Raw genomic sequence first — 57,671 nt, 5'->3', positions numbered from 1 at the left:
GTTTCTCTCCTCTTCACATTTGCGGGGCGCGCTCGCGTCCCGGATTCGAAGTTCGCATCATCTCGGGGGGTGCCTTCCGAGCGAACTTCGGATTCGGAAGGACACCGGAAAATCGATGAGTCTTGGCGGGGTTCAGGAATTTCCTTGATTCATGAGATGGGAAGGGATTCGCGCGCAGCACTAGGTGACTGCCCGTTCCAGCTTTCGGCCGCCAACTCGCGCGATCCGTGCGGGAGGATGATATGAGTCGCGACTTCGACGCCGATATCGCCGGGCGAGCCCTCCTCCAGCACGCGGCGCAATCTGCGGTGCTCTTCGATGAGGATGTCGAAATCAATGCGCTGATAGGTGGTGAGGCCGAACATGATCAGCACATGGCGCGTCATGGCGGCCCATAAGGTCTGCAGCAGCGGCGAGTCGGAAAGAGCATAGAGCTCAGTGTGGAAAGCAAGATCGGCGCGATTGATCTCGGCGCGGTCCTGCCGGCGTGCCGCGGTCCCGATGGCGGCAAGCGCGCTATCGAGACCGGCTGCGGCTTGCGGGGCGCGGCGGATGTTCTGCGCCGCGCGCTGGGCGGCCACCGTCTCGAGAGCGGTGCGCGTGTCATAGATCTCCATCGCCCAGCGCTGGTCGAGATCGATCACATGAACGCCGCGGCGCGGCAGCGAGCGCAGCAGGCCCTGGCTCTGCAGCACGCGCAGCGCCTCGCGCACCGGAACGCGGCTGATGGCGAGCTGCTCGGCAAGCTCGAGCTCGAAAATCCGCTGACCTGAAAGGATCCGCCGGTCGCCGATCGCCTCGACGATCTTGTCGGCCACCATCTGCGGCAGGCTTGGCGTGCGGATGGGATCGAGATTCTGGGAGACGATGGCAAGGCTCATTTGCGTATTATGTATACATGATACATAGTGGTCAAGCATGCTCTGGTGCCTGCGGCGCTCACGCGACGTCGCATATGGTTTTGGGCTTGCGATTATCTTGGTAAGCTTAGTATATTGGCCTGACCAATTCAGCAGGTTCTCACCCGCATCGCAAGAAGTTTATTGAGAGTGCCTCCGTCCGGCATGGCGGAGGCTTCGCCCCGAGGGAGTGCATGGCAGAAGACACCATCATCGAAAGTATCGAGACCTGGGCGCTCGACCTGCCGCTGCCTTCGGCCTTGAGCTTCGGCAGCTTCACCGTGACGGCGCGCCAATATGCGGCTGTGCGCATGGTGACCAAGGGCGGCCTCGTCGCCGATTGCCTCGGCCATACGCGGCGCTCGCCCGTCGATGTGGCGATATCGGATCTCCTGGCGCCCCGCCTCATCGCCAAAGACGCGCTTCAGCAGAGCGAGCGCCTCGCCGAGCTCGACATCATGAGCCTCGCCACCGACCAGGACGGAGTCATCGGCCGAGCCCGATCGCTCATCGACATCTGCCTATGGGATCTGAAGGCGCAGGCGCGCGGCGTCCCGCTATGGCAGCTCCTCGGCGGCCGTCCGCGCAGGCTGCGTGTGGCGCTGGTCGAGGGCTATGAGATCGCGGGCGAGAGCGAGGACGACATTGCCCATCGCCTGATCGCACGCGCCAAGGAAGGCTATCGCTTCTTCAAGCTCGAAGCCGCTCACTATGGCGCAGCCGAACCGGTCCGGCGCATCCTTGCGAAAGTGAAAGCGCAAGCTCCCGATGCCGAATTCGCCTGCGACGTCGCCTGGTCGTGGCGGACGGCGCGGCAAGGCCTCGAGGCCGCCGAAAGCTGGCGCGATCTCGGCATCGCCTGGATCGAGGATCCGATGCCGCGGACGCGCATCACCGAGATCGGCTATCTCACCCGCCAGTCGCCCGTGCCGATCGGCGTCGGCGATGAATGCACCCGCGCCCTCGACCTCCAGGCGCTCATGGATCAGGCGGCGATCGATGTGGTGCGTATCGATGCCACGACCATTGGCGGCATCGATGCGGCGCTCGGCCTTGCCGCGCAGGCCAAAGCGCGGGGCTTGCGGGCTTCCTATCATGTCAATCCGGAAGTGCATCGCCACTGCATCCTCGCCAATGACATTTCAGATCACATCGAGATATTCCCCGCCGACCGGCCTTTCGATTGCTCGCATCTGGTGATCGCGGCGTCCGCTTTCGCCGACATCAAGGATGGCTATATCGAGCCACCGGCAGCGCCGGGCACGGGACTGAAGCTCGACACCGCGGCGCTTGGCAAATATGCCTATCGTCATGCCGTCCAGAAGGGCAGATGAAATGAGCCAAGAGAACAAGACAGTCCTGATCACCGGCGCGGCGCGCGGCATCGGCTGGGCGAGTGCCGAAACATTCGCCGGCCGCGGCTGGAACGTCACCATCGGCGATGTCGATATCGCGGAAGCCGAGAAGCGCGCCGCTCCTCATGCCGAGCGGATGCTGGCGCTCAAGCTCGATGTCACCGACAGTGCCTCCGTCGAGAAAACCTTCGCCGAGAGTCTCACGCATTGGGGCAGGCTCGATGCGCTCGTCAACAATGCTGGCATCCAGCGTCATTCACCGCTCGAAGACCTGACCTTCGAGAACTGGTCGAAGGTGCTCGACATCAATCTCAACGGCTCGTTCCACTGCCTCAAGGCGGCGGCGCGCATCATGCTGGCGCAGGGATCGGGAGCCGTCGTCAACCTGGCCTCGGTCGCCGCCACACGCGGCGCCGCCGGCCGGGCCCCCTATGCTGCCTCCAAGGCCGCCATCGTGTCGCTGACCCAGACGGCGGCGGTCGAATGGGCGGCGCGCGGGGTCAGGGTCAATGCGGTGGCGCCCGGCTATGTCGAGACCGATCTGGTGCGGACCGTCATCGCCGAGGGACGCCTCGACACCAAGCCGATCCTCGATCGCACGCCGGCGCGCCGTCTCGCCGATCCGCAAGAGATCGCCAAGGCCATCTTCTTCCTGTGCTCGGATGAGGCGTCCTACATCACCGGCCATGTGCTCCATGTTGATGGCGGCTTCGAAGCCGATTTCGGCGTGCCGTTCTTTCCGCCGAGGGAGGTCGGCAAGGCATGACAGTGGAGGGAAGGATGCAACTGGTATATCACTGGCCGAGGGGAGGTTGCGACATGACGGGGCTCGACAAGCGTGATTGACGACAGACCCGGGCGGCCGTCGCTCGACGAGATGGCGCCGATCGAGCGCGTGTCCGTCGCCGAGCAGGTGGCGCGCAACCTGCTCGACCTCATTCGCACCGGCAGCGTGCGCCCGGGCCAGCAATTGCCGACCGAGCGCGAGCTTGCCGCCACCTTGCAGGTGTCGCGGCCCTCGGTGCGCGAAGCGGTCAGGGGCTTGCAGATCCTCGGCGTGCTCCGGGCGCGCCAGGGCGGCGGCCTGTTCGTCACCTCGCTCAAGGCGGCCGAGATCCTGGCGCCCTTGCAGATGCTGATCACGCTGACCGAGGACAATTTCGAAGCGCTGCATGAATCGCGCGTCGTGGTCGAAGGCGCGATCGGCCGGCTCCTGGCGCAGAAGATCACCGTCGCGACCATCGTGCGGCTGCGCAAGATGGTCGAGATCCAGCAGGGCCTCACCGGCAATGCGGTCGCCTTTCGCGTCTCCGACATGGAATTCCATCGCACGCTGGGGGCCGCCCTCGACAATCCCTTCCTCGAGCGCATCTCGGAATCGCTCTACGTCCTCGGTTTCGAATATCGCAAGATCGCCTGGGAGACGCCGGGCGTGCTGGCCCGCTCGGTGCGCGACCACGAGCAGATCATCAAGGCCCTCGAGGCGAAGGATCCGGATCTCACCGCGGCCGCCATGGTGCGCCATATGGAGAGCGTCCATGAGACGACCAAGGCGGCGATGACGAAGAAGGCGCAAGACTGATGGCCGAATGGAAAGTCCAGGCGGCAAGCCGCCTCACAGTGGAGGAGATCCTGAGCGACGGATTCTCGACGCCGTTCGATGCGCCCACCGTGCCGGCCTTTCCCTTCACCTTCCGCAATGCCGAGGTGATGACCCTGGCCTGGCGCACCGATCTCGATTCCATCGCGCGCATCCTCCCGCCGCCGCTCGAGCCGCAATCCGACGTCGTTCTCGCTCATATCTACAAGATGAACGACACTGAATGGCTGGGGCCCTATTTCGAGAGCAACATCATGGTGGGCTGCCGCTTTCAGGCGGCGGACGCCGTGGGCGGCTATTCGCCCTATCTCTTCCTCTCATCCGACGGCGGCGTGGTGCATGGCCGCGAAGTGCACGGCCAGCCGAAGAAGCTCGGGCGGCCCCATCTCGAGGCGCGCGGCGATGCCTGGGTCGGCACGATCGAGCGCAACGGCATCGATGTCCTGACCGGCACCATGGCCTACAAGCAGCGGCGCTCCGACATCAAGCGCCTTACCGGATATTTCGACTTCGCTCTCAATATCAACCTGAAAGCCATCAACCACATCGACGGCTCGCCGGCGATCCGCCAGCTCACCGCGCGCCGCCTCGGCGCGCTCGAGGTGCATGAATGCTGGTCGGGCTCGTGCACGGTGGAGCTCAGGCCCAATGTGCAGGCGCCGGTCTACCGGCTGCCGGTCAAGGAAATGCTGGAAGGCTTCTGGTGGCGCGCCGATTTCACCCTCGTGCCGGGCTATGTGCTGCACGATTATCTCGCGCGAAAGTGATAGCCGCTACAGAGCGGGCAGCCCCGCACGCGATCTGAAGTCCGCGTTGCGGATATCGATCTCACCGCCCGCAAGATCATCCGCCGCACCCGAGAGCAGATATTGGACGGCGCGCGCCGGCTCTTCGGCCGGCCGCAGGCTGCTGCGCGGGATGCGGCTCACTTCATTGATGCCCGAGGCGCGAATGGTCTCCTGCATGCCGGTGTCGACGAGGCCCGGCAGCAGGCCGAAAACGCGGATATGGTCCTTGGCATGGTCGAGCGCGATCGCGCGCGTCAGCATCGCGAGCGCAGCCTTGCCGGCGCAATAAGCGCTCCAGCCTTCCAGGGCCTGATGCGCCGCACCTGTCGACAGATTGACGATGCGCCGTGTCGCCTGGCGCTCGCCCTGCGCGATGAAAGCGCGGATGAAGCGCGACGGTGCGATCAGATTCGTGGCGATGGCGTGCTCCCATTGCGCCGCATCGGTCTCGGCGAGAGCGCCGATCGGCTCGATCGTCCCGGCATTGTTGACGAGGCCGTCGATATGGCCCCAGCGGTCGAGGCCCGCCTTCATCGCGGTTTCGGCGGCATCGGGCATCGTCACATCGCGCGTCAGGACGAGGGCCGCATCGCCCAGCGTTTGGGCGAGGGCCGTGGCTGTCGCCGCAGACCTGATGACGGCCAGGACATGGCCGCCCGCTCGCACGATTGCCTCGGCAGTGGCCTTGCCCACGCCCTGGCCGGCACCGGTGACGATGATGACCGGCGCTTGCGCTCCCTGCTGCATGACGGCTCCTCGGAAATTTGCGGCTGTCTTACGCCGGTCTCCGAAGGCAAGTCAATTGGCCTGACCAATTAAGATGACCGGAGCAATGATCTTTCTGAAGCCCTCGGCTATGGTCGCTCCCCTGAAACCGGAGACCAGGATGAAGCTGCAGCTCTTTCGCAATGCCACCCTCGAGCTCGACTATGCCGGGAGGACGGTTCTTATCGACCCCTATTTGGCGCCCAGGCACAGCCTGCCGTCCTTCACCGGCCGGTCGCCCAACCCGATGACCGAATTGCCGGCCAGCATCGAGGACATATTGAAGGGTGTCGAGCTCGTGGTGGTGTCGCATCTCCACACCGATCATTTCGACGGCGTGGCCAAGGAAAGGGTGCCGAAGGACCTGCCGCTCATCTGCCGGCCGGGCGATGAGACGACGATCCTCAAAGCGGGCTTCACCGATGTCAGGCCCTTGCTCGATGTCCTCGACTGGAACGGCCTGGTCTTCACTCGCCGCGAAGGCAGCCACGGCCTGGGGCCGGTAGTCGAGAAGATGGGGCCGGTGATGGGCTTCACGCTCAGAGCGCAAGACGAGCCCAGCATCTATTGGACGGGGGACACGGTCCTCTATCACCCGGTCGTCAAGACCATCGCCGAGACTTCGCCCGACATCGTCGTCACCCATTCCTGTGGCGCCAAATGGGACGGCGATCTTATCGTCATGGATGCCGAGCAGACGGCGGCCACGTGCGGACTGGCGAAGGATGCCCGCGTGATCGCCGTCCATATGGAAGCGCTCGATCATGCAACGGTCACCCGCGCCGAACTGCGCCGCGCCGCCGAGGCGAAGAAGATTTCGGCGCAGCAGCTCCTCATCCCGGCGGATGGCGAAACGCTGACATTGTAACGAGCTCAGCGCTTCGCCAGGAAGGCTCTGACGATAAAGCCCAATATCGCCAGCACCGCGACGACCAGCGGCACGGCCCAGTTCTCATACCAGGGCAAGGCCGGATTGCGCGGCCATGAGATATTGGCCGTCTGGAAGATGAGCCAGAGGGCGGCTGCGACGATCACGATCCCCGACAGGGCGCCGAGATGGAAGGCGGAGGGCTTCGCGCCTTCCGTCAGCCGCTCATAGGCGGCGGCAAGGGCGGGGAAGAGGAAGGAGATATAGAAGCCCGCCGTGGTGAAGGTGAGCAGGATCACATAGATGTTGGTGAAGCTGAGGCCGAAGAAGATCACCGACATCAGGGCCGAGGCGAAGATGGCATTGACCGGCAGACGGTCTTCGCCCGCAAGCCTGCTCAAGGCGCCCGCCATGGGCAATTCGCCCTCGCGCGCCAGCGCCCAGATCACCCGCGACACGGAAGCCTGCAGGCCCACCATGCAGGCGATGAAGCCGACGACGAAGACCGCGGTCATGAGATGAAGCCCGACGGCGCCCAGGTGATGCTCGATCGTCGCCGCGACCGGATCGAGGACCGAGCCCGAGCGCACGGCGGCGAGATCGGGTATGGCCAGGATGAAAGCCAGCGCCGAGAAGGCGACGATGGCTGAGACGAAGAGCAGGGAATAGATCATCGCCTTGGGAACAGCGCGCTCAGGCTCCTTGACCTCCTCGGCGATCGAGCCCGCGCTCTCGAAGCCGACAAAGGCCCAGCCGGCGATGGCGACGCCGAACAGCAGCGGCGGCAAGAGGAAGCTTCCGGTATTGGCGTCGAACAGCCCTTCGCTCAGCACCGAAAGATCGTTCACCCGGAACAGGCCCAGAAGGACGATGCCGAGACCGATCGAGCCCACCACTTCGGCCGCGATGCACAGTCCGATGATGAATTTGAGGAGCTTGCGGCCGAAGGTGTTGGCAAGCGTCACGAAGGCGATCAGCGACAGCGCCAGGATGACGGTCGTCGATCTGGAGCCCGCATCGAGCCCCAGGAATTGCGCGAGGAAGCCGGCGCCGCCCAAAGCGACGGCGGCAATGGCGATCGGCAAGGTCCAGATATAGGCCCAGCCGGCGAACCAGCCATAGGTCGGTCCCATGATGTGGCGCGACCATTGATAGACGCTGCCTTCGAGCGGCAGGCGCGAGACCAGCATGGCGAAGGAGAGCGCCACCAGCATCTGGCCGGCAAGCGTGATGGGGAAACCCCACCAGAAGCCCGGGCCCACCGTCGTCAGGCCGACGGAGAAGATCGAATAGAGCGCCACGATCGGCGAGATGAAGGCGAAGGCCAGCGAGAAGGTCGACCAGGCGGTGAAATCGCGCAACAGCTCCTTGGAGCCGGCCGTGCGGCCGGCCTCTTCAGCAATGGACATTATTTTCCTCTAAGCGGCGGGTTATTGCAGGATCGAAAGGGTTTCCAGGATGATGCGGCAGGCGGCGATCTGCGTCGTCTTCGTCACATCGAGCGAGGGCGCCACCTCGACCAGATCGACGGCGCCGATCTTGAGGCCGCGGAACTCATGCAAGGCCGCGAACAGCTCGCGCAGCAGCATGCCGCCGGGCGTGGGCACGCACGTGCCGGGCGCCACCGTGAAGTCGAGCACGTCGATGTCGATGGTGAGATAGACATCGCCCGAGCCGCCGCCGGCGACGGCAGCCGCCTTCTTGCCGATGGCGGTTGCGCCCTCGCGCATGACATCGTCGAGCGAGAGGATGGTCATGCCCTGCTTCTTCGCATAGTCCATCTCGGAGCGCGGATTGAGCCAGCCGCCGATGCCGATCAGCACCGTGTGCTTGGGATCGAAGCCGGCATCGATGGCGCGGGTGATCGGGCAGCAATGGCTGTCCTTCAGCCCGCCGACATTGTCGGCGGTGTCGAAATGCGTGTCGAACAGGATGAGGCCCGGGCGTTTGCGGTGCTTGGCGAATGCCCGGACGCCGCCGATCGTCACCGAATGATCACCGCCCAGAATGAAGGGCCTGGCGCCGCCTTGCAGGATCTCGCCGGCCATGGCTTGCGCCTTGTCCATGGTCGCCGTGACGTCGCCCGGAACCACCGGCACGTCGCCGCAATCGGCCATGGCGAGCCTCTGCGCCAGGTCGATGTCGGAGGTCGCGTTATAGGTCAGGAACAGGCTCGAATGCTCGCGGATGCCGCGCGGCCCGTAGTTGGCGCCGGTGCGGCTGATGGAGGTGGAGTCGAAGGGGAAGCCCAGGAAGGCGACATCGAGCTTCGCTTGGGCGATCGCCTTGCGGTCGGCGGGAACATAGGGAAGCCGGAAGAGGGTGCCGGCAATGCCGGCATGGATAAGCCCGCTCCACATGGTTTCGTCGATGATCTTGGCGCTGTTCACTTCAGGACTCCCTGTGTTGTATATGCTTGGCCTGCAAAGGACGAAGGAGCATGGGAAGAAAGCCAGAGGCATGCAATCGTGACAGCTGTCATGATGGGAACGGCTCCCGTTGACGCTGCCGCCCGCCACGGAAGAGGCGCTCCTTGCCAAGGCCGTCGCCGCCATCGGCCAGCCGAATTTCTACGAGGCGGTCGGGCAATGGCTCGCCCAACGGATCAAGAGCCAGCAATTCATCGTGGTGCGCTATCCGCTGCAGGGCGCGCCGGAGATGATCGTCAACAGCGTGCTCCCGAAGGACGTGCTCGACCTCTATCTCGGCGGCGCCTACCGTTTCGATCCGCTGATGAGACTGTGGCGCGAGCGCCAGGCGCCCTGCTGCGCCATCGTCAAGGAGCTCTCCACCGATCCCGAGACGGTCGAGTATTATCTCGAAGCCATATTCCGGCGCGCCATCATCCGCGACGAGCTGGCGCTGCTCGCCCCGGCGCCGGCGCCGGTCTGCGTCGCCTTCTGCCTCGAGCGGCGCAGCGGCGAATATACGAAGGACGACCTGGCGGCGGCCGAGAAGCTTCTGCCCGTGGTCAGCGAGCTGGTGCGCCAGCATATCGAGTTCTGCATCCTGCGCAGCGGCCCGAGTGCCGTGCCCTCGATCTTCGGCGATTGCCGGATGCCGCTCGCGGTGATCGACCGGACGGGGCGAACCGTCCATGCCAATGAGGCCTGGCTCGGCCAGGATATCAGCCGGCTGATGCCGGACACCTTCGTCGCCGACATCTTGGGCATGTCCGAGGGCCAGCGCATGCTCGACCGCGACTGGCGGCTCGACTGGCATGGGCTCGCCGATGATTTTCCGCTGGCGCCGCGGGGCTCCCTGGTGATGGCGCAGAAAGCCTCGACGGCCGAGACGGACGAGGGCTATGCCGCGGCCTTCGACCGCTTCAGTAAACGGCATGCCCTGACCAGGCGCGAGATCGACGTGGCGCGGCTGGCGCTCCTCGGCCTGTCGAGCGAGCAGATCGCCCGCAGGCTCGACCTCACCCCGGGCTCGGTGCGCAACCACCGCTCGAATGTCTACAGCAAGCTCGATGTCACGAGCGAGCGGGAATTCTTCCGCGCGTTCCTGGCGGAAGTAATGACCAGGACTTCCGCTTGAGGCGTCAGAGATGGACCAAACAACACGCGTTCTATGGTCGAAACACCTCTCACTCCTTGGCGGTGGAGTAAGTTACTTTGGAGCTTCTGACGCTGCCCAGCACAAGCCTTGTCGTCGCGTCAGAGATGTGCATGATGGATGGGAAACGAAACACAAAGCCTACTGTTGGACTCGAATAAAGCAGGCTCATGAGCGACGGTCAGAAACAGAACGCCGGTTCTCGATGGCATCGTTGGGAACCGCACATACATGCGCCAGGCACCATCTTGAACGATCAGTTCAAAGGAGACGATCCTTGGGAAGAATATTTGAATACACTCGAGGAAGCGTCGCCCCCCATACGCGCGATCGGTGTAACTGATTACTACCGTGCCGATTCATATCTACGGATGATTAAGGCGAAAGAGCAAGGTCGGTTGGAGAAATGTGACCTGATCTTTCCAAATATCGAAGTACGCCTCGCGATTGGTACCGTTAGAGTTCGTTGGGCTAATCTGCACCTGTTGGTTAGCCCAGAAGATCCCAAACACCTGGATGAGATTTCTCGCATTCTAGCTCAGCTAACCTTTAAGGCATACGATGATACTTTTAGTTGCCGTGAAGATGATTTGATAAGGTTAGGCAAGGCTGTTGCGAAGGGAGTGTCGGATGGTGGAGCTCTTGTACGAGGGGCGGAACAATTCAAGGTGTCCTTCGAGCAACTTAAACAAGTCTATAATGACAGTGCTTGAAGCATTGCGTGTTGCCAGACAAGCATTTGCAGCAAGCGGATTAAGCGAGAATGAGTGGAATGCCTTCCTGCTCAAGTATACAGGCCAAGTAGACGCCACAATTGATCAAAAGCTCAAGGTAGTGCGCGAAAATTCCGCTTCTTGGCGAGATGATGAAATTGCCGACCGAAGCAGCGACGACGAACCGATACTAGATGCAGATACGGATCTCTCTGACACCTCATTGGCTCTGTTACAAGCGGAGATAAACCGACTAAAGCGATTGATCAATCTTGATACTGATACGTCCAATCGTTATTCGGCTATTTCGCGCCGAATTGCGGACGAAACCGCGGCGCATCAAGAGTTATCTGCTCAGCTTAGCGATTGCGAAAGCGCGGAAGCTCGAATGAAACAACTAAACACAGATCGTGAAAGCGCTTACCGACGTGTATTTGATGCGATAGTGGCCGAAGAAAATGTCCTTTGTGAACTATATCTTCCGTTGATGAGGCGCTTGGAGGAAGCAAAGGGTTCACTTCGAAAGCTCACATTTTCGGTAACAAGGCGCGCTGACCTGGGGATTTGGGCGACAGAAGGAGAGTCTCTCTTCGATCTCCGCCGCGAAGGCCCGTTCACGGGCCGCGCTCACGCGAATGGTGTCGAACTCGCGGATGTCGGCGAGATCGCGGCGGTTGAACACCGCGGTCAGGCGATGATTGCCGACGAGCAGCGTCATGATCGCACGTGCCCCCAGAAGCTCGATGAGCTGGACCTTGGCCTCGAAGGGCGGCGTCGCATTGGGGTGGTCAGCCGCGGCCTTCACGGGGTGGATGTCCTCGGGGCGAACGCCGATCATGATGTCGCCCTGGAGCGCGCCGCCGGGCAGGGGAAAGCGCACGCCCTCGACATCGAGGCCTTGCCCGTTCAGCTTGCCGCGCAGCATGTTGATGGTCGGGCTGCCGATGGTGCGGGCGACATAGGCATTGACCGGATCGGAATAGAGCGCTTCCGGCGCCGCATTCTGCTCGACGATGCCGTGATTGACGACCAGGATGCGGTCGCCCATCGCCATCGCCTCTTCCTGGTCATGGGTCACCCAGACCGAAGTGACACCGAGGGATTGCTGCAATTCGAGGACCTCGCGGCGCATATCGAGGCGAAGCTGGGCATCGAGATTGGACAGAGGCTCGTCGAACAGGAAGACCTTGGGCTTCCTGACCAGGGCGCGAGCGATCGCGACGCGCTGCTGCTGCCCGCCGCTCAAAGCCGAGGGCTTGCGGTCGAGCAAGGCCTTGAGGCCGGTGCGCTCGGCCACGCCCTCGACGCGCTTGGCGATTTCGTTCTTGGCCATGCCGCGCGCCTTGAGCGGAAAGCCGATATTGTTGCGCACGGTCAGATGCGCATAGAGCGCGTAGTTCTGGAACACGAAAGCAATGTCGCGGTGCTTCGGCGCCAGGTCGGTGACATCGCGATCGCCGATGAAGATGCGTCCGGAATTCACCCGCTCGAGGCCGCCAATGGCACGCAGCATGGTGGTCTTGCCCGATCCCGAGGGCCCGACGATGACGACGAACTCACCATCGGGGATGGCGAAGCTCACATTGCGGATCGCCTGATAGGCGCCATAGTGCTTGACCACATTCTCGAATCTGATCGATGCCATGACTAGCCCTTGACCCCGCTGCCGCCGAGGCCGCGGACGAGCCGTTTCTGAATGACGAAGGAAAGCACCATCACCGGGGCCACCGTGAGCAACAGTGCCGCGCTCATCGGCCCGAGCTTCACGCCCTGGAAGGTGTTGAAGCCCGAGATGGCGACGGGGAGCGTCTGCGACGAGCCGGGCGCCAGCACCAACGCATAGAACAATTCGTTCCACGACATCATGAAGGCGAGGAGGGCGGAGGCGCCGAGACCCGGCAGCACATTGGGGACGACGACGCGCCAGAAGGCGGCGAAAGGCCCATAGCCGTCGATCGCCGCCTGCTCCTCCACCTCGCGCGGCACGCTGGCGAAGAAGCCGGTCATGAACCAGGTGATCATCGGCACGACAATGGTGAGATGCGCCGCGATGACGGCGATGAGGCTGTCCGAGAGATTGAACTGCAGCGCCAGCGCCAAGAGCGGGAAAGCGAGAACGGTCGGCGGGATGATGGTGGGGAAGAGGATGGCGAAGCGCAAGGGAATGCCGCCGGTGCGGAAGCGGGCGATGGAATAGCCGGCGAGCGCCCCTACGAAGACGCCGATGATGGTGACGGCGAAGCCGACGATGATGCTGCGCAGCGCCGCACCGGGTATCCCGCCCTCGGCGATATCGCGCATATTGTCGAGCGTCGGGTCGATGGCGAAGCTTCCCGGATTGGTGAGATCGGCCGGGGTGCGGAAGGCGGCGAAGGCGATCCACAGCAGCGGCACCAGGACCGCGGTGACCGCCATGGCGATCAGCAGCAGCCGGCCCGCTTCGGCGGCGGGCGTCAGCCTTGTGCCGGGGGCCGCGTCGTTCATCCTTCCGCCTTTCTCACCTGGCGCAGCATCCAGATGATGGGCAGCGCCAGCACCGCCAGGAAGACGAAGGCCATGGCCGAGGCTTCCGCCAGCCGGAAGAAGCGCACGCCGGTCTGGTACATGATGAATTGCAGGCTTTCCGTCGACCCGCCGGGGCCGCCATTGGTGATCACGAAGACATATTCGAAGAGCTTCGATGCCTCGAGGACGCGGATGACGGTGGCGATGCCGATGACCGGCATGAGCATTGGCAAGGTCAGGGTCCTGAAGGTCAGCCAGGCCGAGGCGCCATCGACGCGTGCCGCCTCGAAGGGCGCTTTCGGCAAGCTCTCCAGGGCCGAGAGGAAGAGCAGCACCATGAACGGCGTCCACTGCCAGACATCGATCAGGACCATCGACGCAAGCGCATAGTTGGGCGAGAAGAAGTCGATATGGATGCCGAGCTTCGCGATGGCGTTGGGAATGAGACCCAATTGCTGGTTGAGCAGGAAGCGGAAGACGAGGCCGACCGCGACGGGTGCTATGAACATCGGCGTGAACAGCAAGGCGCGCGTCACATTGCGGGCGATGCGCTGGCGCTGCAGGGCCAGCGCCAGAGCAAGGCCGAGGACGAGCTCGATCACGACGGCGGCGACGACGAAGGTCAGTGTGATCTTGAGCGAGTCGGTGAAATCGCCGTCGGTGAGGACGCGGTTATATTGCTCGAAGCCGAAAAAGCTGAGATTGCGGCTGGTGAGCTTGTAATTGGTGAGCGAGAGATAGAAGGAAAAGCCGAGCGGATAGAGAACGAAGATGCCGAGCAGCAGCACCAGCGGCAGCGCCATCCACCAGCGGAAGGGCAGCTTGCCGGCCAGCCTTTCGAGACGGCCGATCCGTGGCGGATCGGCCGTCGGGACATCTGGCGATAGCGTGCCGGTCGTCATGTCGCTCTAGCGTGTTGCCTTTTCCGCCGCGGATTGGGCGGCGGCCAGCGCCTCGTCCACCGACTTGATGCTGGCGACCGCGGCATTGATCTCGACGCCCACCGCTTCGATCGCTTCGGCGCAGCCGGTGCCGAGGCAGAGCGGCACGGCCGCGGCCGCGACCTTGCTATAGGTCTTATAATAGTCTTCGGAAACGCCCTTGGCCCAGACATCGGGATCCATCATGGCGCTGTCGCGGGTCGGCGCACCGCCCGAAATGACCCGGACCTTCTCTTGCGCCGGCGCCGTGATCCAGGAGATCCAGGCCCAGGCTGCTTCCTTGTTCTCGCCGTTCTTCGGGATGCTCCAGGACCAGGTGCCGCCGGTGCCGCGCCCGCCTGGGAAGGGTGCGAGAGCGAACTTGCCCGGCACTTGCGAGTCCTTGCCATTGACGATCGGAACGACCCAGCCATAGGTCGTGAGCGCGGAAGCCTGGTCGCTCTTGGCGGCGCGGATCGTCTCGTCGAAACCCCAATTGAGGCTCGCCGCGGGCGCCGCTTCCCTGCTGACTTTCATATAGGCTTCGAGCGCCTTGCGGGCTTCGGGCGTGTCGATCGTCCAGGTGCCGTCCTCTTTGCGCAGCTGGCCGCCCGACGAAAGCAGGAAGGCGTTCCACTCTTCCATGATCACGAAGCCCTGCTTCTGCTGGAGCGCGATGCCCGCCCGCTTGTCGGTCTTCTTGGCGATGGCCGAGGCGACGAGCTCATCGAGGGTCTCCGGCGCCTTGTCCCACAGATCCGTGCGATAAACGAAGCCGGTCGGATAGCTGTAGAACGGCACACCCAGAACTTTCTCGCCCACCTGGCCGATCTTGCGGAAGGACGCGGCGAAGTCGTCATATTTATAGTCGTCGCCCAGGCAAGCGATCGCCGGGCGCAGATCCTCGAGGAATCCGGCCTCGTCATATTCGGAGACCCAGGAGGTGTCGACCTGCATCAGATTCTGCGTGCCGGTGCCGCGCTGCAACGAGGCAATCTGCATGTCGCGGATCACGTCATAGGCAGCGCCTTCGATCTCGATCTTCACATTGGGATAGAGCTTGTTGAAGTCGGGGATCATGGCCTTCACGAAATCGGTGTCGGTCACGTCCTCCATCACGACCTTGACGGTGCCGGACACGTCCTTTGGTGCTGGGCTTGCGAAAGTGCTGCCGGCGCAGTCGGCGGCCGCTGTCCCCGCCCAGAAGAGCAAGGTCGCCAGAGCGGCAGATGTGAAAAGTGCGGTCTTATTCATTGTCTTCCCTCCGTCATGCTGTTATATATTGTACAATATTTATTGTTATAAATTATACATGAATGAACTGCGGCGACAAGGGCCTAGGCCCGCTTTTTGTCGGCCAGGATCATTTCGGCGGCCTTTTCACCAATCATCATGCAGGGTGCGTTGAGATTGCCGGAGGTCAAAGCCGGCATGATCGAGGCATCGGCAATGCGCAGGGCTCCAACGCCTCTCACCTTGAGCCTCGGATCGACGATGGCGCTCGCTTCCGGTCCCATGCGGCAGGTGCCGGAAGGGTGATAGATCGTCCCGGCATTGCAGATGAGATAGGAGGCGATCGTGTCGTCGGAGACGTCATGCCAGGCGGGCGCGATCGGCCGCTTGACGATTTCCTTCAATGGCATCGCGGTGGTGATCCGGCGGACGGCGCGAATGCCGCGCGCCAGGCGATGGAGATCGTCGGGATCGCCGAACAGGCGATGATCGATCGATGGCGGCGACAAGGGATCGGCATTCTTGAGCGTGATACGGCCGCGGCTCTTCGGCCGGCAGACGCTGGCGACGATGGTGAAGGAATTCTCCTTCAGCAGCAGTTCGCCTTCGCCCGCCACCAGATAGCCGGCGGGCGTCACATGCACCTGGATGTCGGGGATGTCCTCGCTCGGCGAGGATTTTAGGAAGCCGACCAGATGCGCATCGGGAGTCGTGGCGACGCCGCGGCCGCGCAGCAGCCAGTTGGCGCCGTGCAGCACCTGCTTCCACATCGCCATCTCGCTGTTGAAAGTCGGGATGGAAACTTCATAGGTCATCCCGAGGCCCGGATGGTCCTGCAGGTTGCGGCCGACCTCGGGACTTTCGCATTTGACCTCGATGCCGTGCTTGCGCAATTCGGCCGGATCGCCGATGCCCGACAGCATCAAAAGCTGCGGCGAAGCGACGGCGCCGCTCGCGAGGATGATCTCGCCGCCTGCGCGCAATCTGCGGATCTCGCCGTCAATCTCCGCCTCGACGCCGATCGCGCGGCCATCCTCGATCAGAAGGCGCATGGCGCGCGCTTGCGGCATGATCGCGAGGTTCGCTCGCCGCCGCACCGGATCGATGAAGGCGCGCGCCGCGCTGCAGCGCCAGCCCTTCCACTGCGTCGCCTGGACATAGCCGAAGCCCGCAATCTCAGGCCCGTTGAGGTCCGGATTGTAGGAATGGCCGCAGGCCTTCGCCGCTTCGATGAAGAGCTGGGCCAGAGGATGCGGCTCCTGCACATCCGAGACCTTGAGCGGGCCGCCCGCGCCGTGATGGCTCGACGCCCCGCGCTCATTGTCCTCCTGGCGCTTGAACAGCGGCAGCACGTCGTCAAAACCCCAGCCGGGATTGCCGAGATCGCGCCAATGGTCGAAATCCTGCGGAAAGCCGCGGACATAGAGCATGCCGTTGATGGCGCTCGTGCCGCCCATCACCTTGCCGCGCGGCCAGATGCTGATGCGCCCGGCGATCGTCGGGTCGGGCTCGGTGCGGTACATCCAGTCGAAACGCGGATTGCCGATGCCTTTGACATAGGTCGCGGCCGGCATCTGGATGAAGACCGATTTGTCCGAGCCGCCGGCCTCGAGCAAAAGCACCTTGTTCGAGGGATTTTGCGACAACCGGTTCGCCACCACGCAGCCGGCCGATCCGGCGCCGATGACGATATAGTCCCACAAGGTGCTCTCGACCGGCATGGGGCTTTCTCCGGTCAGATGATCGTGGTGCCGCCGTCGAGACGGAGCGCGCTGCCGGTCGCATAGGGCGCATCGGCGATGAGGAACAGGACCGCTTTCGCCACTTCCTCAGGCTTGGCGAAGCGCTTCAGCGGCACCCGGCCGATGGCGCCGTCGATCACTTCCTGCGTGCCGCCGAACCATTTGATCTCGGCTTCCAGCATCGGCGTGTCGATCGGGCCCGGGCTCACCGCATTGACGCGGACCTTGGGCGCCATCTCGGCGGCGAGCGCCATGGTGAGGCCGACGACGCCCGCTTTGGCGGCGCAATAATGCACATAATAGCCCATGCCGATATGGGCGAGCTCGGAGGCGAAATTCACGATTGAACCCCCCTTGCCTTCGTTCATATGCAAGGCGGCGGCGCGCGCGACGATGAAATTGCCGGTGAGATTGACATCGAGATGCTGGCGGAAGTGCTCGACGGTCAAGTCCTTGACCAGACAGGGCTCGCACAGGCCCGCGGCATAGACGACGGCATCGAGGCCGCCCAGGCTTGCGATCGCCTCGGGCACGATCGTGGCGCAGGATTCCGTATCGCCGACATCGGCCGTGATGACATGCGTCTTTCCTTGGAGCTCGGCCGCGGCCTTGGCAAGCTTCTCCTTCGATCGGGCGATGAGCGCCAGTTCCGCGCCCTCGGCCGCGAAGAGGCGCGCCGTGGCGAGGCCCGCGCCCGATGAAGCCCCGACGATCAGCGCCTTCTTGCCGGCGAGCTTCATGGCACCCTCCCTCTCACAAAATGCCGTGGCGGTCGAAGACCTCGACGAGGGTGGCGCCGTTGCGCAGTTCCTCGCGCACCGTCGTCTCGGCGCGGACCTTGGCGAGCGCTTTCGTCATCACGGTCTCGATCAGGCTCTCGGGAACGAAGACGATGCCGTCGAGATCGGCGATCACCAGGTCGCCCGAGCTCACCTCGACCTCGCCGATGACGCCCGGCACGTCGGCCCACATCATCTTGCCGCGATATTTCGTGTCGACCGGGTTGCGGCCGCCGGCGAAGACCGGGAAGCCCATCTCGCGGATCATGTCGACGTCGCGCACGCAGCCGTCGGTGATACAGCCGGCCGAACCCAGATACTGCGCGCGCGTCGACAGCAACTCGCCCCAGGGCGCGATGCGGCGATTGCCGTGGCAGACGAAGACCGGCACCTCGCCTTGCTTCAGGCCGTCGACGAGGCGGATCTCATGCTCATAGACATTCACCGTGGCGTCGTCGTGGAAGATCGGCATGTAGATGCCGACGCGCGCAAAGCCCACGATGCGCATGCCGTCCTGCAGCGGCTGCAGGACCGACTGGACCACTTGTCGGCGATATCCCAGCGAATCGAGCGTGTCCGAGACGACGGCGGAATAGAGTTCCGCCCGGCAGGTTTCGAGAATGGCGGCACGGTCCATTTGTGTTCCTTCCTGAGTTGGGTTCAATAGCATTTGGCGGTGACTCCTCCGTCGATGACGATCTCGGCGCCGTTGATGAAGGACGACCGGTCCGAGACGAGAAAGCACACGGCGTCGGCGACATCGGCGGGCGTGGCAATGCGCTTTGCCGGATAATGCGCGACGGTCCGCGCCTTGGCCTCGGCCGGATCGGGAGAGGCTTGCCAATAGCGCTCGACCATCGGTGTCTGGATGTCGCCCGGGCAAATGCAGTTGCAGCGGATGCGGGCCTCCGCATAGGCCTCGGTCACCGCGATGGCGCGGGTGAGGCCCAGCACGCCATGCTTGCTGGCAACATAGGCGGGCAGGATCTGATCGGCGCTGAAGGAGAGGACCGAGCCGCTGTTGACGATCGATCCGCCGCCCGAGCGCATCATGCGCGGGATGACGGCGCGGCTTCCCAAGAACATCGAGCGCAGATTGACCGCCATCAGCCGGTCCCATTCGGCGGGGCTCGTCTCATGCAGCAATTTCTCGATCTGGATCGCGGCATTCTGGTGAATGAAGTCGATCCGGCCGAATTGGGCTTCGGCCGCCCCGACCATGCGCTCGCTGTCGGCCTCGTCCGAGATGTCGGCCGTGATGGCGACCGCCTGGAAGCCTTTTTCGCGCAAGCCCGCGGCGATCGCATCGAGCGCGTCCGTCTTGACGTCGACGAGCGCGACGCGCGCACCCTCGGCGCAGAGCCTCTCGGCCGTGGCCCGGCCGAGGCCGCCTGCGGCGCCGGTGACGATGCCGGATTTTCCCTCGAGCATCGCCATGTCACTCTTTGTCCCGTGACTTCATCGCGAGGCGCGAAAAGGCGCGGAAGGCGCGGCTCCGCGCAAAGAGATAGCCGAGACGCGACCCGGCATCGGTCTCGAGCGCCCTGTCGATGACCGAGGGTCCCTTGACGGCGATGTCAGGCTTGCGCGCCGTCCTCGCCTTGCCGTCGAGATCGGCGAGCACCGTTTGCGCGGCATTGTGGCCGGGTGCCCCGATGACGCCGCCGCCCGGATGCGTGCCGGCGCTGCACAGATAGAGCCCCGCGACAGGCGTGCGGTAATCCGACAGCTCGGGCAGGGGACGGTTGTTGAACATGTGCTCGATCGTCATCGCCACGTGGAAGATGTTGCCGCCGGTGATGCCATAGGTGCGCTCGAGATCGAGGGGCGTGATGGTGTGGCAGCCGAGAATATGACCGCGCAGATTGGGCGCGAACTTATAGAGCGACTCGAGTACGCGGTTCTCGAATTCGGGCTTGCGGCTGTCCCAGTCGCCATCGCTCAGCTCGAAGGGCAGGTTCTGCACGCCCAGCATCATGCAGTGCTTGCCGGGCGGTGCCAGGCTGTCGTCGGTCACCGACTGGATGATCGCCTCGATCGGGAAATGCTCGGGGAAGGTCCCGCGCAGCATCGCCATATAGGCGTCCTCGAAACGCTCCTCGGATCCGCCCAATATGGCGTGACCGCGATGCTGCGGGCCGGGTTTCGCATCCTTGAAGCCGAGATATTGCGGCAGCTCATCGATGAGGAGATGCAAGCGCGCCATCGAGCCCCTGGTGTCGATGCGCGCCACCTTGCCGCGGAATTCTTGGGTCAAGGCCCTTGCCGGAACGAGCTGGCCGAGCGTCCGCTTGGGATCGGCATTCGACATGACGGCCTTGGCATGGAAGGTGCGTCCGTCGGCAAGCCTCACCCCTTTCGCCTTGCCGTCGCTGATCAGGATTTCGGCGACGGGCGCTCCGGTGAGGAGGGTCACGCCATGGGCCGTCGCCCCTTTCTCCAGCGCCGTGGTGATCGAGCCCATGCCGCCTTTCGGAAAAGCCCAGCGGCCGAACGTGCCCTCGAATTCGCCGGACGCGTGATAGCCGAAGAGATAGCCGGTGCCCGGCGTCGACGGCCCGCCCCAGATCGAGACGATGCCGAAGAACGTATAGAAGCCGCGGATCTGGTCGGAGGTGAAATAGCGCGAGAGCAGATCGCGGGTCGAGCCGAACAGGAATTCGTTGAGGAGGTCCTCTTCCCCCGTCTCCTCGAAGAGTTTCATCATCTCCGAGCGCGTCGGCGGGTTGGCGAGCGTCCAGTGACTGGTGAGGTCGCCGAAGCGCCGGAGCCTGGAGCCGAAGCGCAGCAGCCCCTTGGCATCCGCGGGCGCGATCTTCTCCAGCTGCTTCAGCGTCTTGTCGATGTCCTGCCAGACGAAGATATGCGAGGCGTCGTCGAACAGCGCAAAGCCTTGCGGGTCGGGCGCATACATTTCGAGGCCGAAGCGGCTGACAAGCTCGAGCTCGTCGATGATGCGCGGCTTCAGCACCGCCTGGATGAAGGCGCAGGAAGAGAAGCGCGCGCCGGGGAAGAACTCTTCCGTCACGCAGGCGCCGCCCAGAATCTCGCGGCGCTCGACCACCAGCACCTTCTTGCCGGCGCGTCCCAGATAATTGGCGGCGACGAGGCCGTTATGGCCACCGCCGACGATGATGACGTCATAAAGGTCAGCCGCCATGGCCATTCCTCCCCGGCGTGAAGAAACGGAATTCCATGACGTGATGATAGTCTTCGCCCGGATCGAGTCGCGATTGCGGTACGTGGCTCAGATTGGGTCCGTCGGGAAATTTCTGCGTCTCGAGCGTGAAGCCGGAGAATTTCCGATAGGGATGTCCGCCTTTGCCGATGACGGAGGAATCGAGATAGCCGCCGGTATAGAAATGGACGCCGGGCTCGGTGGTCCACAGCTCGAAACCGCGGCCCGATGCGGGATCGCGCGCCCAAAGCACCGGCCGCAACCGCCCGGCTTCACCCTTGAGGCACCAATTGTGATCATAGCCGCCGCTGCCCGTGACCCTGCCGGCGCCGGCATTGGCGACTTGATCGATCGCCTGGCCGATCCGTCGTGCTTTTCGGAAGTCGAAAGGCGTTTCGGCCACCTTCATGACCTCGCCGGTGATGATCAGCTCGTCATCGACCGGCGTGTAGAAATCGGCATGGATCTCGAGCTCCTGGTCGAGGACGGTGCCGGAAGCATGGCCTGCCAGATTGAAGTAGCTGTGATGCACCATGTTGCACAAAGTCGGGCGGTCGGTCGAAGCGCTGAGATCAATGCGCAAGGTGCCGTCATCGGTCAGGGTATATTGGGATGTCGCCGTGAGCTTGCCGGGAAAGCCTTCATCGCCGTCGGGCGAGGTCAGCGCGAATTTCACGCTGTTGCCTTTGGGATCGAACGCGGCCGCCCATTTGCGCTTGTCGAAGCCGTTCACGCCGCCATGAAGCGAATTCTCACCCTCGTTGCAGCTCGCCTGATAGGCTTTGCCGTCGAGCGTGAATTTCCCGCGGCGAATGCGGTTGCCGAAGCGGCCAACGGTCGCGCCGAAATAGGTCGGCGCATCGCGATAAGCCTTCAGGCTGTCGAAGCCCAGGATCACATCGGCGATCTCGCCTGTAGGCGAGGGGATGTTCATCTGGAGAGCGGTGGCGCCGTAGTCGCTCAGAACCAGGGACGCCCCATGAGCGTTGCGGATCGTGAAGGTCGAGAATTCCTGGCCGTCCAGCGCGCCCCAGTCCTGCCTTTCCGTCGTCACCTGCCACCTCATAGTTATATAATGTATAATTCTTTTGCATTAGTATTGTATAATAGGTAACATCTGGCAAGGGTTTTTCGCAATCAAGCCGCAGGCTATGTTCCACAATGTTGAACGTCACCGCGCGACCAGGGGGAGCAGAAGTCATGTCGAGCAGCGATCTTGCCGAGGCCAAGAAGCCGCGCATCCAGTCGCTGGCGCGCGCCGATGCCATTCTCTCAGCGGTGATGGCGCAGGAAGGGCCGGCGAGCCTCAGCGCGCTCAGCGAAGCTTTGCGGCTCAACAAGACCACCGTCTTCAATCTGGCGGAGAGCCTCGTGGTGCTGGGCTTCCTGCAGCGCTCGACCCAGGGCAAGGGCTATCAGCTCGGCCTGCGCTGTCTCGAGCTTGGCCGGCATGTCGCGAAGAAGCTGCCGATCCTGGAGATCAGCCGTCCATCCTTGCGCGAGCTCTGCCAGGCGACGCGGGAGACAGTCAATCTCGCGGTGCCCTATCTGCATGAAGGCATCATCCTCGAAGCCTTGCAGAGCCAGCAGGCGGTGCGCGCCGTCGCCTATGCCGGGGCGCGCACCAATTATCATTCGAGCGCCTGCGGCAAGGCGATGTTCGCCTATTTCCCCGAAGAGCAGCGCCAGTGGCTGTACAAGACGGCGGGCCTCGAGAAGATGACCGACCATACGATCGTGAGCGTGCCCAAGCTCGAGGCCGAGCTTGAGACCGTGCGCCAGAAGGGCTTCGCCACCGACCGGCAGGAGAACGAGATCGGCGCCTTCTGCGTGGCCATGCCGATCTTCGGCCCGTTCAACGAGATCGCCGGCGCCATCAGCGTCTCGGGCGTGATCCAGCGCATGACGCCCGACTTCGTCGAAGAGGTCATCGTGCTGCTGCGCGAGCACACGGAGAAGATTTCGCAGAAGCTCGGAAGGGCGTGAGAGTTGTGCAAGTCGAAAGCAGTAAGGTTAATATTGCGAGATTCCAGCGCCTTTCTGTTTCGAAGCGCTATCGTTGCTGTCGCACGCAACACGTAGTGTGTGAAAAGTCATTGCATCCGGCAACCATCACCTTGTCAGAGCCACGGGGGCGGCGTAAGCTTTGACGTAGCGGCGACTGCTTCGCATTTCACAATCAAGCGAGACATGGCTCTCGTGATGGTGTTCGTGATCGATGGTGGCCGCTATGACCAGCAAGCAGCAACGAATGCGCGAATTGGTGTTCGGCCATCTCGACGCCCAGACACCGGCGCGCAAAAAAGAACTCAAGCAACTACAGGGCTTTCTGTCCCGGGCGGTCTTTCCCGACGATTTGACGTCGCTCAAGGGCAGCAGCTTTTCCTTCGAAAGCGCCGATTTCCTCGCCGCCGAAAGGATACCGGAAGAGAACGCTGCCCTTCTCCGCCTGCTCGAGAAGGAGAAGGCACCGGACGAACTCGAATTCCGCGTCTTCGTGCGCGAAGTGCCGGTGCGCAGCACCCAGCTTCATGCTTCGGCTCCCTTATGGGCGGGCGGCGCCGCGCTTGAACGGTCGCTCGGGCCCTTCGCCAATGCGGATGGTCGGCTGTTCTGGTTCGACTTCTTCCGTCTGGAAAAGCTCGTCGCGCTTTATGTGCAAGGCCTTTCCCACCCGGCACTTCTGTTCAAGATCACCAGAGGGCTCCAGTTCATCGACGCGACCCTGCCGCTCGCTGCGGGGCTGTTGCCCAAATACAATCTGAATGCGGGCAGTATCTGGATAAACTCGCAACTGCTGAGCCCGGATGCTCCTTCAGGCTATTTCACCGGACTGACCATCAAAGGCGGTACCGTTGCGCTGAGCGCCAAGCCGCAACTGATCAACGGCAAACTGACGGCGGCGGCCAGCACCAAAATCTCGGTCAAGCTGCAATTGCTGGAGAAGCCTGCAACCAGTGCGGATCCTTCGAGCCCCTATGGCAAGGATGCCCGGCGGATGAAGCTCGACCTGCCGCCAACGCTTGCCTTTCATTTCTCCGGCCAGAACAGCACCCTCGACGAGGTCGGCGACGCCGCGTGGTCGCTCTTCGGGCAAGACATTTCATTCGAATGGAACGCGGGGCAGGCGGGGTCGTATGACGCCTTGCTGCACAGGGTTCTGATCCCGTTCAAGGCCTCGGTTAAGAGCTTTCAGGTTGGCGCCAACGCGTCGCCATTCCACACGCTGTCGGGAAAGGCGCCGATCGCCGGCAGCTACTGGGCCTTGCCGGCAGCACCCATCGACATCGCCAATCCTTCGCCCGCCGCCGGCATCGGCGCCATGGTTCTTCGCACCAAGGTAGGCTTGAGGGCAAGTTGGAGCGCCCTCAAAGGCGGCTCCCTCAATCTGACCCAACCTTACATCATGGCCGAGCCGGGGCGGATTGCGCTCAGCGACCCGGCGGCAGGCAATGCCGTCGCCCATCATGATCTCGAGCTGTGGCGGGACGAGCAGAACAAGTTTGGCACGAAGGTCCGCCTTCAGTTGCCGGCTGCTGGCCCCTTCTTCTACAACACGCTGGCCGATGGAACCGAGCTCGTGATGACCTTCGGCCATGCCGACGTGCAGGCCGATCGTCCGGTCACGGTTGAAGGCAAGCCACTCGAGCTGCGCTCGAAAAATTCGCTGCTCATGCTCGCGGTGGCGAAGACCTTCCGGATGATCTATCTCTTCGACGACAACATGCTGGCGGACAATTTCGATCTGACCCAGACGCCGCCGGTCTTCCCAAAGCCCATCGCACTGGCGCTGACCAACGCCTTGTTCAAGGTGACGCCCGCGAATGGCTGCCTGCTGTTCGGGGAGCTGGCGGCGGATTTCGTCAAGGTGGAACGCGGAATCCTGTTCATGACGCTGGGGCTGCTCGCCTATCTGCCGACGCTGCCCGATCCCTATGCGGCGAATATCGGCAAGCTGAAATTCCAGTTCCGCGGCCGCTACAAGTCCTTTGGCGAGCAGACGATCTGGCTATGGCTCGTCGCCTATGTGAAATGGGAGAAGGGATCGGCGGATTTCGACAAAGTGGAAGGCTCGTTTCACTTCGCACCGCTGCAAAGCACGTTGCAGCAGGCCGTCATCAAGCCGCCGGAACCCGCCACCGCCGACTTCGATTTCACCAAGATCGGCGGCGCCGGTGTTTCACCGAAGGCCTTTGGTCTCGACGACCATGGCTGGGCGCCTCATGCCCAGTCGCATTTGCCCAATTATGGCGGCATCTGGGACGAAGCGACCAACCGGATCACCGACGACTTCTTCGCTCTCCTCGATGTGAGTACGAACGCGGATCTGCTCGGCATCAGCTTCAGCACCTTCATGAACACGAGTTTCGGCATGGTGACGACCCACGTGCCGGAGTCATCCGTATCCACGGGCCTTCCGCTGCAAGTCAAGAAAATGGACGTGGTGAGCCCGGGGTTGAATGTGCGGGCATTCACCGTGCCGCAAATCTCCTGGGAGCCGGTGCTCAATCTCACCGCCCCCGCCGTCACGGCCGATCCCCCGTTCGGCGCGAATTATTATCCCGACGACGGCGGCCCCACCCGCATCATCAACAACAGCGGTGAAACCGTGGCGCTCGCGCCGCTGCCGCTCACGGATTTCCTGGTGGAAAGCTTCGATGACGACAAGTTCGCCGCCGTCGCCTTGTCCACCTTGCCTTTCGGCATGCGGATGCTGGCGCTCTTGCAAAAGAATTACTGGTATCAAGGCAATCCGCGGCCCGGCACCAGCTTCGGATTCAACGCAAAGAAATTCCCCGACAACCTGACCGGCGGGCGGCAGCTGCAGGCGGGTGGCGGCGAGGCGTTGCGCCAGGGCGAGAACGACATGTTCATGGGCAGCACGCTGCAACTGAACAACATCCTCGACCTGTTCGGCAATCCGACCGGTGCCTCCACGCTCGGGCGCAGCGTCACCAAGATCTTCAACAACGAATGGATGCTGGATCCCTTCCAACTCATCCGCCAGCGCGGCGTGCCGCTCGAACGCGTCGACTGGAGCGGCTATGGCGCCAGCATCTTCAGCAACTGGCTCAACCCGAAGGCCGCCATCGCCGAGACCAGCCAGGCGAAATTCGATGTGTGGGTCGGGCGCTGCGCCCACGAAATCATCCAGGTGAGGAGCATCCTCTATCCCTGGGCGATCAAGGTGGTGCGGACCATCACGCTGTTCCGGACGCCGAGCGGATATGTCTATCGCTTCGACTCGGGCTGGCGGGCGGAAAGCGATGGCCGCTTCGACTTCCGCTATTTTGTCTACAAGGACGACCCGGCCAATCCCGGCACCCTCATTCCGGAAGAGCGGCAGGCGAAATATCACATCCATCCGGGCGTGGTCGGTGGGCTCTTCCTGGTGAAGGACATCAAGGAAACCGACGAGATCCAGCCATTCAAGGGCACAATGACGATCTCGCCCCCCGACATGATCGTCGACATGGACGGCAAGGAAGTGAATGCCGCGGCGGGCGGCTCGGAATTCGATTTCGAGCTGCAGCCCGTCTATTTCAACGCCGATATCGAGATCGAAGATCCGGTGAGCGGCTATGCCGAGAGGGAATTCGCGGGCGGCGTGAAGCGCAAGCTCGTGCCGGCGAAACGCATCCTGGGTTTCGTACAGGTAGCACCCAGAGGCCTGCCGCTCACGACCGATGCCTTCAAGCTCATGATCGACCGGCAGGCGGGCAATATCGGCGCTGCCATCGATTGCGTGGTGGATATCGGCAAGAGCGGCCAGCAGATGCGGCTCACCCGCTTCGATATCAGCAATTCCTTCGACGAGGACGGTGTGTCGCCTGCCTTCGCTGTCGCCGGTCGCGGCAATGTCCTCCTGCCCAAGGACGGCTCCTGGAGCATGGTCCGGCACGAATTCGCAACGGGCGAAGTCTCGCCCGTGCCGAAGGAGCTCAGCGTGCCGCTCATCCGCATCGGCAAGCTGGTGAAGAAGGCCGGCGACAAGTGGGAGCCCGACATCGCGCCCAAGGATGGCCTCCTGCGAATCGCCAACCCCGCCGATCTCTTAAGGCCCTCAGTCGCCGGCACCTTGAACTATGGCTTCCTCCAGAGCACCGACACGCAAAAGGCGCTATTCCTGACGCCGTCCTTCAAGCTCGGCATCGAGAAGATGCTGAGCAAGTCGCCGCCGCTCTTTGCCGACGCTTTCCGCATCGTGAGTTCGAAGGCCATCTTCCCCAATGTCGGGAAAGCCATTGCGGGCGACATCGGCGATGCGATCTCGCTCCTGGAGAATTCCGGCCAGTTCAACAAAGCTGCCGGCATCCAGGACGGCCTTGCGGACGTCTTCGAGCTGATGCAGATCAATGACAAGACGGGTGGCCTGAAGAAGGAAGGCTACAAGCTCCTCAAGCAGCTCGAGGAGCCCTTCAAGCTGCCCGACACGGAGTGGAAGCTGATCGAGCTCGGCGGCGCCTTCAAGATCTATCTCGAATACAAGGCGGACAAGATACAGACACCGGGCGGCGGCACGAAGGATGCCAAAGGCGGTCTCGACTTCGACGTGGACTCCTTCGCCGGCGGCCTCGCCGACCAGTGGAAGAGCAAGATGGCGAATGTGTCGGTGGTCGTCGATCTCGGCCCGATCAAGCGACTGATGACCATCAAGGGAAACTGGGACGCCAAGAAGGGTGCCGAGGCGCAGTATGGCGGGAATGCCGGCGATCCGGATTTCCCCTCGCCGCAGATCCAGTTCGCCGACGAGCTGAAGCCGGTCATCGAAATCCTGCAGATCCTGCAGAGCCTGCAGGGCGAGAATTACAAGGACGCGTTCGCCCGCGGCCTGAAGCTCGCCATGAGCAACAAGGCCGGCAGCTGGGAATACAAGATGGAAGCCGCGAAGGAAATTCCCGTCGTGCGCTTCCCGATGCCCATGTTCCTGTACAACGACCCGAACGCACCGCTGAAGCTCGAAGCCGGCCTGAGACTGGGGATGTATTTCAACGCCGCCCTCAAGGTGACGAGCGACCCGCAGCAGCTCCTTCCGACCGCCGGCGCCTTTCTCGGCTTCTATGGCAGGCTCTCGGTGATGTGCGTGTCGATCTCGATCGCGACCGTCTACGCCGTGGGCCAGGTGAACCTCGACATCGCCGCCGACACCAAGACCGGCCCGGCGCTCAGGATGAAATTCGGCTTCGGCGCGCAGATCGTGATCGGCCTGCCGGTCGCCGGCAATGTGAGCGTGCTCTACATGGTGACGGTTGAGATCTACACCGATGCCACCTCTGTCGTGGTGTCGGCGGGTCTCTTGTTTCAGGGGCACGCCGAAATCCTGGGCGGCATCGTCGGCATCACGATCACGATCGAGGCCAAGGGGACGGTTGCAAGGATAGGCGACCGCACCGACCTGGCGGCGCAAGTCACCTTCGGCCTCGATATCAGCATCTTCCTCGTCATCAACATCAGCTTCAGCACCTCGTGGGAGGAGCAGCGGCAGATTGCGTAGCGACCACGGGTATTGAGCCAAGCAGGCACGCCGACATGGAACCGAACCGACGATTCTCCATCCTTCCCTTCCCCCAGTCCTTTGACGGCAGCACTTTGACGCTCAACATCGTCGTGCTGCCGCGGAACCACAACCCGTTGAAACAGGCGATCGAATCCGTGGTGGGAATTGCGGATCCGGGCGTCAGTCTCGCCGAGGCGGAGTTCGCCTTCAAGGCGCGCATCGTGAGCAGCCTGGCGGGCTTTCCCAACAACCATTCGCCGGGGGCAGCGCTCGACCTTGCGACCACGCCGCCCACCGGCGCCAAGGCGCTGTTCGAGGCGCTGGCGGCCAATTTCAGCATCGTCAATCTGGGCGTCGCCAACACCAATGCCAATGTAAACAGCCCTTTGAACGACCCGCCGCCCGCGGCGAAGACGGGCTTTCCCATCCGCAAATACCTGCCCTTGAGCTACCGCGGGGCGTTCAATTTCACGACGCCGCGCACCAGGGCCGCGGTGACCGACGACAGCTACCATTGCGCCATACGCGATGCGAAAAAGGTGGACGGATTCCAGAAGAGCCCGGAGGCCATTTCCTGGGGCAAGGTCTTTGCCTTTGCCTTGCGCCAGCCCTTGCTGGCGCGGCGCCTGGGAATGATCTACACGGCCTCCTTCGAAGTGAAGCCCAGTCATTTTCCGGCCGGCGGTTGGCTCTATGTGGACCTGGCCGAGGACAGCGACTTTCTCGACCAGATGAAGGCGGCGGACGGCTCGCCGGGCGGAAGTTTTGTCAGGAAATACGCGGCGCGGATTCCGGCACTCACGCCGGGCACGGCGCGCCCGCTCTTTGCGCCACTGCTGTTTCCGGTTCTCTACAAGAAGAACGCCGGCGACCCGGATCCGGCACCAGACGGCAGCTACGACCAGCTCTTCATCGAGGCGGCGGAATATGACGACGGCTTCGCCAAGATCGTCCATGCCATGCAGCCGAAGAGCCGCAATTTCTTGGGCGAAACGCCCGCCGACGGCAAGCCGGTCAAGGATGCAGGCATCCGCCTCGGCTGGGACGACGAGCAGATCCTGATCTGGTATCTGCGCCAATTGGCGCAGGACGCGAGCGTTTCCGCTCCGGATAAAAGGCTCGATGCGCCGCTCGGCGTCTTCGGCTACGCGATCGATGTTCGCGAGACGGGCGCGCCGGAAAAGCCTTGGGAGACCCTGAACGAGGTCGAGAGCACAGCCCCGCTGGCCGTGCCCACGCCGCCGCAAGGCGCGATCTCGCTCGGCGATTTCGAGGGTGAATTGCCCTACCAGGTCTATCCGATGCAGCTCGACGGCAATCTCGCCGGTACCTATTGGCTGCCGATGTATTTCGCCAATTGGGGCGGACACAGCATGGTGCTGCCCGACAAGGATGCCGTTGCGATCTACCGCCATGCCGAGCTCGATCCGGCCAAGCCGGCAAATGCCGTCGGTACGGAAGTGCAAGCGCCGGACAACAATCTGAGCAAGAGGTACCAGGCTGCGCCGCTGCAAACTCTTTTGCGCTATGGCAGGCAATATGATTTCCGGGTGCGGATGCGGGATCTGAGCGGCGGCGGTGCGGCGCCCGACGCCGTGCCGGTGCTGGAAAGCCCGTCCGCCATCCATACGACGCCGTTCAGGCGCTATGTGTCGCCGAACCAGCCGCGGCTCGAAGACCTGCCGGTCAATTCCGATGCGCCAGGCGACCCCGACAGCTTGACGATCAGGCGACCGCTGCTCGGCTATCCCGCTGTGGTCTACACCGGCAAATATGCCGACCCGGTCACCCGGCTGGTGCAGGCATCGAACGCGCTCGCCGGCAAGGAAGCCTTCGGCATTCCCGATCCCGACGTGGATCGAATCGAGATCACGGTCGAGGTCGAGACGCTGAAGCTCGACAATCTGCTCAGCGTCTCCGGCAAGGAAAACTATGTGCATCTCTATACGACCGAGCGGCTCTTCCCGACGCTGGCCGGTGATTATGGCTTTGCCGCGGCGCTCAACATCCCCGTCGTCTACAAGGATGTGAAGGTGCTGCATCTGGGCGATGAACTGGATCTGGAAGGCGATCTCGGTCTCGCCGCCGATATCGACGATCTTCAGGAAATCGTCCTGCCGACCGCGCGCCGGGTGCGCCTGACGATGCGGGCGGTTTGCGAAGAGAAGGACGATGACGGCGAGTATTACGGCCTCATCAATCCCGCCGAGCACGATCTCGATAGCCGCTATGGCCACGTCGTGGAAGTGTGGTGTTACCGCGAAAGCAGCGACGAGACCGACCTGTTCGTCGACTCGGCGCCGTCGCAACGGCTGCGCGGCATCTTCCTCCAGCCCGACCCGCCCCAAGTCTTCGATGGGAAGCTTGCGACCTTGTTCTTTGGCAAGGAAACGCCCAAGCCACCCGACATGGTGCAGCGCCTGGCCAAGCAGCTCGGTCTCGAGACCGCCGGCCTGACGCTGGTCGCGCCGAAAGGCGAGCGGGTGCAGTTCGGCTGTTCCAGCCGCATCCGCCATACGCTGTCGCCGGACAATTCTTCGCTGACATTCTCCTCGAAAGGCGATCTGGCGAACCATTGGCTCGTCTGCATCGAGCTCACCATCGACCGCGACTGGATGTGGAACGCCCTCGAAGACCGCAGCTTCGCCGTCGAGAGGACGCTGCGCTTCTCAGGTGACGACCCCGCAACGGAGACCGAAACGAAGGCCGTCGGCGACATCGAGATGCGCCGGACGGCGTCCTTCGAGATGCTGCATTCGCCGAAGCGCAACTATACGCGGCTGGTGTTCATCGACGCCGTCGAGCCGAAGAATGAGCGGATGCGGCCTTCTCCGCACCAGACCGAGCCGCGTTTTCCCGCCACCATCGAGGCAAGTTACGCCATCACGACATTCTTCAAGCAAGATCACGCGGCGGAACAGGACGAGCCAGAAACCATCAGCACCGTGCTCCCCGTAACCACGCCGCCTTCGCAGGTGCCGAAGGTCGCATCCGCAGGCATCGCGCTGTCGCCTTATGTGCGGAACGAAAAATACAGCGCCACCGAACCCCGTCGCCGCTTCCTCTGGGTCGAGTTCGAGGAACCGGTCGCCGATCCGAACGACACCTATTTTGCGCGCATGCTCGCCTATTCGCCCGACCAGCTGATCTCGAACAACCATCCCGAATTGTTCGTGGCGCCGGAAGAGCCGGCGCTGCCGATCGATCCGGAAGAAACGCGAGTCGTCATTCCCGGCGCGACCAACGACCTCGCGGGCCTGACCGCCATGCAGGCCATGACCAAGGCCGAGGACAGCGACCGTCATTACCTGCTGCCCTTGCCGCCCGGTCTGCACGCCGATGCCGATGAGCTGTTCGGCCTTTTCACCTATGAGTTTCGTGTCGGGCACTTCCGGCACAAGGATACTCTGGAAATGGCATGGACGACGGCGCAAGGCAGGTTTGGCCGCCGCCTGAAAGCCACCGGCATCCAGCATCCGGCACCGGCTCTGACCTGCGCGGTGAACCGGGACGAGAACAAGCTCTGGGTGGTTGCGCCCTATGCGGTCGCCGTCTTCGACGGCAAGAATGTGACCGCCGATCCGCCGCGAACCCAGCTCTGGTGCCTGCTCTATGCCCAGGTGCGGCAGGCGGACAATCTCGATTTCCGCAACATCCTCCTCGACGACAAGCAGCTCGACTGGCGGGTGCAGGTCGAGGACGAGCCTGGCTTGAGCCCGTTCCTGCGCTATGACGAGGTGCAGCTACGGACATTGAGAAATGTCGCGCTGAAAAATGCGAAGATCGAAGTGGGCTACGCCCAGCTGGCGCAATCATACAAGCTCACGGAAACCGAAACGCTGAACAAAGACGCCAAGAAATACGGTACGGCGATCTGGAGCAATGACGAGGTCGCGCAATGGCTGAATCTCTTCGGCTTGCCGGAGGACTCGCCGTTGAGCGTGCTGGTCGTGGAAGTCCTGCCGCAGATCACCAACATTTTCGACCACGCTTCCATCGAGCAGCAAGCGGTGAATCTGAGGATCAGGGAGACGATGCAGTCCGACCTTCCCTCGCCGGAGAGAGCTTCAGAATTCGTGGCGGCGCGGCGGCAGCAAGCCGATTTCCAGCAGGGCCGCAGCCCGGTGAACGACGAGCTCGGGCATCATCGTATCCTGCGGACATCGCCCCTGACCGAAGTGCCGTTCGTGTGCTGCCCGACCTGCGAGTGACCTGATTGCCATGTCCCTGAACGAAAGAGGCCGGGACCCCGAGATCCCGGCCTCGACGCTTCCCCTCAAAGGGAGGGCGCTTACTGCTTCAGCAAATCCGGCACCGGAATGGCCTCGCTGATCGTCCATTCGTCGATGACTTTCGGCTTGCCGTTGTCGGTCTCGACGATGAGATAGCGGCCCCTGTTCTGGTGGTGGATCTCGCTCGTAAAGGTGCGCGGGCCGAACAGGGTCGGCTCGTCCTTCATCTTCTCGAGCTCGGCCACGACGGCGTCGGCATCGGTCGACTTCGCCCGCTCCACCGCCTTGGACCACACGTCGATGAGCACATAGCCCGGATAGACATACTGGCTCGACGGATCGCCGCCCGTCACTTCCTTGTACTTCTTGTTGAACTCATTGACCTTGGGATTCGGGTCATCGCCATAGATCGAGCCCTGCACCGGGACGATGAAGTCGGAGAGATCGGGCACCGCCGAGAGCCAGTAGCTGCCATCCATGCCGGAGCCGTTGAGGATCGGCGCCTTGATGCCGGCCGCACGAATCTGCTTCACTGCGCTCACCGCGCCCGGCATCATGGTGCAGAGCATGATCGCATCGGGCTCCTGCGGCAGCGCCTTGATGCGGCTGATCTGCGAGGCGATCGAGGCATCCTCGTTCTTGAAGGTGTCGCTGCCGACGAGCTCGGCATCCTTGAGCCGCGGCAATTGCCAGTCGAAGCCGTCGCAAATGCCCTTGTTATAGACTGTCCAGGTGTCGAGCAGGCGGTAGAACTTGCGGGCATTTCTCTTGTTGTAGGCCCATTCCGCCATGGTCGCGCCTTGCACCGCCGCCAGCACCGAGCTCGAGAAGGAATGCGGGCCGACACCCGGTATGCCGGCCTTGATCGATTCGGCGCACAGGAAGAAGGAGACCTTGCCGGCCGCCTCGGCGGCGAGCGCCGCCGGTGCGCCGAAGTCATAGTCACAGGACACGATCACCAGCTCGGCGCCCTTGTCGAGCACTTCGAGGCCGGCCTTGGCGCCCTCGGCGCGGTCGGTCTTGGTGTCGGCGGTGACCACCTTGATCTGCTTGCCGAGCAGGCCGCCCGCCTTGTTGATCTCATCGATGCGGATCAGGGCCGCATCCTGCGCCGGCTTGTCATAGGCCTGCATGAAGCCCGATTCCGCCGTGGCGAAGCCGACGACGATCTCATCTGCGGCATAAGCGCCGCCCGTCATCAGCGTGCCGAAGACGGCCGCCAATGCCAGTGTTCTTACTCTACTCATCGTTTCCTCCTTGGTGATGTCTAACGCACGTCTTCGATAGTCTTAGAAATGGTAACGCCATTCGTTTGGGTCTTGCCGAAGGGCCAGTGCCGCCAGACGAGCTCGCGATTACGCGTCAGCCCGGACGGCCGGAACATCAGGATGACGATCATCACCAGGCCGATGGTGATCTCCTGCAGGCCGTTGGGGATCGACAGCGTCGCCCCGCCGAGATCGATGCCCTTTTCCAGCCAGCGCAGCAATTGGATGACGGCCGAGATGACGATCACGCCGAGCACCGCGCCCGAAAGGCTGTTCATGCCGCCCACCACCAGCATAGACAGGGTGATGAAGGTGATGCCGAGATAAAAGGCGTCCGGGTTCACGACGCCGAGGAAATGCGCATAAAGGGCGCCGGCGATGCCGATGACGAATGCCGAAAGCACGAAGGCAATGAGCCTTTCCCGCACGATGTCGATGCCGGAAGCGGCCGCCGCCGTCGCCTCGTCGCGCGCCGCCCTGAGCGCCAGCCCCGAGCGCGAGATCTGATAGAGATAGGCGATGACGACGACGAGAGCGGCGCCGCCGAGCGCCGTCCATGTGCCGGTGAGGAAGGGTATGCCGACGATGGAGCCGGTGCCGCCGGTCACCGAATCCCAGTTGGAATAGACGACATTGATCACCGCCAGCATGGCGAAGGTCGCGATCGAGGCGGCGATGCCGGAGAGCCGCATCATGATCCGCCCGACGATCAGGGCGAAGAGAGCCGCCAGAAGGCCGGCGAGCGCCGCCGACAGGAGGAACGGCAGTTGCGCGTCGGCGAGAAAGGCCGGCAGCCCCGGCAGCGAGATTTTCTTCATCATCGGCGGGATGGTGAACCAGGCGGCGGCATAGGCGCCAAGGCACATGAAGCCCGTATGGCCGAAGCTGATGACACCGGAATTGCCGACGAAGATATAAAGGCCCGCCACCAGCATGATGCGGATGAACATTTCGACGATGGTGCGGTCGAACGGGCGCGATCCCACGAGTTTCGTGACCACCGCGATGGCGATGAGGATCAGGATCAGGATGATCGGGGTCGAGATCGTGCGGGCGAGGAGAGAGCTGCGCTGGGTCATGTCACACTCTCTGCTTCGCCGCCTTGGGGGCGAACAGGCCTTGCGGCCGCCAGATGAGGCAGGCGATCACCGCGCCATAGACGAAGGCGTCGCGGAAAGGCCTGGCATCGAGCGGCAGGATGACCTGCATGAGGACGCTGGCGCCGCCGATGAGGAAGCCCGCGATCACCGCGCCCGGCAAGCTGCCGAGGCCGCCGATCACGGTGGCGATGAAGGCGACCAGCATGACCGAGACGCCCATCTGGATGTCGGCGGTGCCGGATTGCGTGGCGAGGATGAGGCCGATCGCGGCGGCGAGCATGCCGGAGATCGCGAAAGCCAGCATGATCACGCGGTTCGCCTTGACGCCCAGCATGCGCGCCATGGTGAAGTTCTCGGCCGCGGCCCGCATCTCGAGGCCGAAGCGGGTGCGCTTGAGGAAAGCCGTGAGGCCCAGAAGGATGACGATGGTGATGCAGATGGTGATCACCTGCAGGAGCGGGATGCGGGCGCCCGCGACCTCCACCTGCTGGCCCAGATTGGACCACAGATCGATGGATTTCGGCCGGCTAGAGAACAGCATCAGCAGGAAGTTCTTGAGCACATAGCCGAGCGCGAAGGAGGCGATCATCATGGTCGCCGGATTGGCATTGCGGAAGCGGCGGAAGACCAGGATCTCGGACAGGACAGAAAGCCCGGCGCCGATGGCGAGGATGAGCGGGATGAGGATGACGGTCGGCAGGTTGCCGGCGAAGACGATCGCCGCCGCATCGATCGAGGGCCACAGCATGGCGAAGACGCAGAAGGCGATATAGTCGCCATGGGCGAAATTGACGAGCCGCATCACGCCGAAGATGAGCGCGATGCCGAGCGCGCCCAGGGCAAAGAGGCTGCCGAGGCTCAGGGCGTCGAAGATGATCTGGAGGATGGCGGTCATCTGTCGCTAATGTTCCCCATAGCCGAAATAGGCCTTCCGCAGCGTGTCGCCGCGGGCGAGGCTCCGGGCATCGCCCTCGAGCACGATCTCGCCCGAGCGCAACAGCACCATGCGGCCGCCCGTCATCATGGCGCGGGTCGAGCTCTGCTCGACGATGACCAGAGTGAGGCCGCGACTGTCACGCAAATGGAGCAAGGTCTCATAGACCTGGTCGATGACCTTGGGGGCGAGGCCGAGCGAAGGCTCATCGATGGCGATGAGCCGGGGCGCCGTCATCAACGCGCGGCCGATCACCAGCATCTGCTGCTGGCCGCCCGAGAGCACGCCTGCCGGCTTGTCGCGGCGCTCCTTCAGCATCGGGAAGACGTCATAGACGGAGCCGAGATCCTGAAGCGCCCGGGCGCGGTCCTTGCGCATGCCGGCACCCAGCATCAGATTTTCCTCGATGGTGAGCGAGCCGAAAACGTGACGGCCTTCCGGCACCATGGAGAAGCCGAGGCGCGCGGTGTCCTCCGGGCTCCCGCCCGAGATCACCTTGCCGCCGAGCGCGATCGACCCTTCCGCCACCGGCACGACGCCGGCGATCGCCTTGAGGAGCGTCGACTTGCCGGCGCCATTGGGCCCGGTGATGAACAGTGTCTCGCCCTCATCGACGGTGAGCGACGCGCCACGGAGCGCCGTAAGCCGTCCATAGCGCACCGTGATGTTGTCGACCGTGAGCAGGCTCATAAGACGGGACCTCCGGCCTCGGCCTGGGTGCCCATATAGGCGTGGCGCACTTTTTCGCTGGTCTTGATCTGTTGGGGCGGACCTTCCTCGATGATCTCGCCTGAATCGAGCACATGGATGTGGTTGCAGATATTGAGCACCAGGCCGATATTGTGCTCGATCAGCAGGACGCCGCATTTCATCTCGGTGACGATGCGGCGGATGAGGCGGATCAGATCGTCGGCCTCTTCCGCCGACATGCCGGCCGCCGGCTCGTCGAGCAGCAGATATCTGGGCTCCATCATCAAGGCGCGGCCGATGGCGACGCGGCGCTCATCCGTATAGGGGAGGCCGCCGGCGACGCGGTCGGCGAGCGGGGCGATGCCGATCCAGTCGAGCATGGCCTCGGCCTTGGCGGCGGCGTCGCGGCGCGTCAGTCCCAGGCCGATGCCCGTCACTTCGAGATTGTCGATGACCGGCAATTCGCTGAACAGACGTCCCGACTGGAAGGTGCGCGCCACACCGAGCCTTCTGATGCCGAAGGTCGTGCGGCCACCGATATTCTCGCCGTCGAGCAGCACCTCGCCCTGATCCGGCGCCTGGAAGCCGGTGAGCACATTCACCAGCGTCGTCTTGCCGGCGCCATTGGGTCCGATGAGGCCGGTGACGCGCTCAGGGACAATGTCGAGCACGACATTCGACAGCGCCTTCAGCCCGTCGAAGGACACCGAGACGTTCCGGGCTGAGAGTGCGGTGCTCATCTGCCTCCCGATTTGCGCTTGGACGTGATGACATAGGAGCCGGAGGCGTCGAGCTTCGCCGTCCAGCCCGGTTCGATGACGATGGTGGTCGTCACTTCCTCGATGATGGCGGGGCCCTTGATGACGGCGCCGGCGCCGAAGAGGCCGCCGTCATAGACCGGCGTGCGCAACCCCTTGCCTTTGACATCGAAGATCGCCTTGCGATGGCCCTTGAGCGCCTTGGGCAAGGGCGCGCCCTTGCCGAGCTTCGGCAGCTTCGGCTTCTCGATATGGCCATAAAGAGTCGACTCGATATTGACGACCTCCACCGCATTATGGCGCTCGGAATAGGTGTAGAGCTCCTCATGCCGCTTGTGGAAGGCTTCCTTCACCTTGCCGATCGTCCTGGCATTGATCTCGAACATGTCGATATCGACGGTGCATTCATGCACCTGGCCGACATAGCGCATGTCGAGGCTGCGCTTCACGCTGATATTCTTTTTGGTGAAGCCGTCGGATTCGAGATGCGCGATGCCTTTGCGCTCGATCTCCTTGAACAGCGTATCGATGCGCTTATAGGCCGCGTCATTGTCGAGGCGCACCGGCGCCGTCGCCATGTAATTGTATTTGACGTCGGATATCGTCTGGCCGAAGGCGCAGAGGCCCGAAGCAAGCTTCGGCAGCACGATCGTGTCGATGCCCATCTCGCGCGCCAGCGCCGTGATATGGGCGGCGGTGGCGCCGCCGGCGCCGACCAGCACGAAATCGCGCGGATCATAGCCGCGCTCGACCGAGACGCGGCGGATGCCGTTCACCATGTTGTTGTTGACGATGGTGAACATGCCATAGGCGGCCTGTTCCGGCGTCAGCCCCAAGGGATCGGCGATGCGCTTGAGGGCGTCCCGCGCCTTGTCGACGCTGAGCGGCAGCTTGCCGCCGAGCAATCCGTCGGGATTGAGATAGCCCAGCACCAGATTGGCGTCCGACGTCGTCGGCTCGACACCGCCCTGGCCATAGCAGGCAGGGCCCGGATCGGCGCCCGCCGACTGCGGGCCGACCTGCAGGAGGCCGAGCGAGTCGATCCAGCCGATTGAGCCGCCGCCGGCGCCCAAGGTCTCGACCTGGATCATCGGCACGCCGATGCGATAGCGCAGGAAGTCGATATTCTTGTTGAGATTGGTCTGGCCGTCCTTGGTCAGCGTGATGTCGAAGGAGGTCCCGCCCATGTCGACGGTGATGACATTCTTCTTCTTGAAGGGGGCTGAGACATAGAGGCCGGCTTGCGGCGCCGAAGCCGGGCCCGAATTGATCGCATAGACGGAACGGTCGGTCATGACCTGGCCGATGGCGAGGCCGCCATTCGACTGGAAATAGCGCACCGGCTGCCTGGCGCCGAGTTTGCGGAAATAACCATCGACCGCCTGCACATAGCTGCGCATCACCGGGGCCAGATAGGCGTTGGTCACCGCCGTCGAGGTGCGGGTATATTCGCGCACCTGCGGATAGAGCTCAGAGCCTACGGTGAGGATCGCCTTCGGCATCATCTCGCGCACGATCTCGGCGGCGCGCTTCTCATGCGCGGTGTTGAGCACCGACCAGACGAAGGAGATGGCGACCGTCTCGACGCCTTCCTTGAGGAACAGCCGGCAGGCCTCGCGCACATCCTCTTCGACCATCTCCGTGCGCACCGTGCCGTCCGACAGCACGCGCTCGCGCACCCCTTTGCGCAAATAGCGCGGCACCAGCATGGTGGCGGCGGGATATTCGGGATCGTAGCGATAGCCGTCTTCCTTGTGGCCGTTGCGGATCTCGATCGAATCCTCATGCCCCGCGGTGCAGATCAAGCCGGTCTTGCCGCCCCGATGGGTGATGATGGCATTGAGGCCGACCGTCGTGCCGTTGATGCAGAGATCGCAATTGGCGACGACCTCTTCGGCTGAACGGCCGAGATGCTCGGCGATGAGCTGAAGGCCGTTCTCGATGGCCTTGGTCGGATTGGCGGGGGTGGAGAGCGCCTTGAACAGTTTGATGGCGCCCGATTTGCGGTCGGCGATCACGAAATCGGTGAAGGTGCCGCCGGCGTCGATGCCGAGACGATATTGCGCGGTCATTGGGCACCTCCGCGCAGTTGACGCGTGGCGTCATGATCGACGCTGAGGCTTTCGACGTCGCTGATGACGACGCCATAATCTTTATGCGCCCCCTCGCGCGAGACGAGGCCGTTCTTCACGTCCCACAGGACCTTGTCGACCGGCCGCTCATGCGGATTGCCGTAACCGCCGCCTCCCGGATTCATGTTGGTGATGGTCTCGCCGGGCTGGATGGTCTCGAGAATGTTCTTGCGCTCGACATCGACGCTGCCATTGCGCTTGAGCTCGACGCGGCCGACCTTGGTCTCGACGAGCTTCGATTTGGCGCCGGCAGCCCCCATGGCCGGAATGCGCCGGCCTTCGCCGAAGCCGATGCACAGCATGTCCTTGTAGAGGGGCTCGACCTCCCAGGCGGTGCCCGATCCGCCGCGATATTTCCCGGCGCCGCCCGAATCCGTCATCAGCGAATAGCGATGGATGACGATCGGATAGGAATATTCGAGAAGCTCGACATCGCCGGATGTAAGCGCGCCGAAGCAGCATTCGGGGCCGACCGCATGCCAGCCGTCCTGCTTGGGGGTGGCGCCGCCGCCCGAGATGATGGTGGCGAGCACCATGGTCACGAATTCCTCGCCGCTGCGCTCATCGCGCCCCGCGATATTGAGGCCGTTGGCATGGCCCCAGGAGGCGGCGACCTTGGAGGGCATCGCCTTCTCGAAGGCAAGCCGCACCGCATCCGTCAGCGTCTCCATCGGCGTCGTGGTGCAGTTCATATGGGGGGCCGGCTCGACCGCATTGCACAGCGTGCCCTTGGGCCCGAAATCGACCGTCACGCAGCGATAGAGGCCTTCATTGTAAGGTGGCGGCAGGGCTGCGAACATCATCAGGCCGAGATAGACGCCCGAATGCGAGTTGCCTTCGTAGGAATTGATGAAATAGGGCACTTGCGGCGGGCTGGTGATGGCGATGTGGCAGGTGTCGGCTTTGATCGTCACCTTTGCGGTGATCTCGAAATCGCCAAGCCCGTGGCCCGCATCCTCGAGGATCGCCGTGCCGCTATAGGTGCCGTCCGGCACCGACTTGATGAGCGAGCGCATATGGCGGTCGGCCATGTCGAGCAATTCGTCGATGCAGGCATCGACGGTTGCTGCGCCATATTTGTCGACCATCGCCAGGAGATTGCGCTCGCCCACCTGGCAGGCGCCGATCAGCGCGTTGAAATCGCCTTCCTGGTCCCGCCTCGCCCGCATATTGGTGAGGATCATGTTGATCACGTCCTTGCGCGGCTTGCCCTTGTCCCAGATCTTCACCGGCGGGATGCGCAGGCACTCGGCATAGATCTCCTTGGCATTGGGATTGTAGCCCGCCGGCACCGGCCCGCCGATATCGGTCAGGTGGCCCTTGCACACGGTCCAGTAGGCGAGCTTGCCCTTATAGAACACCGGCTTGTACATGCAGGTATCGATGGCATGGCTGCCGCCGAAGGCCGGGTCATTATGCAAAATGAGATCGCCCTCATGGATGTCGTCGCCGAAATAGCGGGCGACCGCCTTCATGGCGGGGATGAGGGAGCCCAGATGGATGGGAATGTCCTGGCCCTGCAGGATCATCTCAGGCCTGGCGTTGAACAGCGCCGTCGAATAGTCATGCGCCAGGTTGAACACCGATGAGCGGGCGGTCTTCTCGAGGGTCAGCGTCATCTCGCGCTGGGTCGTCTCGAGGACGCCCCTGACGACGGAAAGCGTGATCGGATCAACTTTGGGTTTGCGCTTCGGCTTCATGAGGTCCTCGCTTGTCGCTGAACCACGCCGAAAGCCTGTCGCTCGATCCTCACCCTCGACATGGCGTCTTTCGCACCATTGCTGAAGGGGAGGCTTAGACCCGATCGAGCCCTTAGTCTTTGCTGCGGGTGAACCCGGATTTGATTTCCCGCGCAGTAATGCCGGTTTTCATTGCGCGGAAGGCCCCGCCGCCGTAACATTTTCCGCATGCGGAGCGTGGCATGAAAAGGCGCATTTCGACCAATGACGTGAGGCTGAACGAGCGCAGCCGCCATTGGCATGAGACGATCGCCAAGGCCTATTTTCCGCTCGACCTCACCTTCCGCGAACCCGACCGCTTTTCGGGCGAGATCACCGACTGGCATCTGGGCGGCGTCTCGCTCTCCCGCCTCACTTCCGAGGCCCTGCGCTATCGCCGCCTGCCGCATCATTTCCGCCAGGAGCGCGACGAGCATTTCCTGGTCACCGTGCCGGCGCGCACCGAGATCTTCTTCTCGCAATGCGGCAAGGACGTGCATTGCGCGCCGGGCTCCTTCATCCTCGAGAGGAGCCACGAGCCTTACGAGTTCAGCCATGACGAGGCCGCCGATCTCTGGGTCATGAAGGTCGAGGCCAAGGCGCTTTCCGGGCGCATCCGCGGGCCCGACCGCTTCTGCTCGCTGCAATTCGACGCCGGGAACGGCGCCGGCGGCTTCTTCACCGACATGCTGCATCTCATCCCCGACCGGTTCGACGAGATGAATGCCGAGATGCGCCAGATGATCGGCCAGCAGCTCATCGATCTCCTGGTGCTGGCACTCAGGGCGGATGAGCGCACGCTGACTTCCGGCAGCTCGACCATGCGGGCGGCGCATCTCGTCCGCATCGAGAGCTTCGTCCGCAACAACCTGCGCAATCCCGCCCTCGATCCCGACATGATCGCGCGCCATTGCGGCATATCCATCCGCTATCTGCATGAGCTTTTCCGCGACACCAACCAGACGGTCGGCGCCTGGATCCGCGACCAGCGGCTCGACGCCTGCCGCGCCAATCTCGCCGACCGCAGCATCACGCAAAGCGTCGGCGAGATCGCCTATCACTGGGGTTTTGGCGACCAGGCTCAGTTCTCGCGTGCGTTCAAGGCTCATTTCGGTATGTCGCCCAAAGACTATCGCGACGAGGCGCGCCGCAAAGCCCGCCTCGACGCTTAGGGTGGGCGCGACAATCTCCGTTTTTCCCCCTCTCCCGTCCGAAGGATGGGAGAGGGTGCCCGATAGGGCGGGTGAGGGCTCTTTGCCCGAAATTCTCGCGCGCCTGCAGAAAGAGCCCTCATCCGGCCTTCGGCCACCTTCTCCCACGCTGCGCGCGGGAGAAGGGAAATGATGGAGAGGTCGTCCCATCTTCAGGGCCCATAAACTCCGTACACGATTGCTCCGCCCCGCCTGATCACGACAGCGCGGCCCGCACTTTGTCGAGCACGGCCTCGCGGTCGGCTCGCGCTTTCAGAGCCCCCTCGAGATCGACCGCCACGAATTTCGCCGGCGTGTGCGGCTGCAATTGGCCGATGAGGTCCATGTCGGCCGAGATCACCGTGCCCACCATGAAATAGCCGCCGCCCGACACCGCATCGCGATGCAGCACGATCGGCTCGGTGCCGCCCGGGATCTGCACCGAGCCGTAAGGATAGCAGGCATCGACGATGTTGGAAGGATCGGAGCCGGCGCCGAAGGGCTGCTTGCGCGGCACGAATTCGAGCGGCCGTCCGCCCTTGAAGCGATAGCCGATGCGGTCGGCCTCCGGCGCCACCTTCCAGGTATCGGCGAAGAAGTGCTTGCCCGCATCCTCGGTGATGCGATGCCAGTAGAGACCCGGCACCATGCGCAATTCGACCGGATTGCCGGGCGCGCGCCGCAAGTTCTGAGGCACCGTGCGGCCTTCCTTGGCGCCCTTGCCTTGGCCCGCGGGCAGTTCATCGCCCGCCTCGAGCTTGCGGCCCTTGAAGCCGCCGAGCGCCCCCAGCGCATAGGTCGAGCGCGAGCCGAGCACCACCGGCACATCGATGCCGCCCGATATCGCGATATAGGCACGCGCCCCTTTCTTGAGGAACTCGAAGGAGAGCACCTGGCCCTTCTTCACCGCGAAGGACGTCCAGCCGTCGCGTGCTGAGCCATCGACCTTGGGCGGGAGCTCGGCACCGGTGACGGCGACCGTCGCATCGGCGGTGAATTCGAGCTCAGGCCCCATGAAGGTCGCCTCGAGGACGGCGGCGCCGTCGTCATTGCCGACCAGCAGATTGGCGGCGCGCGTCGCGAAGCGGTCCATGCCGCCCGAGAGCGGAATGCCGATATTGTAATAGCCGGGCCGGCCAAGATCCTGGACCGTCGTCGCAAGGCCGGGCTTCAAGACTTTAATGGCCATGGAGCACTCCATCGAGCTTGCGGTTGTAGCCGTCGATATTCTTATGGAACTCGTCCAATGAGAAGGTGACGTTCTTCATCAGCGGCGCGAACTTGCCGGTCTCGACATCGGCGACGGTCGCATCATATTGCGCGCGGTCGATCGGCTTCCATTTGACGATGTCGCCCGGCCGGAACAGGCACATGAAGTCGCGCAAATAACTGATCTTCTGATTGGGATCGTAGATCGGCATCGGGGTGATGCCGAACATCTGATAGCCGCCGGCACCTCTGACCGAATAGATGCAGCCGAAGCAGCCGCCATGGCCGACGGTGAGCTTCGGCGTGTCGGTGCGCGGGCGCAGATATTTCGGCGCCTCGATCTGCCGCTGCCGCTCGACCATCTGATAGAGGAAGGGGAGCCCTGCGACGAAGCCCACCATGGAGACGAACCAGGGCGCTCCCGAATGCGCCTTGATGAAGCCCTCGGGCCCGCCCAGATTGTTGATGCGCGCGGCATATTCGATGTCGGTCGATTTCGGGTCCTGATGGCGCTCGCGGAAGCGCATCAGCGTCTCGCGGGTCCAGGGATCGTTGTAATAGACCGGGATCTCGATGATGCGCGTCTTGAGAACATGCTCGGCTTTCTCGGCGACCTTCTCGAGGCTCTTGAGCTCGCCCAGCATGTCGGCGGGCTTGATCACGTCGGGATCGAACTTGATCTGCATCGAGGCATTGGCCGGGCAGATCTCGGTGACGCCCTTGATCTTCGCGTCCTTAACCGCATTGGACAGGAACAGCGATTTGAAGAAGGCGTCGAGCGACATCTCCTCGTCGATCTCGACGAAGATATGCTCGTCACCGCCATAGGAATATCGGGTCTTCATCCTACCTCCCTCACGAACTTAAGCGTCCGCCATTTGCCTCGAGCCAGGGCTCGAGCCAGCGTGTGTGGAATTTCCCTTGCCGCACCTGCGGATCATCGGCGAGGAGCTGATGCAGGGGCTTGGTCGTCTTGAGGCCGCCAATGTCGAGCTCACCGAGCGCGCGCTTCAAGCGGTCGATCGCTTGTCCTCGCGTTTCGTCCCAGACAATGAGCTTGCCCAGAAGCGAGTCATAGAAAGGCGGCACCTGGTAGCCGTCATAGAGCATGGTGTCGAAGCGGGTGCCGGGGCCGCCCGGCACGGCGAGGCCCGCCACGGTGCCGGGAAAGGGCATGAAATTCTTCGCCGGGTCCTCGGCATTGATGCGCACCTCGATCGCATGGCCCTTGCGGGCGATATCCTGCTGCCGGTGGCGCAGCTTTTGGCCGCCGGCGATGAGGATCATCTCGCGCACGAGATCGAGGCCGGTGATGAACTCGGTCACCGGATGCTCGACCTGGATGCGGGTGTTCATCTCGATGAAGTAGAATTCGTGGCTGGCATCGTCATAGAGATATTCGATGGTGCCGGCGCCGCGATAGTTGACGGCTTCGGCGAGCGCCACGGCCGAGGCGCAGAGCTTTTGCCGCACTGTATCGGGCAAAATAGGTGAGGGGGCCTCTTCCCAGAGTTTTTGGCGGCGGCGCTGCAGCGAGCATTCGCGCTCGAAACAGTGGATGGCGCGCTCGCCGTCGCCCAGCACCTGCACTTCTATATGGCGGGCCTCGGTGATGACCTTCTCTATATATAAGCCGCCATCGCCGAAGGCCGCCTGGGCCTCGCCTTGCGCCTGCGGCAGCAATTGCTCGAATTCGAAGCTGCTGTTGGCGATGCGGATGCCGCGCCCGCCGCCGCCTGCCGCGGCCTTGATCATGACGGGAAAGCCGATGCGCGAGGCGATCGTCGTCGCTTCGTTCAGATCATCTATGCGCCCGCCGCTTCCCGGCACGACCGGCACGCCCGCTTTCTCGGCGGCGATGCGGGCCTGGACTTTGTCGCCCATGGTGCGGATGGCATCGCCGCTCGGACCGACGAAGATCATGCCGGCCTTCTCGACGGCATCGGCAAAGCCTGCATTCTCGGCGAGGAAGCCATAGCCCGGATGGATGGCGTCGGCGCCCGATTGCTTCGCGGCATCGATGATGGCGGGGATATTGAGATAGGATTTTGCCGCATGCGGGGGGCCGATACTGACCGCCTCGTCCGCGAGCTTCACGGCGAGCGATTGGGCATCGGCGGCGCTGTGCGCCTGGATGGTGCGGATGCCCAATTCACGCGCCGCCCTGATGATACGCACCGCGATCTCGCCGCGATTGGCGATGAACAGCGATTTCAGCATGGTACACCCTCGCCCCGCGTGAGCGGGGAGAGGGGAGGGGCCCACCGCGCAGCGGTGGGAGGGGTGAGGGGCCTCTTGAAATCATTCTGAGGCAGGCCCCTCATCCTCCCCATTGCTTCGCAATGGGTCCCCTCCCTCTCCCCGCTGAGGCGGGGCGAGGGCATCTCCGCGCGAATTGATGCATTCAACATCACGCGATTTCCGCGAGCGGCTGGCCGGCCATCACCGGTTCTTCATTGTCGGCGAGGAACTTCACGATCTTTCCCGCCACCTCGGCCTTGACCTCGGTGAAGGACTTCATCACCTCGATGAGGCCGATGACGTCGCCCGCGGCGACCTCATCACCTTCATTCTTGTAGACGGGCTTGTCGGGCGCGGGCTTCCTGTAGAAGGTTCCGGGCAGAGGCGAGAGAAGTTGCTGGGGCATGGGCACTCTTTCGTTGATCAGGCGGCATCGAGATAGGGACGGACCGCCTTGCGGACGGCTTCGGCAATGGCGACGGCATTGGGCGTGTCGGAATGGATGCAGATCGTGGCGGAGCCGACCGTCACGTCCTTGCCGCCGACACTCTTCACCTTGCCTTCCTTGATGGCGCGCACGCATTTGGCGGCGGCCTCGTCGGGATCCTTCGCCTCATGCTCGCGCGTGATGATCAGGCTGCCATCGTCGCGATAATCGAGATCGGCGTAGAATTCCGGGATGAATGTGTGGCCGCGTTCCTTGTAGATCTTCTCATGCAAGGTGTTGACCATGCCGAAGAGCGGCACCTTGAAGATGTCGGCCACGTCGCAGACGGCATGCGCCATGTCCTCCATGCGCGCCGCCATGCCATAGAGCGAGCCATGCGGCTTGATGTGGTTGAGCGTCATCTTCTCGGCCTCGAGGAAGCCTTTCAGCGCGCCGATCTGATAGATGAGGCAATTGGCGAGCTCGTCGCGCGCGATCTTCATCTCGCGCCGCCCAAAGCCCTGGAGGTCGGGGAGCGAGGGATGGGCGCCGACCTTGACGCCATGCTCCTTGGCGAGGCGCACGGTGGTCCGCATATGATTGAAGTCCGAGCCATGGAAGCCGCAGGCGACATTGGCGACATCGATATGGGGCATGAGGCCCTGATCGTCGCCCATCTTGTAGAGGCCGAAAGCCTCGCCCATGTCACAGTTTATGGCTGTCACCCTCAATCCTCCCGAATATGTTAACGGTCTCGAGCCGTCTTGTGTCGAGTTACAATTATTGCGTTGCACAAGCCATATTGTAAAATCGGAAAATCTGCGCCTCGGTATTTGAAAAACAGATAGATCGCCCTCGCCCCGCTTCAGCGGGGAGAGGGGAGGGACCCGCCGCAGGGCGGCGGGAGGGGTGAGGGGCTTGTCGAAGTCATTCTGCAGCAGGCCCCTCACCCTCCCAGCGCTCCGCGCTGGGCCCCACCCTCGCCCCGCTTCGCGGGGCGAGGGTGATCGCCCGCCAGATCTTTTCCGGGGTCACCGGCATGTCGATCTGGGTGACGCCCAAAGGCGCCAGCGCGTCGAGCACGGCGCTCACCAGAGCCGCGGGCCCGGCAATGGCGCCGGCCTCGCCGCAGCCTTTGACGCCCAAGGGATTGTTGCGGCAGGGTGTCACCAGCGACTCGACGCGCATCGCGGGGAGATCGTCCGCGCGCGGCATCGCATAATCCATGAAGGAGCCCGACAGGAGCTGTCCCGTCTTCGTGTCGAAGACGCAATGCTCCAGCAGCGCCTGGCCGGTGCCTTGCGCGAGGCCGCCATGGATCTGGCCTTCGACGATCATCGGGTTGATCTGGTTGCCGAAATCATCGACTGCGGCCAGCGCCACCACCTCGATCTTGCCGGTCTCGGGATCGATCTCGATCTCGCACAGATGGCAGCCATAGGGAAAGGTGAAGTCGGGCGGATCGAACCAGGTCGTCTCCTCGAGCCCGGGCTCCAGCTGATCGAGCGGGTAGTCGACCGGATTATAGGCGGCGGCCGCCACTTCCTTGAAGCTCTTGGTCCGGTCGGTGCCGGCCACGCTATAGCGGCCTTGCTTGAACTCGATGTCGCGCGCATCGGCCTCGAGCAGGTGTGCTGCGATCTTGCGGCCTTTCTCCACTACCTTGTCGAGCGAGATCTTCATCGCCGAGCCGCCGACGGCGAGCGAGCGCGAGCCATAGGTGCCGATGCCATAGGCGACGCGGTCGGTGTCGCCATGCACGATCTCGATTGCCTCGAAATCGACGCCCAGCGTGTCGGCGACGATTTGCGCATAGACCGTCTCATGGCCCTGGCCGTGGGTGTGGCTGCCGGTCAGCACCGTCACCGTGCCGGTCGGATTGATGCGCACCTGACCCACTTCATATTGGCCGCCGAGACAGCCTTCGCGGGCGAGCAACTTGGACGGGCCCATGCCGCAGGCTTCCATATAGAAGGCGAAGCCGAGCCCCAGATATTTGCCGCGCTTCAAGGCGGCCGCCTTGCGCTCGGCGAGCGTGGCGAAATTCCCGACCTCATGGGCATGGTCGAGGAGCTTGTGGAATTCGCCCGTGTCATAGGTCCACAGAAGCGGCGTCTTATAGGGAAAAGCGTCGGCCGGAATAAGGTTGCGCCGCCTGATCTCGACGCGATCGATACCCATGTCGCGCGCTGCGGCATCCATGGCGCGTTCCAGCACATAGGTGCATTCCGGGCGTCCGGCGCCGCGATAGGCATCGACCGGCATGGTGTTGGTGAAGGCGGCACGGGTGCGCACATGGACGGCACGCACCTTGTAAGGGCCGGGCATCGGATAGGCATAGAAGAAAGACGGGATCGCCGGCGCGAAGGTCGAAAGATAGGCGCCCATATTGGCGATCGTGTCGACTTTCAGGCCCTGCACCACCCCTTCGGCATCGAGCGCCAGCGCCACGGTGGTCACATGGTCGCGCGCATGGGTGTCTGAGACGAAGGCTTCAGAGCGATCGGCCACCCATTTGACCGGGCGCTTCAGGCGGTGCGCGGCGAAGACGGCGAGCACCTCTTCGGCATAGTGATAGATCTTCATGCCGAAGCCGCCGCCGACATCGGGCGCCACGACCCTGATCTTCTCTTCCGAGATCTTCAGCGTCGCGATCGACAGCAGAATGCGGATGACATGCGGATTCTGGTTCGAGGTGTAGAGCGTATAGCGGTCGCTCGATGGATCGTAATGGCCGATCACGCCGCGCGTTTCCATGGGCGAGGCATGGACGCGGTTGTTGATCAGCTTGACGGTGGTGACATGGTGAGCTTGGGCAAAGGCCCTGTCGACGGCCGCCCGGTCACCGACCTCCCAGTCATAGCAGAGATTGCCCGGCGCCTCCTTGGGCCATATCTGCGCCGTCTCAGGCGCGATCGACGTCTCGAGATCGACCGTGGGTTTCAGGATCTCGTAATCGACATCGATCTTGTTCAGCGCCGCAAGGGCCGCGGCCTTCGTCTCGGCGACGACGAAGGCGACCGGATCGCCGACATGGCGCACGCGACCTGAGGCCAGCACCGGATGCGGCGGCTGCGCCATCGGCCGGCCGTTGGTCTTGGGCACGATCCAGCCGACCGGCAGCAGGCCGACCTGGGCCGCCTCCATGTCGGCTGAGGTATAGATCGCCAGCACGCCCGGCAGGGCGCCGGCACGCTTCGTCTTGACCGACTTGATCCGGGCATGGGCATGGGGTGAGCGCAGCACCAGCGCATGGGCCATGTTCGGCAGCTTTATATCGTCGAGATAGCGGCCTTCGCCGGTGATGAAACGGAGATCTTCCTTGCGCCTGATGCGCTGGCCGGCGAGCGGCCCCATGGGCTTGTTCACGTCTTCTCTCCCTAGACTCGCTGCCGGTCTTGAAGCCGGTTCGAAGGGATATTGTGTTGCAGGTGCGAGATTGTAAAATCGGAAAAACCGCAACTAGGTATTACAAAAACAGATAGATGACGCTCTCGATCAAGCAGGTCAGGTATTTCATCGCCGCCGCCGATGCCGGGCAAGTGAGCCAGGCGGCGATCGAGCTCAATGTCTCGCAATCGGCGGTCACCGCCGCGATCAAGCAGCTCGAGGACGATCTGGGCGTCCGCCTGTTCGACCGCCAGCCCTCGGGTGTGGCGCTTACCGCCGAGGGCACCCGCTTCCTGCAGCATGCGCGCATCATCATGGCGGCGGTGAACGAGGCGATGAGCGCGCCCTTGACCGCGGATACGGCGCATTCAGGCCATATCAGGGTCGGCGTCACCTATACGGTCGCGGGCTATTTCATGCCGCGCCATTATGCCCGCTTCCTGCGCAACTATCCGCGCATCTCGGTCGAACTGCGCGAATTGCCGCGCGAGGCGATCGAGAAGGGGCTCGTCGACCGCACCCTCGATATCGCGGTGATGCTGGTCTCGAACCTCGCCGACACGGCGCGCATCGCGTCGGAGACCCTGGTCAAGTCGCGGCGCCGGCTGTGGCTGCCGGTCGAGCATGCGCTCCTCACCAGCGAGAATGTGACGCTCGCCGATATCGCCCAGGAGCCTTATGTGATGCTGACCGTCGATGAGGCCATGCACACCGCCGGCAAATATTGGGCGAGGGCCGGACTCGAGCCGCGCATGATCGTGAAGACCTCGTCCGTCGAGGCGGTGCGCAGCATGGTCGCCGCCGGCATGGGCGTCACCGTCCTCTCCGACATGGTCTACCGGCCCTGGTCGCTCGAAGGCCAGCGCATCGAGACGCGCAATGTGATCGGCGACATCCCGACCATGGATGTCGGCCTCGCCTGGAACCGGGCGCTGCAGCAGGCGCCGGCGACGCGCGTGTTCCACGATTTCATGAGCATGACCTTCTCGGGCGCGTCGGCGATGTGAGGCTGGCCTCGCTGGAGACGGGCCAAGCACATCTGATCACGGATCTTCCTCGTTCTCCCTCTCCTTCGCACGCCGGTCCGTCCCTGGTTCCACGATGCGGATCGTGCCGTCGGCCGCGTCCACATGGATGTCGTCCGGATGCGGCACAGGGTCGGGATATTGGAGACCTGCCGCCTTGCGGCGCGCCAGCTCGTTCATCCATTTGATCTTGTAGTCGAGCAGGGCGTCGGCATATCGATCATGATGCGTCTCGTTCTGCTCCTCGACCATGCCCACCAGCCTGATGAGCAGCGCCTGGGCGTGGAGCTTGCCTTTGACCGCGGCGACGGCGAGCGCGCGCATGGCGGCCTGCACCATCGAGATGGTAAGCTTGCGGCCGTCCTCGTGAATCTCGATCGTGCGGTAGGCCTCCTCGAGAATGATGCGCTTCAGCCGCGCTTCATTGAGGGCCGGCAGCTTGTTGCGCCGGCCTTTGGGCTTGCCGCTCGGATTGCCCGACCGGCCCTTGGTGAAACGGTTGGCGGCCGGCGCCTTGCCAAAGCCGACCGCATAGCTCTCCGGTTTCGCATCTGCCGCGGGTTGGAGCATGTGATCGTCGCTCATCGGGAATCCTCCGGTCCGTCATGGCCATGCCCGGTCGGACGGCGGAGCCTTGTTGCAGGGGCCCTCGCATGGGCTTCCCAGCGCGCGAGCATGCGCTCGCATTTGGCGAGATCGGGCTCGGCGAGGACAATAAGCTTTTGCGCTCTATCGGCGGCGAGGAGGGTGTCCGTATTCCATTGGTTGGAGTGTGAGACATCATCGGCATGAGAGTCTCCCGGCGCCATGACGATCATCTGCTCTGTGCAGCCGCCAGGCCATCCTTCGAAGACGGGGCCATTGAGCTTCCGGCTGCATACGAGCCGATGCGGTCCCAATTGCCAGACGTCGCCGTGAGCGCAGCGCTTGACCCGGGGGATTTCGTCGTGCGTTTCGACCCGCGCGTGATTCTCGTCGTCTGCGCGATCGGAGCCCTCATCCGCCGAAGCCGTGCCGAAGAGCCCCTCCATCTCGCCGGTCGAGAAGCCGATGACGCCGACGTCGAAATCGATCTCCCGCACGCGGAAATGGCTGAGCTCCTGCGCCAGGAGCTTCCTGTCCCAGGTTGCATTGAGCGCGAGCTTGTTGTCGGCAATGACATAGGCCCGCTTCTCGGTCTCGCTCAGATGGTCGAGCCGGTGGCACGGCACTTCGGGCAGGCCCAGCGCGCACGCCGCCTGCGCCCGGCCGTGCCCGGCAAGGATGTGGCCCGCATCGTCGATGACGACCGGGCTTGTAAAGCCGAAGCGGCGAATGCTGTCGATGAGCTGCCGAATCTGCTTGCGCGAATGCCGGCGTGCGTTGCCCGGCCAGGGTTTCAGCGCCTGCGGCGGCAAGTGATCGATCTTGGGCAAGCGAATGCTCCGTCGTTGCGCCGGCCGAAGGAAGATCGGCCGGCAAGGGAGCATTCCTGTTATGTTCTTTTGGCCCGCGAAGGCAAGGGGAAAGTTGGGGGTGGTCGGCCGATGCGCAGCCGTGCTCGAAATTCCCTGCTGTGCACCGCAGCAAAATTATGTTAAAATACTGATATTATTGGCATTGTTTCAAAATTCCGGGACGCCGCCTGCGCTCGAAACGAGCCGTCGATTCCCTGAATTTCCCTGAATCCGCGAATCGTGTTGCGCCGCAAAGTCCGCAAAAGCCGTGGGGCCAAATGAATATTGATCGAAACGATCAAAGCGCTGTAGTCCTCACCCCAACGCGATTTTTCCGGTAGGCCATCTTGCATCAGCCCTCGACAATCCATCCCGAACCGGCGCCCGCCACCGAAAGCACGCCTGCACCGGAAGGAACCGCGCCCGCCGCCCAGGAAGCACCGAAGACCACCTATTCGATGTCGGGCGGCTTTCCGCGCCTGCTCGCCCGCCTCGATGTCTCGCTGGGCTTCACCTCCTACCAGTCCGGCAAGCTCTATCTGGTCGGCCGCAATCCCAAGAAAGGCGGGCTGATGGTGGACGAGCGGCTGTTCCCCAAGGCCATGGGCCTTGCCGCCGAGGGCCGCACCCTGGCGCTCGCCACGCTGTTTCAGATCCAGCGCTTCGAGAACGTCCTCGAGAAGGGGCAGTTCATCAATCACACGCAGGATGCCTGCTATGTGCCGCGCGTCACCTATACGACGGGCGTCCTCGACGCGCATGAGATCGGGCTCATGGCCGACGGGCGCATCGTCTTCGTCAACACCGCCTATAATTGCCTGGCCGTGCCCTCCGAGCGGCACAGTTTCTCAACCCTCTGGATGCCGCCGTTCATCTCGGGGCTCGTCGAGGAAGACCGCTGCCATTTGAACGGCCTTGCGATGGAAAAGGGACGGCCGCGCTATGTCACGGCGGTGTCGCGCTCCGACACGATCGACGGCTGGCGCGACCGGCGCGCCAATGGCGGCATCGTCGTCGATGTCGATACGGGCGAGATCGTCTGCACCGGCCTGTCGATGCCGCATTCGCCGCGCCTGGTGAACGGGCAATTGTGGGTGCTGAATTCCGGGACCGGGGAACTGGGCGAGATCGATCTTGCCAAGGGCGCGTTCCGCCCGCACACCTTCTGCCCCGGCTTCGTGCGCGGCCTCGCCATCCATGGCCGGCATGCTTTCGTCGGCCTGTCGAAGCCGCGCTACAAGCGCTTCGAAGGCCTCGCGCTCGATGATCGGCTGAAAGCGACGGACTCCGAGCCCTGGTGCGGCGTCCAGGTGATCGATCTCGACACCGGAACCTGCGTCGAATGGTTCCGCATCGATGGCGCTGTGGCCGAAATCTTCGACGTGGCGGTGCTGCCTGGAATCACTTGCCCCATGTCGCTCGGCTTCGCCTCGAACGAGATCAAGACGCTCATCACCTATGAGGGGCTTAAGCCGAGGAGCGCGGAGGCGACCGCCGGCGCTGCCCCGGAGCCGGCCGCAACAGCGCGTCCTTAGCTGTAATCCTGTGGTGCAAAGGCCACAGCTCGCACAAATCACCAGTCACGTCTCGCGGCGACAAATTCCGACCTGGCGGAAATTTTCATTGTATTTGCCGCTTAGTCAGGTCAGAATCGCTACGGGCGACGGTCCACGGGGGGCGAGGGGCATGGCAGGAAAGCTCAAGGGGATTGATCCGCAACCTGCGGGCGACCGCGCAATAAGCCTGAGCCTCCGCAGTCGACTGGCTTTGACGACCATTCTCGCCGTCGTGCCCTTCCTGGGCTATGGCCGCCAGGCCTATGCCATCTGCGATACTTCCGGCGCCCCGGACATCGTCTGCACCGGCACCATCACGGGCGACAATCTGAACTTCGACAATGCCGATGTGAACACTGTGGCGCCCTTCGAGGTCACCACCGATGGCCTCTACATCTCCGGCGACGGCCATATCCAGTTCACCGACTACAGCGCCTCGATCATCAACAACGACGGCGGCAATGGCCTCGATGTGAGATCGACGGGCAACTATAATGGCACCGATGGCGCGGTGACGATCATCACCAATGGCACGATCACCGGATCGACCAATGGTATCTTTGCGAACGTTAGCGAAGGCGGCAGCCTCTCGATCACCGCCTCCGGCCAGGTCACCGGCTACGGCGACGATGGCATACACGCCAATCTTAGCAGCACTGGCGATGATCTGACGGTCACCACCGACTCGGCAAGCGTGATCAGAGGCGGCGACTATGGCATCTATGCCAACAGTACCGGCGATGGCGATCTGACCGTCATCGCCAATGGCGAGGTTGCCGGCGAAACTGCAGACGGCATTTATGCGTGGAATGCTGGCGTCAACCTGACCGTGACCACGGGTGCCCAAAGCAACGTCTTGGGCGGAAACAATGGCATCTTTGCCACCAGTCGCGGCGAAGGTGACCTTGAGATCACTGCCGATGGCAACGTCACTGCCTATGGCGCGCTCGACGACGAGCTCAACGGAGGCGACGGCATTTTCGCTGAAAACGGCACTTCTTTCTTTGCCATTGGTGCCCAGAACCTGACGATAACCACCGGGACGGCAAGTGCCGTTACCGGCAATGGTGACGGCATCGACGCCCGCAACTACGGTGCAGGCGATCTCAGCATCGCGGCCGACGGCGAGGTCTCGGGGCAAACCCTGGATGGCATCAATGCATATAATTTCAGGAGTGGCGCGAACCTCGTCGTCACGGCGGGGGCGGGAAGCGCCATAACCGGCGGCGACGACGGCATCCAGGCGGTCAACCAGGGTAACGGCAATCTCGAAATCACCGTCGAGGGCAGCGTCACCGGCGAAAACGCCATCGGCATTTCCGCGATCAATTCCTACGGCTATGTCTACGACCCGGGAGACCCTGAGGGCCCGCCGATCGGCAAGAATCTCGGCATCGACCTCACCATCACGACGAGTGCGGCAAGTGTGGTGACGGGCGCAGGCGAGGGAATCCTGGCCAACAATCAGGGCACCGGCAATCTCAAGATCGATGTCTATGGCGAGGTCACGGGCGGCACCGCCGACGGGATTGAGGCGCGCAACGGCGAATATGCCGGCGACCTGACCATCACCACGGGCGTCGCGAGTACAGTTTCCGGCGGCGAGGATGGTATCGAAGCACGCAATTTCGGCACCGGCATTCTCAAGATCGAAGCCAATGGCAACGTCACTGGCAATGGCGGCGACGGCATCTTCGCACGCGCCCTTGACGGCGATGTCGAGGTGATGACGGGAGGGGGCTCAGCCGTCACTGGCTTCGATGGCAACGGCATCAGCGCCTATGCGGCCGTGAGCCCCAGTGCGCTTGTGGGCGGCGATGCCGTGGTGAAGACGCAAGGCGCCGTGTCCGGCACCCGCCACGGCATCGACGCCGAGGCGCTCGGCCCTGGCGGCACGGTCCTCATCGAAACCTCAGCTTCTGTCACCGGCGGTGCCAACGGCATAGACGCCGCGGCAAGCGCCAATGTCACGGTGAAGGCGGGCGGCGATGTCACCGGCATTGGGGAACACGGCATCAATGCGCATGCCGGTGAGGGGGATATCCTGGTGACGACGGCGGCCGGGACCATGATTACCGGCGACGGCAATGGCATAGTGGCCGCCATATCAGACAGCGGCAATATCGAGGTGAAGGCTGACAGCGCCGTGGCCGCGGGCTTGCGGGGCATCGATGCCTTTACGAATTCAGGCACGATAGATATCACCACAGGCGCGGGCGCGGTCAGCGCGACCGATCTCAACGGTATCGAGGCGACGGCCTCGGGCAATGTGACGATCACGACCGGCGGCGATGTCAGGGGCGGCCTCGCCGGCATCGATGCGACGAGCGCCTTGGGCGCCATTGATGACGCCATCAAGATCACCAATAACGGCACCGTGGCGAATCTTTCCGGCGAATCCACCGCTCTCGCCATCACGACATCTGGCGGCCTCACTGCAATCGACAACAATGGCACGCTGATCGGTACGGTCGCTCTCGCGGAATTCAACGATAGGCTCGGCAATGACGGGCTCTGGAACACCGCCGGCGGCAACAACGACTTCGGTGACGGCCACGATAGCCTCGCCAACACGGGCACACTGCGCGCCGCCGACGGCGGGGGCGACACGGAATTAACCCGGTTCAGCAGGCTCGAGAGCTTCAACAATTCCGGATTGGTCACCTTGGCCGACGGCAAGGAAGGCGACGAGCTGCATTTCGGCAGTTCAGCACTTGGGGATAGCGCAACGGACTATGTGGGTGAAGGCGGCGGCCTGGCGGTGGATGCCGTGCTGGGGCCAGCCGCGGCCGGCGGGCTTTCGGATACGCTGTGGGTCGCCGGCGATACCGGCGGTACGACCCGCGTCTCGGTCAATGTCGTCGATGCGACCGGCGCCAACACGCAAGGCATAAGGGTCGTCATTGCCGGCGGCAACACGACAGAGGAGGATTTCGATCTCGGCGGCCCGCTCAATGCCGGCTTCTACACTTGGGATCTCAGGCTGGATGACGGCGGCGAGACCATCCATGAGCTCTATACTTCCGGCATCGGCGTCGGCGCCTACGAATTCGCCGCTGGCATCTCGGGCGCGCAGCAGGTCTGGCAGCAGACCACGGGAACGATCATGCAGCGTCAGGCGGATCTGCGCGTGCTCTTCGAAGGCATGAGCGTGACGCCTGCCGCCGACTATGCCGAGCCGGTCGAGCCGACACCGCTTGCCAGGATCACGCCCGGCTTCTGGTTCAACGGAACGGGTGCCTATGTCGATCAGGACGACGAGGAAGACGGCTTCACGCTCGACCGCAAGCAGACGATCTGGGGCGGTCTGGCGGGCTTCGACTTCGGACATGAAAACGCCGGCTCGGCCTGGCTCTTCGGCGTGTTCGGCGGCTATCTGACATCGGACCTTGAATTCGACGAGACCAACACCGAATGGAATTATGAAGGCCCGACGGTCGGCGCCTATGTCACCTATCTCGACCATGCCTTCTATGCCGATCTGACGGTGAAGGCCGATTTCCTTGATATCGAGATCGATCCGCAGGACCTGGCGCCGGCCTCGGACGATGCCGACACCGATGCCACCAATGTGGGCGGCCGCATCGATACGGGATACAAATTCGGCGAGACCGTCTTCGTCGAGCCGCAGGCATCGTTCGCCGTGGTTCACACCGAGATCGATGATGTCGATATTTTCGGCGGCACTGTCGAGTTCGATGACGAGACGAGCGTGCGCGGCCGGCTGGGCCTGAGATTGGGCTTCGAGCATACGGACAGCACCGCCGTCATCTATTCGGGCGATGTGACGGCGAGCGTGTGGGAGGAATTCGCCGGCGACAATGGCGTCAGCATCACCGATCCTACTTTCGGGACATTCGATGCATCGGATGATGCGGGCGGCACGATCGGCGATGTGTCCTTGGGCTTCGGCATGGTGGCGTCCGAAGGCTGGTCGGGCTTCATCCGCGGCAATTATCAA

43 protein-coding genes (1 of these 43 cut by a window edge) are annotated in these 57,671 nt (G+C 63.1%); 14 read left to right on the top strand and 29 right to left on the bottom strand.

The features are described from left to right. Nucleotides 1-149: 149 nt before the first annotated feature. Nucleotides 150-881 (bottom strand): GntR family transcriptional regulator, encoded by a 732-nt coding sequence (locus DS839_RS14620; RefSeq protein WP_162918534.1) that lies wholly within the window; start codon nucleotides 879-881, stop codon nucleotides 150-152. A gap of 212 nt (nucleotides 882-1,093) precedes the next feature. Here DS839_RS14620 and DS839_RS14615 point away from each other — a divergent pair, with 212 nt between their 5' ends. The 4 genes from DS839_RS14615 (at nucleotide 1,094) to DS839_RS14600 (ending at nucleotide 4,621) form a co-directional block, all read left to right on the top strand. Next, on the top strand, nucleotides 1,094-2,233 hold the full coding sequence (locus DS839_RS14615) for a mandelate racemase/muconate lactonizing enzyme family protein (protein ID WP_119271082.1): 1,140 nt from the start codon (nucleotides 1,094-1,096) through the stop codon (nucleotides 2,231-2,233). Nucleotide 2,234: 1 nt separating this feature from the next. Further along, on the top strand, nucleotides 2,235-3,020 hold the full coding sequence (locus DS839_RS14610) for an SDR family NAD(P)-dependent oxidoreductase (RefSeq protein ID WP_162918533.1): 786 nt from the start codon (nucleotides 2,235-2,237) through the stop codon (nucleotides 3,018-3,020). Nucleotides 3,021-3,092: 72 nt separating this feature from the next. Next, entirely contained in the window at nucleotides 3,093-3,836 is a 744-nt protein-coding gene (locus DS839_RS14605; protein ID WP_119271080.1) for a FadR/GntR family transcriptional regulator, read from the top strand. Then, complete coding sequence (locus DS839_RS14600; RefSeq protein WP_119271079.1) at nucleotides 3,836-4,621, top strand: acetoacetate decarboxylase family protein; 786 nt, start codon at nucleotides 3,836-3,838, stop codon at nucleotides 4,619-4,621. The genes DS839_RS14605 and DS839_RS14600 overlap by 1 nt, the downstream gene beginning before the upstream one ends. A 6-nt stretch (nucleotides 4,622-4,627) precedes the next feature. On the opposite strand, the gene DS839_RS14595 is transcribed toward DS839_RS14600, so the two are convergent. After that, nucleotides 4,628-5,389 carry an SDR family NAD(P)-dependent oxidoreductase gene (locus DS839_RS14595; RefSeq protein WP_119271078.1) on the bottom strand — a complete coding sequence of 254 codons (762 nt, stop codon included), beginning with the start codon at nucleotides 5,387-5,389 and terminating at the stop codon, nucleotides 4,628-4,630. A gap of 139 nt (nucleotides 5,390-5,528) precedes the next feature. Here DS839_RS14595 and DS839_RS14590 point away from each other — a divergent pair, with 139 nt between their 5' ends. After that, on the top strand, nucleotides 5,529-6,275 hold the full coding sequence (locus DS839_RS14590) for an MBL fold metallo-hydrolase (protein ID WP_119271244.1): 747 nt from the start codon (nucleotides 5,529-5,531) through the stop codon (nucleotides 6,273-6,275). A 5-nt stretch (nucleotides 6,276-6,280) separates the two neighbouring features. Here the strand turns inward: DS839_RS14590 and DS839_RS14585 are convergent, their stop codons facing one another. Continuing rightward, nucleotides 6,281-7,684 carry an APC family permease gene (locus DS839_RS14585; RefSeq protein ID WP_119271077.1) on the bottom strand — a complete coding sequence of 468 codons (1,404 nt, stop codon included), beginning with the start codon at nucleotides 7,682-7,684 and terminating at the stop codon, nucleotides 6,281-6,283. A gap of 21 nt (nucleotides 7,685-7,705) precedes the next feature. Then, nucleotides 7,706-8,665 (bottom strand): agmatinase, encoded by a 960-nt coding sequence (gene speB / locus DS839_RS14580; protein ID WP_162918532.1) that lies wholly within the window; start codon nucleotides 8,663-8,665, stop codon nucleotides 7,706-7,708. 109 nt (nucleotides 8,666-8,774) lie between these two features. Between speB and DS839_RS14575 the strand changes: the two genes are divergently transcribed. Both DS839_RS14575 and DS839_RS14570 read left to right on the top strand, forming a co-directional pair. Continuing rightward, nucleotides 8,775-9,818 (top strand): helix-turn-helix domain-containing protein, encoded by a 1,044-nt coding sequence (locus DS839_RS14575; RefSeq protein ID WP_162918531.1) that lies wholly within the window; start codon nucleotides 8,775-8,777, stop codon nucleotides 9,816-9,818. Nucleotides 9,819-10,006: 188 nt separating this feature from the next. Then, nucleotides 10,007-10,549 (top strand): hypothetical protein, encoded by a 543-nt coding sequence (locus DS839_RS14570; RefSeq protein ID WP_162918530.1) that lies wholly within the window; start codon nucleotides 10,007-10,009, stop codon nucleotides 10,547-10,549. A 514-nt stretch (nucleotides 10,550-11,063) separates the two neighbouring features. On the opposite strand, the gene DS839_RS14565 is transcribed toward DS839_RS14570, so the two are convergent. The 10 genes from DS839_RS14565 to DS839_RS14520 form a co-directional block, all read right to left on the bottom strand. Then, nucleotides 11,064-12,194, bottom strand: a complete 1,131-nt coding sequence (locus tag DS839_RS14565) for an ABC transporter ATP-binding protein (protein ID WP_119271073.1) — start codon at nucleotides 12,192-12,194, stop codon at nucleotides 11,064-11,066. 2 nt (nucleotides 12,195-12,196) lie between these two features. Continuing rightward, on the bottom strand, nucleotides 12,197-13,033 hold the full coding sequence (locus tag DS839_RS14560) for a carbohydrate ABC transporter permease (RefSeq protein WP_119271072.1): 837 nt from the start codon (nucleotides 13,031-13,033) through the stop codon (nucleotides 12,197-12,199). Then, complete coding sequence (locus DS839_RS14555) at nucleotides 13,030-13,956, bottom strand: carbohydrate ABC transporter permease (RefSeq protein WP_368911653.1); 927 nt, start codon at nucleotides 13,954-13,956, stop codon at nucleotides 13,030-13,032. Before DS839_RS14555 ends, DS839_RS14560 begins: the two co-directional genes overlap by 4 nt. Nucleotides 13,957-13,962: 6 nt before the next feature. Further along, nucleotides 13,963-15,228: an ABC transporter substrate-binding protein gene (locus DS839_RS14550; RefSeq protein ID WP_119271071.1), complete on the bottom strand. Its 1,266-nt coding sequence runs from the start codon at nucleotides 15,226-15,228 to the stop codon at nucleotides 13,963-13,965. Nucleotides 15,229-15,311: 83 nt separating this feature from the next. After that, the gene (locus DS839_RS14545; RefSeq protein ID WP_119271070.1) at nucleotides 15,312-16,928 is read right to left on the bottom strand and encodes a GMC family oxidoreductase; all 1,617 of its coding nucleotides are present in this window, start codon (nucleotides 16,926-16,928) and stop codon (nucleotides 15,312-15,314) included. A gap of 14 nt (nucleotides 16,929-16,942) precedes the next feature. Next, nucleotides 16,943-17,689, bottom strand: coding sequence for an SDR family NAD(P)-dependent oxidoreductase (locus tag DS839_RS14540; protein ID WP_119271069.1), 747 nt, complete (start codon nucleotides 17,687-17,689; stop codon nucleotides 16,943-16,945). 13 nt (nucleotides 17,690-17,702) lie between these two features. Further along, the gene (locus DS839_RS14535; protein WP_119271068.1) at nucleotides 17,703-18,365 is read right to left on the bottom strand and encodes an RraA family protein; all 663 of its coding nucleotides are present in this window, start codon (nucleotides 18,363-18,365) and stop codon (nucleotides 17,703-17,705) included. A gap of 23 nt (nucleotides 18,366-18,388) precedes the next feature. Continuing rightward, nucleotides 18,389-19,165, bottom strand: coding sequence for an SDR family NAD(P)-dependent oxidoreductase (locus DS839_RS14530; RefSeq protein WP_119271067.1), 777 nt, complete (start codon nucleotides 19,163-19,165; stop codon nucleotides 18,389-18,391). A gap of 1 nt (nucleotide 19,166) precedes the next feature. Continuing rightward, nucleotides 19,167-20,888 (bottom strand): phytoene desaturase family protein, encoded by a 1,722-nt coding sequence (locus tag DS839_RS14525; protein WP_119271066.1) that lies wholly within the window; start codon nucleotides 20,886-20,888, stop codon nucleotides 19,167-19,169. Next, a complete protein-coding gene (locus DS839_RS14520; protein WP_368911651.1) occupies nucleotides 20,878-21,960 on the bottom strand; it encodes an aldose epimerase family protein in 1,083 nt (360 codons plus the stop codon). Before DS839_RS14520 ends, DS839_RS14525 begins: the two co-directional genes overlap by 11 nt. A gap of 146 nt (nucleotides 21,961-22,106) precedes the next feature. On the opposite strand from DS839_RS14520, the gene DS839_RS14515 reads away from it, so the two are divergent. The 3 genes from DS839_RS14515 (at nucleotide 22,107) to DS839_RS14505 (ending at nucleotide 32,615) form a co-directional block, all read left to right on the top strand. Next, on the top strand, nucleotides 22,107-22,892 hold the full coding sequence (locus DS839_RS14515) for an IclR family transcriptional regulator (RefSeq protein ID WP_162918529.1): 786 nt from the start codon (nucleotides 22,107-22,109) through the stop codon (nucleotides 22,890-22,892). A gap of 265 nt (nucleotides 22,893-23,157) precedes the next feature. After that, entirely contained in the window at nucleotides 23,158-28,401 is a 5,244-nt protein-coding gene (locus DS839_RS14510; protein ID WP_119271063.1) for a hypothetical protein, read from the top strand. A 35-nt stretch (nucleotides 28,402-28,436) separates the two neighbouring features. Beyond that, the gene (locus DS839_RS14505) at nucleotides 28,437-32,615 is read left to right on the top strand and encodes a hypothetical protein (RefSeq protein ID WP_162918528.1); all 4,179 of its coding nucleotides are present in this window, start codon (nucleotides 28,437-28,439) and stop codon (nucleotides 32,613-32,615) included. A gap of 80 nt (nucleotides 32,616-32,695) precedes the next feature. Here the strand turns inward: DS839_RS14505 and DS839_RS14500 are convergent, their stop codons facing one another. Genes DS839_RS14500 through capB form a run of 7 tightly spaced genes read right to left on the bottom strand, consistent with a single transcriptional unit; the run spans nucleotide 32,696 to nucleotide 41,218 of the window. Continuing rightward, nucleotides 32,696-33,883 (bottom strand): ABC transporter substrate-binding protein, encoded by a 1,188-nt coding sequence (locus tag DS839_RS14500; protein WP_119271061.1) that lies wholly within the window; start codon nucleotides 33,881-33,883, stop codon nucleotides 32,696-32,698. Between the two features lie 20 nt (nucleotides 33,884-33,903). Beyond that, nucleotides 33,904-34,983, bottom strand: a complete 1,080-nt coding sequence (locus DS839_RS14495) for a branched-chain amino acid ABC transporter permease (protein WP_119271060.1) — start codon at nucleotides 34,981-34,983, stop codon at nucleotides 33,904-33,906. Nucleotide 34,984: 1 nt separating this feature from the next. Continuing rightward, nucleotides 34,985-35,899 (bottom strand): branched-chain amino acid ABC transporter permease, encoded by a 915-nt coding sequence (locus DS839_RS14490; RefSeq protein WP_162918527.1) that lies wholly within the window; start codon nucleotides 35,897-35,899, stop codon nucleotides 34,985-34,987. Nucleotides 35,900-35,905: 6 nt separating this feature from the next. Then, on the bottom strand, nucleotides 35,906-36,628 hold the full coding sequence (locus DS839_RS14485) for an ABC transporter ATP-binding protein (protein WP_119271059.1): 723 nt from the start codon (nucleotides 36,626-36,628) through the stop codon (nucleotides 35,906-35,908). Further along, complete coding sequence (locus tag DS839_RS14480) at nucleotides 36,625-37,368, bottom strand: ABC transporter ATP-binding protein (RefSeq protein WP_119271058.1); 744 nt, start codon at nucleotides 37,366-37,368, stop codon at nucleotides 36,625-36,627. Before DS839_RS14480 ends, DS839_RS14485 begins: the two co-directional genes overlap by 4 nt. Then, a complete protein-coding gene (gene capA / locus DS839_RS14475) occupies nucleotides 37,365-39,458 on the bottom strand; it encodes a caprolactamase subunit alpha (protein WP_119271057.1) in 2,094 nt (697 codons plus the stop codon). Before capA ends, DS839_RS14480 begins: the two co-directional genes overlap by 4 nt. Next, on the bottom strand, nucleotides 39,455-41,218 hold the full coding sequence (gene capB, locus DS839_RS14470) for a caprolactamase subunit beta (protein ID WP_119271056.1): 1,764 nt from the start codon (nucleotides 41,216-41,218) through the stop codon (nucleotides 39,455-39,457). The genes capA and capB overlap by 4 nt, the downstream gene beginning before the upstream one ends. Before the next feature lie 221 nt (nucleotides 41,219-41,439). Between capB and DS839_RS14465 the strand changes: the two genes are divergently transcribed. Next, the gene (locus tag DS839_RS14465; RefSeq protein WP_119271055.1) at nucleotides 41,440-42,408 is read left to right on the top strand and encodes an AraC-like ligand-binding domain-containing protein; all 969 of its coding nucleotides are present in this window, start codon (nucleotides 41,440-41,442) and stop codon (nucleotides 42,406-42,408) included. Between the two features lie 235 nt (nucleotides 42,409-42,643). Here DS839_RS14465 and DS839_RS14460 read toward each other — a convergent pair whose 3' ends face one another. The 6 genes from DS839_RS14460 to DS839_RS14435 form a co-directional block, all read right to left on the bottom strand. Continuing rightward, the gene (locus tag DS839_RS14460) at nucleotides 42,644-43,615 is read right to left on the bottom strand and encodes a 5-oxoprolinase subunit C family protein (protein ID WP_119271054.1); all 972 of its coding nucleotides are present in this window, start codon (nucleotides 43,613-43,615) and stop codon (nucleotides 42,644-42,646) included. Then, a complete protein-coding gene (locus tag DS839_RS14455; protein ID WP_119271053.1) occupies nucleotides 43,605-44,480 on the bottom strand; it encodes a 5-oxoprolinase subunit B family protein in 876 nt (291 codons plus the stop codon). The genes DS839_RS14460 and DS839_RS14455 overlap by 11 nt, the downstream gene beginning before the upstream one ends. Nucleotides 44,481-44,490: 10 nt before the next feature. Continuing rightward, nucleotides 44,491-45,855, bottom strand: a complete 1,365-nt coding sequence (locus DS839_RS14450; protein ID WP_119271052.1) for an acetyl-CoA carboxylase biotin carboxylase subunit — start codon at nucleotides 45,853-45,855, stop codon at nucleotides 44,491-44,493. A gap of 190 nt (nucleotides 45,856-46,045) precedes the next feature. Then, nucleotides 46,046-46,282, bottom strand: a complete 237-nt coding sequence (locus tag DS839_RS14445) for an acetyl-CoA carboxylase (RefSeq protein WP_119271051.1) — start codon at nucleotides 46,280-46,282, stop codon at nucleotides 46,046-46,048. A 17-nt stretch (nucleotides 46,283-46,299) separates the two neighbouring features. Further along, nucleotides 46,300-47,028 carry a LamB/YcsF family protein gene (locus DS839_RS14440; RefSeq protein ID WP_368911646.1) on the bottom strand — a complete coding sequence of 243 codons (729 nt, stop codon included), beginning with the start codon at nucleotides 47,026-47,028 and terminating at the stop codon, nucleotides 46,300-46,302. Nucleotides 47,029-47,230: 202 nt separating this feature from the next. Next, nucleotides 47,231-49,672 carry a xanthine dehydrogenase family protein molybdopterin-binding subunit gene (locus DS839_RS14435; RefSeq protein WP_368911645.1) on the bottom strand — a complete coding sequence of 814 codons (2,442 nt, stop codon included), beginning with the start codon at nucleotides 49,670-49,672 and terminating at the stop codon, nucleotides 47,231-47,233. Between the two features lie 116 nt (nucleotides 49,673-49,788). On the opposite strand from DS839_RS14435, the gene DS839_RS14430 reads away from it, so the two are divergent. Then, nucleotides 49,789-50,700 carry a LysR substrate-binding domain-containing protein gene (locus tag DS839_RS14430; protein ID WP_119271049.1) on the top strand — a complete coding sequence of 304 codons (912 nt, stop codon included), beginning with the start codon at nucleotides 49,789-49,791 and terminating at the stop codon, nucleotides 50,698-50,700. Nucleotides 50,701-50,736: 36 nt separating this feature from the next. On the opposite strand, the gene DS839_RS14425 is transcribed toward DS839_RS14430, so the two are convergent. Together DS839_RS14425 and DS839_RS14420 are read right to left on the bottom strand one after the other, a co-directional pair. After that, on the bottom strand, nucleotides 50,737-51,303 hold the full coding sequence (locus DS839_RS14425; protein ID WP_119271048.1) for a DUF5681 domain-containing protein: 567 nt from the start codon (nucleotides 51,301-51,303) through the stop codon (nucleotides 50,737-50,739). Beyond that, nucleotides 51,300-52,133 carry a ParB/Srx family N-terminal domain-containing protein gene (locus tag DS839_RS14420; protein ID WP_368911644.1) on the bottom strand — a complete coding sequence of 278 codons (834 nt, stop codon included), beginning with the start codon at nucleotides 52,131-52,133 and terminating at the stop codon, nucleotides 51,300-51,302. The genes DS839_RS14425 and DS839_RS14420 overlap by 4 nt, the downstream gene beginning before the upstream one ends. Nucleotides 52,134-52,501: 368 nt before the next feature. Between DS839_RS14420 and DS839_RS14415 the strand changes: the two genes are divergently transcribed. Beyond that, on the top strand, nucleotides 52,502-53,689 hold the full coding sequence (locus DS839_RS14415) for a TIGR03032 family protein (RefSeq protein WP_368911643.1): 1,188 nt from the start codon (nucleotides 52,502-52,504) through the stop codon (nucleotides 53,687-53,689). A gap of 151 nt (nucleotides 53,690-53,840) precedes the next feature. Continuing rightward, nucleotides 53,841-57,671, top strand: partial view of an autotransporter outer membrane beta-barrel domain-containing protein gene (locus DS839_RS14410; protein ID WP_162918526.1) — the 5' portion only. The gene runs 57 nt beyond the window's last position; 3,831 of the gene's 3,888 nt are visible here — the first part of the coding sequence; it begins with the start codon at nucleotides 53,841-53,843; the stop codon falls past the right edge of the window.

The organism is Taklimakanibacter deserti (assembly GCA_003574785.1).
This window is presented reverse-complemented; position numbering and strand designations above follow the sequence as displayed.

Bases quoted from the DNA above. Each gene is read 5' to 3' on its own strand.
- DS839_RS14565 (WP_119271073.1), bottom strand. From the start codon at position 12,194: ATGGCATCGATCAGATTCGAGAATGTGGTCAAGCACTATGGCGCCTAT.
- DS839_RS14505 (WP_162918528.1), top strand. From the start codon at position 28,437: ATGGAACCGAACCGACGATTCTCCATCCTTCCCTTCCCCCAGTCCTTT.
- DS839_RS14525 (WP_119271066.1), bottom strand. From the start codon at position 20,888: ATGGCGGCTGACCTTTATGACGTCATCATCGTCGGCGGTGGCCATAAC.
- DS839_RS14530 (WP_119271067.1), bottom strand. From the start codon at position 19,165: ATGGCGATGCTCGAGGGAAAATCCGGCATCGTCACCGGCGCCGCAGGC.
- DS839_RS14620 (WP_162918534.1), bottom strand. From the start codon at position 881: ATGAGCCTTGCCATCGTCTCCCAGAATCTCGATCCCATCCGCACGCCA.
- DS839_RS14585 (WP_119271077.1), bottom strand. From the start codon at position 7,684: ATGTCCATTGCTGAAGAGGCCGGCCGCACGGCCGGCTCCAAGGAGCTG.
- DS839_RS14480 (WP_119271058.1), bottom strand. From the start codon at position 37,368: ATGAGCACCGCACTCTCAGCCCGGAACGTCTCGGTGTCCTTCGACGGG.
- DS839_RS14610 (WP_162918533.1), top strand. From the start codon at position 2,235: ATGAGCCAAGAGAACAAGACAGTCCTGATCACCGGCGCGGCGCGCGGC.
- DS839_RS14615 (WP_119271082.1), top strand. From the start codon at position 1,094: ATGGCAGAAGACACCATCATCGAAAGTATCGAGACCTGGGCGCTCGAC.
- DS839_RS14515 (WP_162918529.1), top strand. From the start codon at position 22,107: ATGTCGAGCAGCGATCTTGCCGAGGCCAAGAAGCCGCGCATCCAGTCG.
- DS839_RS14485 (WP_119271059.1), bottom strand. From the start codon at position 36,628: ATGAGCCTGCTCACGGTCGACAACATCACGGTGCGCTATGGACGGCTT.
- DS839_RS14425 (WP_119271048.1), bottom strand. From the start codon at position 51,303: ATGAGCGACGATCACATGCTCCAACCCGCGGCAGATGCGAAACCGGAG.
- DS839_RS14560 (WP_119271072.1), bottom strand. From the start codon at position 13,033: ATGAACGACGCGGCCCCCGGCACAAGGCTGACGCCCGCCGCCGAAGCG.
- DS839_RS14450 (WP_119271052.1), bottom strand. From the start codon at position 45,855: ATGCTGAAATCGCTGTTCATCGCCAATCGCGGCGAGATCGCGGTGCGT.
- DS839_RS14490 (WP_162918527.1), bottom strand. From the start codon at position 35,899: ATGACCGCCATCCTCCAGATCATCTTCGACGCCCTGAGCCTCGGCAGC.
- DS839_RS14460 (WP_119271054.1), bottom strand. From the start codon at position 43,615: ATGGCCATTAAAGTCTTGAAGCCCGGCCTTGCGACGACGGTCCAGGAT.
- DS839_RS14590 (WP_119271244.1), top strand. From the start codon at position 5,529: ATGAAGCTGCAGCTCTTTCGCAATGCCACCCTCGAGCTCGACTATGCC.
- DS839_RS14570 (WP_162918530.1), top strand. From the start codon at position 10,007: ATGAGCGACGGTCAGAAACAGAACGCCGGTTCTCGATGGCATCGTTGG.
- DS839_RS14430 (WP_119271049.1), top strand. From the start codon at position 49,789: ATGACGCTCTCGATCAAGCAGGTCAGGTATTTCATCGCCGCCGCCGAT.
- DS839_RS14455 (WP_119271053.1), bottom strand. From the start codon at position 44,480: ATGAAGACCCGATATTCCTATGGCGGTGACGAGCATATCTTCGTCGAG.
- DS839_RS14510 (WP_119271063.1), top strand. From the start codon at position 23,158: ATGCGCGAATTGGTGTTCGGCCATCTCGACGCCCAGACACCGGCGCGC.
- DS839_RS14550 (WP_119271071.1), bottom strand. From the start codon at position 15,228: ATGAATAAGACCGCACTTTTCACATCTGCCGCTCTGGCGACCTTGCTC.
- DS839_RS14600 (WP_119271079.1), top strand. From the start codon at position 3,836: ATGGCCGAATGGAAAGTCCAGGCGGCAAGCCGCCTCACAGTGGAGGAG.
- DS839_RS14555 (WP_368911653.1), bottom strand. From the start codon at position 13,956: ATGACGACCGGCACGCTATCGCCAGATGTCCCGACGGCCGATCCGCCA.
- DS839_RS14540 (WP_119271069.1), bottom strand. From the start codon at position 17,689: ATGAAGCTCGCCGGCAAGAAGGCGCTGATCGTCGGGGCTTCATCGGGC.
- DS839_RS14535 (WP_119271068.1), bottom strand. From the start codon at position 18,365: ATGGACCGTGCCGCCATTCTCGAAACCTGCCGGGCGGAACTCTATTCC.
- DS839_RS14445 (WP_119271051.1), bottom strand. From the start codon at position 46,282: ATGCCCCAGCAACTTCTCTCGCCTCTGCCCGGAACCTTCTACAGGAAG.
- DS839_RS14595 (WP_119271078.1), bottom strand. From the start codon at position 5,389: ATGCAGCAGGGAGCGCAAGCGCCGGTCATCATCGTCACCGGTGCCGGC.
- capA (WP_119271057.1), bottom strand. From the start codon at position 39,458: ATGACCGCGCAATATCGTCTCGGCATCGACGCCGGCGGCACCTTCACC.
- DS839_RS14495 (WP_119271060.1), bottom strand. From the start codon at position 34,983: ATGACCCAGCGCAGCTCTCTCCTCGCCCGCACGATCTCGACCCCGATC.
- DS839_RS14465 (WP_119271055.1), top strand. From the start codon at position 41,440: ATGAAAAGGCGCATTTCGACCAATGACGTGAGGCTGAACGAGCGCAGC.
- DS839_RS14545 (WP_119271070.1), bottom strand. From the start codon at position 16,928: ATGCCGGTCGAGAGCACCTTGTGGGACTATATCGTCATCGGCGCCGGA.
- capB (WP_119271056.1), bottom strand. From the start codon at position 41,218: ATGAAGCCGAAGCGCAAACCCAAAGTTGATCCGATCACGCTTTCCGTC.
- DS839_RS14500 (WP_119271061.1), bottom strand. From the start codon at position 33,883: ATGAGTAGAGTAAGAACACTGGCATTGGCGGCCGTCTTCGGCACGCTG.